The sequence below is a fragment of the Clostridium sp. Marseille-QA1073 genome, assembly GCF_054863625.1.
In genome coordinates this window covers 57672-115342 of sequence record NZ_JBSVQM010000007.1, presented here as the reverse complement: position 1 = coordinate 115342, position 57671 = coordinate 57672, and the positions used below count along the sequence as shown (strand labels likewise).

Sequence of the window (57671 nt, the reverse complement as noted above, 5' to 3'; positions counted from 1 at the left end):
GATTAATTGATGGTGGATTGAAAATTTATGAAGTAAAACAAATTACTCAATCCTTAGAAGAAGTATTCTTAAGCATGACTAAGGAGGGGAAATAGACTATGGGTTTTATTCAACTTATTAGAAATGAAATTATGAAGGTAAATACAAAACGAACAGCACCATATTTTTATATATTTATGAGTGTTATAGTTATAGCATCAGCAATTGTAATTAAATTTATAAGTCCTAGTAAAGGTGTAAATACAGATTACATAAGTTTTATACAAGTATCAATTATGTGGGGTAGCTCTGTTATAGGTATGTTTGCAATGATATTAGGAGCACAGATATTTACTGATGAATGGAAGGACGGAACTATAAAGCAACTTTTAATACGTCCATGGAATAGAACCGCTATATTATTTTCAAAATATATAACTGTGATATTATTCTTATTAGTTAGTTATGTTGTTATATTTATTTCATCATCAATAGTAGGTATAGCTTTCTTTGGTACAAAAGCAGCAAGTGGATATACTTTACCTATATTAATAAAAATAGTACTATATTCAATACCAAAAGATATATTTTATATAACTTTAGCCTTTAGTTTAGCTACGATTTTTAAAGGAATTGGAATAGCTCTAAGTACATCAATTATAGCAAGTTCAGTAGGTGTACCAATAATGATGTTAACTAAAAATTATTGGTGGTCTAAATACATTATATTTGGTCATTTAAATCTTGCAGCCTATGACTCAAATACTCTAATAAGTGGTGCTGGACTTCCTCCTATTGAAGGTGCAACTTTAGGTTTTTCATTAGCTATAATAATTGCATATGTAGCAGCATTATTAATTATAAGTAATTTAATCTTTACAAAAAAAGACGTTATTTAAATAGTAAAATAGCATCCTAAAATGGGATGTTATTCTATTATATGAAGTAATAAGTATATAAATTTTTATTTAAAATATAAAATTGTAACAAAAGTTACAGTTTTTTTTGAATTTGTGTTGTATAATAAAGTTAATCAATAAGGATAAAAAAAACATATAAGAAGATAATAATAAGGTATCTAAAATAAATGGTCAAAGATGCCTAATATATAATTAATGGAAGAGGTGTTATTTATGAAAATTACTAAAGATATGACAATAGGTGAGGTTGTAAGACAACATCCAAATTCTGTAGATGTATTAATGAGTTTTGGAATGGGTTGTGTAGGATGTCCATCAGCACAAGCAGAAACTTTAGAAGAAGCAGCTACAGTTCATGGATTAGATCTAGAAAAATTATTAGAAGCTTTAAATAAGTAAATATAAGTAAGCTAGTCTATAAGACTAGCTTTTTTACTTTTAAAGTTTGTTTATAGATTATAAATTCTTCACTCATAGAAAGAACTATTTTAAAGGAATAATATTATACCTATGTGAAGTCTTTTAGTCTTTTAGATATATATTTGGTTATCTTCTATAGTACTAGTTATTAATATCTATTTGAGCACAATAATTAGTATTTATTATGATTCTGACATTTTGAGGCTTTTGATTGCCACTGAGGCAGAACTCCATGCCCATTGAAGATTAAAACCACCACAATCTCCATCTACGTCTAATATCTCTCCAGCAAAATATAGATTAGGAACTATTTTTGATTGTAAGGTGTTCTCATCTACTTCTTTTGTATCTACACCACCAGCTGTAACTTGTGCATTATCAAAAGAGTTAGTACCACTTACTTTAAATGTCCATTCTTTTAATAAGGATAATAACGCTTCTTTTTCTTCCCATTCTAATGACCAACAAGGCTTATGTATATTATCAATATTAGATTCTTTAAGTATTATAGGAATAATTTTTTTGTTGATTATACCTATAAGGGCATCATGTATAGATCTATATGAATATGTTCCAAAATGATTTTCTAAAAATCTCTTTAATTCATCTTTTGAAAAATTACTCATCATATCAATTTTTAAAGATATATCTTTTCCTTTAGATAAATTATAAGAAGCAATTCTACTAAGTTGAAGGATAGGAGGGCCAGAAATACCATAATCCGTAAATAATATCTCTCCAAACTCACTTCTCCTTAATTTATTATCTACATATATATGTGCATTTCCATCAAATTTGACACCAGATAGTGCTTTTAACTTATTATGATTTAATTTAAGCTGCACAAGAGCTGGAATAGGATTTATTATATTATGTCCTAGTTTTTTAGCTAAGGTGAAACCAAAACCATCAGAACCAGTTTTAGGTGCGCTTTTTCCTCCTGTACAAAGTAAAAGCTTGCTGCAAACAAAGTTTTCTTCATTATTACAATTTATAATAAATTTGTTCTTATAATTTATTTCTTTTACTTTATGATTTAAATAAATAGGAACTTCCCTTTCCTCTAAAGCAAATCTAAAAACATCCAGTACAGAAGAAGCTTGCAAGGACATAGGATACATTTTATCACTATCTAAGGTAACTAAATACAAACCAATTGAATTAAAAAAATCTACGGTATTTTTTAATGTAAAGCTTTCAAAGACCTTATTAAAAAAAGTTTTATTTTCACTATGATACCTTAAAACATTTATGTTTTTATTGGTTATATTACACCTTCCATTTCCTGTTGTAAGAATTTTCTTACCTATTCTATCATTGCTTTCTAATATAGCTACATCTATGCCCAGGTCTTTTGCTATAATAGCAGCCATAATTCCTGAAGCACCGCCACCAACTATAATAAGGTCATGTTTCAAAATAAAATCTCCTTTCTAAAAAGAAAAAATAATGTTAAACTTATTATAAGTATTACTAATAAAACCATCAAGTAATCATCAATAAATAATTTATGGCATATTAGTCATAAATTATTTAATCCAGAATAGAATATATATTGTGAAGAAGTATATAAATTTATTTTAAAATTTTATAATAAATTTCAAATTATGACTTTTTTCTTAGAGAAAAGTGTCAGTAAAGTTGTTGATTTATCTAGGTTTATCATATTAAATGAGCTTTTATGATAAAAAGTGAAATTTTTTTTGAAAAATTGTTGACATTGTTAAGGATTTTAGGTATTATATTACTTGTCGGGTGTGCAGAAAGCACCGACCTAACAAAAGCAAAATGACATATGGCTCCTTGGTCAAGCGGTTAAGACACCACCCTTTCACGGTGGTAACAGGGGTTCGATTCCCCTAGGAGTCACCATTAGTGGTCGCATAGCTCAGCTGGGAGAGCATCTGCCTTACAAGCAGAGGGTCACAGGTTCGATCCCTGTTGCGACCACCACATATGGCCCAGTGGCTCAGTTGGTTAGAGTGCCGGCCTGTCACGCCGGAGGTCGAGGGTTCGAGTCCCTTCTGGGTCGCCATAATTGCTGGCATGGCTCAACGGTAGAGCAGCTGACTTGTAATCAGCAGGTTGTAGGTTCGATTCCTATTGCCAGCTCCATTTTATAAAAAATAAAAAAGTCGTCATTGGCTCCTTGGTCAAGCGGTTAAGACACCACCCTTTCACGGTGGTAACAGGGGTTCGATTCCCCTAGGAGTCACCATTATGGTCGCATAGCTCAGCTGGGAGAGCATCTGCCTTACAAGCAGAGGGTCACAGGTTCGATCCCTGTTGCGACCACCATAATATGGCCCAGTGGCTCAGTTGGTTAGAGTGCCGGCCTGTCACGCCGGAGGTCGAGGGTTCGAGTCCCTTCTGGGTCGCCATAATTGCTGGCATGGCTCAACGGTAGAGCAGCTGACTTGTAATCAGCAGGTTGTAGGTTCGATTCCTATTGCCAGCTCCATGAAAAACTTGAATGGAAACATTCAAGTTTTTTTCGTTATGAAGAAATACTATAAAAATAATCTAGAGATGAATTTCTTAAAACAAAATTTATTTTTAAAAAACTCCAAAAGCTTTAGCAGTAAAGTTTTGACCTTAATTCTTCATTTTTCATTCTTAATTTTTAATTCATAGAAAGAATTTTTGTTATTGAAATTAAAATCATGTATAAGTTAAATCTTTATTGTGGAACCCTATATTTAATATATCTATAGATAAGTGTATAATCATTGAAAAACAAAAATTCACAATTATCAAAATATATGTTAACATTAACTCAAGACGAAGTTGGTTATAGTCGTTTATCCTTTAATTAAAATTTTCCTTTTGTATTTAAAAGCTCAACTACATATAGTTGAGCTTTTAAATTGTAATCAAAAATAACTGGTAAAAGATTTAGTATTAATAATTTTATTTCATAAAAAAACAGTAAAACTATTAAAGCTACAGATATTAAAGTTCAAGTGTTTATAAAGACTAGATAATATTTTACTCATATATTATATATTTGGAGGGTTTGTAATGAATAATTTACCAAAAAACTTTGAAGAGTTTAATGAAACAAGAAGAAATGGCTTTATTAAAGTTAAAGAGTTAAAAGATAAAGGACAAAAGGTAGTAGGTACATTTTGTACTTTTGCACCAGTAGAGGCTATATATGCAGCAGGTGCATATCCAATAAGTCTTTGCGCTGTTAGTGAAGAAACTATTCCAGATGCGGAAAAACATTTACCTAAAAACTTATGTCCACTTATAAAAGCAAGCTATGGATTTGCATTAACGGACAAGTGCCCATATACATATTTTTCAGATTTAATAGTAGGAGAAACTACTTGTGATGGAAAAAAGAAAATGTATGAATATCTAGAAGAAATAAAACCACTGCATGTTATGCAATTACCTCAAAACACTAATAGAGAACATGCTCTTAAAGTATGGAAAGAAGAAATTAAATATTTTATGGAAAGACTTGAAGATCAATTTGATGTTAAAATAACAGAGGAAGCACTTAAAGAAGCAATTAAAATTCGTAACGAAGAAAGAAATGTGTTAAAAGATCTTTATTCATTAGCAAAATTAAATCCAGCACCAATAAGTGGATTACAACTTCATAAAATAATAGATGCAACTCACTACACTTTTGATAAAAAAGAACAAAATAGAATGTTAAGAGAAACAATAGAAGACATAAAAGCTAATTATGATGCAAAGAAAGATACTTATAAAAATGGACCGAGAATATTAATTACTGGTTGTCCTATAGGCGGAGTAGCAGATAAAGTTTTAACTGCCATTGAAGAAAGTGGTGGAGTAGTAGTTTGTTTTGAGAACTGTTCTGGAATTAAAGAAAAAATTAGGCTGGTTGATGAAACAAAAAATCCAATTGATGCATTAGCAGAAAAATATTTAAGTATTCCATGTTCAGTTATGGCACCAAATGATGGTAGACTAGATTTAATCAGCCAGCTAGTTAATGAGTTCTCAGTTGATGGTGTTATAGATATAACATTACAAGCTTGTCATACTTATAACGTTGAGACTCATAGAATTAAGAAGTTTGTGAATGAAGAAATGAAAATACCATATATGAATATAGAGACAGACTATTCTACTTCAGATATTGGACAACTTAAAACTCGTATGGCTGCATTTATTGAAATGCTTTAAAAGGAGACGATAAGTGTGTACTATATAGGAATAGACATAGGCTCTACTGCTGCTAAGGTAGCTATATTTGAAGATGATAATTTAAAAGATACTTTTGTTATGCCTACAGGATGGAGCAGTATTGAAACATCAAAGGCCATAGATGAGAAATTAAAATCTATGTGTATATATGAAGAAAATAGAAAAGTAGTGGCGACTGGATATGGAAGAGTTTCAGTACCTTATGCACATAAGTCAGTAACGGAAATAACCTGTCATGGTAAGGGAGCGTCATATCTTTTAGGGGAAGATTGTACTGTAATTGATATAGGTGGACAAGATACTAAAATCATAACTGTTAAAGATAATATGGTTACAAATTTCATAATGAATGATAAATGTTCTGCAGGCACAGGAAGATTTATTGAAATTATGTCTAATATATTATCAGTAGATATAGAAGAATTATGTAATTTAGCTTCCAAGGGAGGAAACACTACAATAAGTTCAATGTGTACTGTTTTTGCAGAGTCAGAAGTTATAAGTCTTATAGGAAGTGGGAAAAAAAGAGAGGATATAGCATTTGCAATTATTGACTCAGTAGTTACAAAGGTATCTTCATTGTGTAAAAAGCATGATGAAGGAGAAAAATATTTTTTAACTGGTGGTCTATGCGAATGTGACTATATTATAGAAAGTCTTTGTAATAAGTTAAATAGTGAAGTAAAATCAGATAAATTAGCTAGATATGCTGGCGCAATTGGTGCAGCAATATTAGCTAAAAAAATAAAAAATTAAAATAAAAAAGGTAACATAATTTTTATGTTACCTTTTTTATTTTAGATTTTTTTAATATTCTAATATCATTTCCATAAAATTTAAAAAGACTAAAATTACCGAATAATCTTGAAGTAAATCTTTCAGAATAAACATCTGATAATTCGCTTAATGCATAATTAGTGGAGATAAGCATTTTCTTTTGCTTTAAAAGCTTTGTATTAAGTAAATTAAAAAGCTCTTTTTTAGAGAAATCTGAGATTTGCTCTGTACCTAAGTCATCAATTATAAGCAAATCACAATTTATAAGACAGTCTTCCATATTACTGTTGTTATTAAATTTAACTTCTTTTAAAGCAGAAATTAAATCATCAGAGGTTTTGTAAACTACAAAATACCCATTCTCAATAAGTTCTTTAGCAATACAATGAGATAAAAAAGTTTTGCCAGTTCCTGAATTACCGTAAAAAAGTAAATTATCTTCAATATCATTAAAGTTTTTTATAAATTCTACAGCTCTTTCGTAGTTACGTTCCATATTTGATCTAGAACTGACCTTTTCATTATTATTTAATTTATTACTAAAATAATTTATGTTAAAGTTATTAAAGTTATTTTTATTAAGTAAATGCTTTAAATCTGAGTTATTGTAATAAAGTTGAACTAAATATTGTTTATAGCAACTACACTTATCTATATAGATATATCCTGTGTCCTTACATTTATTACATCTATACTTTAACGCTAAGTAATTAACGTCATATCCATTAGAAGCCAATAGTTCACCTTTTTTCATTCTAAGATCTATAATTTTTTCTTTTATAGAATCTATAAAGGTTTCCTTGTTATCCATAGATTTTATTGCAGCCAAGGATAATTTCAAAGAAAGTTTTTTTATTTCGTCCTCTATTGCTATAACCATAGGTAATTTTTGTTCAATTTCTTCTTTTCTTAACTTTAAAGCATCTTCTTCAGATTTACGAATATCTTCATAAATTTTCATTATTTCAGAATGATGTTGTTTAATCATTATTATCCCATCCTAGTAATTGTTTCTCTAATTCTTCAAAGTTATAAGATCTTTGTTCATAATTGTTGAAGGTGCCTTTATTTGATAAATTGTTGTTAACTATAGGCTTATGAGTTAATTTCTTTCTATCTTTCTTTTCTATATCCTCTAAAGTTGAAATTCCATCTCTAAACCAGCTATTTAATATTCCATCTATATATTTAAAGTCTGCTCTATTAAGCCTTTCAAAACATATGTCGCAGGACTTATATATAATATCTAAAGGAAATTTATAAACTGTTAACCATTTGGTAAGCATTTCTTCTTGAGGCTTCATAATCTCCGGTGTATTAATACCTAGATATTTTAAAATTTTTCTTATGTTAACCCATTTATCTTCGTGTTTTTTAATGAAACTTTGAGCATCTTCAACAGTTTGAATTTTATCATCATGCCATGCCATGGCAATTTTTTCAAAATATCTGTAATCAACCTTACCTTTAGATATACAGTATTGTATTAAAAGAAGTATTAATTCAGGTGAAAAGTTAAAATCTTTTTGCCATCCTAAATATATTTCAATTTCTTTAGGAGATAAGGTTCTTCCTATAAGTTTTTCTATATCTTGAAGCATATCCTTAATTGAATTGTTATTTAATTCTTTAAGAATATCAATCTTTTTATTGGTATCTTCAAGGTTATTAGTTAAATCTAAAAATTCTATAGTATAGTTGCTCATATTATCTATAGCAGCCATCTTTATAACGCCTACTTCACTCCAATAATTCCACGCATTTAATACGTCTGTTTCTAAAAGAGATAAAGTATTTGCAATTACTGCAGAGTTAGCACCTAACTCTCCGCTTACACAATATTTAAGTCCTAGTAGATATACTTTTACATATTCTCCCCTAGCTGCAGCCATATATTTATCTATAAAGACATTGCTTACAGGTGTATATCCAAAATCTTTATTCTTAAACATGAAAGTACTCATGTACCATCCCTCACTTTTAGTATAAAATACCAACATAATTATTTGCATTGTTTTAAAATATTATTCATTTTATTATCGGCTTAATCAACTGACAATTGAGAGAGGACCATTGTTAATTATGCAGATTTTAATATTACTTTAAAACAGCATATATTTTTTTCTCTCATACTTAGTATACCACATAGTTAAATTTAAATTATGAAAATTACCTAAATACTTATATTATGTTTAAAAATTATCTATAGGGGAATATTATTCTATTAGAAAGGAGGTATAGCTTGAAAAAGATTAAAAGTCATATTAAGGAGATTATAGTAGTTGCAGTAACTATAATTGCAGTAAGCTATATGTTACTTCTTAATAGTTTAGATTACAACGGGTATGTGGTATATAGTGAAGATAGAGCTGTAGCTTATGTAAAAGATAAATTTTGCGTAGATGATGCTTATAATAGTCTAAAAGAAGAGACAGCTTTTAAGGAAATTCAATTAGAAGAGTACTTTAGATTTGAAAAAGGTAAAATTGATATAGACAAATTTTTTACAGAGGAACAATTAAAAAATATGCTTTCAAACTACATAGTTGTCGATGCCTATGCAATGAAATCTGATGAAAAGCTAATTGGATTCGTGAAAAACAATAAGGCAGGAGATGAAGCGTTAAAAAAGGTAAAAGACAAATATATAGATACAGCAAAGCTTGAAGATATAGAAAGTATAGATACAAATAATAACATTTCTTATGAAAAAGTAAAATGTAATTTAAGTTCAGTAATGACTAGTGAACAAATAGCAAATAATATTATATACCATAATAATAATGAGGAAAAATTAATAACTTTTACTATAACTAAAATAGAAAAAGCAAAGCCAGTTATTAATTTAGATTATGAAGATTCTACAGTTGCATTTTTAGAAAAACAGCTTTATGTGCCTGCTAATGGGGTTATTACCTCATATTTTGGAGAACGATGGGGTACTATACATAAGGGATTAGATATTGCTGCAAATGAAAATACTCCAATAAAAGCTGCTTTTAATGGAAAGGTAACATTTTCAGGGGTTTTAAATGGTTATGGTAATGTAATTATTTTATCACATGATAATGATGTAGAAACTTTGTATGCTCATTGCAATAAACTTTATGCAAATGAGGGAGAGAGTATTTCTAAAGGACAGCATATAGCTGATATAGGAAATACAGGAAACAGTACAGGGCCTCATCTTCATTTTGAGATAAGGGTAAATGGAGAAGCTGTAGATCCATTAAAATATATAATGGAAAAATAATTTCAGATGTCTGAAATAAAATAACTAGTCAAAATGCCATGAATATTTTGTGTTATATTGATACAAAGATTCCAAATTGTAGTTGTACTTAAAGTAAGCTGTAACGAGATAGTATAATTCAAAATAGACCAGCATATTGGCTAGTTATTAAGAACATATATAAAATTTTGCTCTACTATATATTATATAAAGCTATTTTAGCTATATTTATAGAGTGAGGTTTTATAATATGAATTATAGCTTAATAATTTTAATAGGAGAAATTTTTAATATTATATTATATGGAAGCATAGTAGCTATATGTACATCATTAATTTTTATAGTGTTACCTTTTAAAATTTTAAGAGCATTAGCAGAATATATTTGTATAATGTTTTTAATATTATGGGTATTGGTCAGTATACTATGTATAGTCACATTAATATTTGAAGTTTTACCTATAAAATAATCTCCGTAACCTATGTTACGGTTATTTTTATGATAACGTGATAACATATAAACAAATTTGATAATACAGGAGGAATAAATATGAGTGCATTTTTAGCTCCAATACATAAATGGTTATTTAATAAAATTATTTTATTTGAGGATATAGAAAGAGCTTTTATTAAAGCTTATATAGAAAAGTATGGTGAAAAAGCAGAAGCTATAATAAATGAATCTAAAGTTTATGGTGAAATGATAGATACAGACAAACAATTAGAAGAGGTTATAGATCTAACTAATATTCATGGATGGCTTCAAAATAAAATAACTAATGCAGAAACTCGTCAAGCTTTTATAATAACTAAGCTTAAAGAAATTTATGGAGAAGAGGTTGAGGACATAGCAGCTAAATTTTATAGGGACAATGGGGTTAAATGTGGTCTTATGTCAAAGGAAAAAGAACATCCCAGTAATGTAATAGATATATTTGATGCTATGAATAACTATTTATTAGAAGGTATGCCTTGTGATAGAGTGCAATCTATTGTGACTAAAGAAGATAATATCGTTGAGTGGTATAATTCAAGATGTATTCATAAGAGCAATTATGATAAGATAGGTGGAAATGTAGAAGTATTTTATAGGCTAAGATTTCATTGGCTAGCTTCATTTGTAAAATATGTGAATAGTGCATATAAATTTGAATATGAGAATGATGTAAATAAAGTTATATATAAAATAGTAAAAGTTATGGATTAGTCCATAACTTTTACTATTTTATTAAGTCATCTAGAGTCTCTTATAAATATGGGGTTACACAATTAAAGTTTAATTTATACGATATTTTAATTTCCATAAGGAAAATTTTTCATAATGAATTAAAAATGAAGAATTATGGTTAAAACTCCATGGCTAAAGCCTTTGGAGTTTTTTAGAATAAATTCTATTTTAGAAATTCACTAATAGTGAATTTCATCCTAAATTTTTCATTCTTAATTATTAATCCTTAATTTCTAAAGAATTAAGTATTTTATAGAAAGTTTATTTTCCAGTGCATATTTTAAGTTTTCATATTGTATGCCTATAGCTATAGGCTTAGTTTTAATTGTAATATTTAGTAATAGGATTATATATACATAGAATATGTAGACAGAAATATTATAACTTTAGAATAAATAATAGGATTTTATGGGGGGGATTTATAAAAAAGTTAAAATTAGGATTGAAATGTATACTTTTTAGGTATACAATAAAGTTATACGGTTTAGGTATACTTTTAAGTAATACATTTAATTAGATAACTTTCACAAATAAAAGATAACTAGATAAGTTGATAAAGTCAATTAAAGAATCATAGTTATGAACTGTGTTAATTAAAGGGGAGGTGTGTTTATGTTTTTCAAGACTACGGAAGAACATGAAAATTTGAGGATAAGAATCAGAAAGTTTGCTGAAGAGAAAATTAAGCCTATTGCATTTATGTTGGATCAGGAAAATAAGTTTCCTTCAGAAGAAATTAAAGAACTAGCTGATATGGGTATGATGGGGATTCCATATTCAAAAGAATACGGTGGAGCAGGGCTAGATGTAATCAGCTACGCAATCGCTGTTGAGGAATTATCAAGAGTGGATGGTGGGACAGGCGTAATTCTTTCTGCTCATACATCTTTAGGTGCATATCCAATTGCTGCTTATGGAACAGAAGAACAAAAACAAAAATATTTAGTTCCATTAGCAACGGGAGAGAAGATTGGTGCATTTGGTTTAACTGAGGAGAATGCTGGAAGTGACGCCGGTGGTACTGAGACTACTGCTGTCTTAGAAGGCGATTATTATATTTTAAATGGTGAAAAAATCTTCATTACTAATGGTGGTGAAGCTGATATTTATATTGTTTTTGCAGTTACTACACCAGATATAGGTACTCGTGGTATTAGTGCATTTATTGTAGAGAAAGGCTGGAAAGGCTTTACTTTCGGACAACATTACAACAAGATGGGGATTCGTTCTTCTGCAACTGCAGAGCTTATTTTTAACAATGTAAAAGTTCCTAAGGAAAATTTGTTAGGCAAAGAAGGTGATGGCTTTAAGATTGCTATGTCAACCTTAGATGGTGGACGTATTGGTATTGCAGCGCAAGCTCTTGGTATAGCACAAGGTGCTTATGAGAATGCACTAGAGTATTCAAAAGAAAGAGTTCAATTTGGTAAACCTATTTGCCAACAACAGGTTATTTCTTTTAAGTTAGCTGATATGGCAACAAAACTTAGAGCAGCTAGATTACTTGTTTATAGTGCAGCAGAGCTAAAAGAAAATCATGAGCGTTATGGTATGGAAGCTGCTATGGCTAAACAATATACTTCTGATGTCTGTCTTGAGATTGTAAACGATGCACTTCAAATATTTGGTGGAAGCGGATATCTAAAAGGCATGGAAGTTGAACGTGCTTATAGAGATGCTAAGATTTGTACAATATATGAAGGAACTAATGAAATTCAACGCATAGTTATTGCTGCTAATATAATTGGTAAGATGCCAAAGACAGAGAATGCAGGTAAAATTTCTAAAAGTGGACCTGCTACAGGTTATCGTAAGAAAGTTATTTTTAAGGATGGAACTCCTAAAGAAAGAGTTGACGCTCTTGTAGAAGCTCTTAAAGCAGATGGTTATGACTTCACGGTTGGAATTCCTTTAGATACTCCTATAAGCAAAGCTGAAAGGGTAGTCAGCGTAGGGCAAGGTATAGGTGAAAGAAAAAATATGAAACTTATAGAAGATTTAGCAGTTCAAGCTGGTGCTGCTATAGGTTCATCTCGTCCAGTAGCTGAGACTCTTAAATATGTACCGATAAATCGCTATATTGGTATGTCAGGTCAAAAGTTCAAAGGAAATCTTTATATTGCTTGCGGTATTTCAGGTGCAGGTCAGCACTTAAAGGGTATAAAAGATGCTTCTACAATTGTTGCTATAAACATTGATGCTAATGCGAAAATCTTTAAGAACGCAGACTATGGTATTGTTGGTGATCTAATGGAAATATTACCATTACTTACTGAAGCCTTAGATAATGGAGAACCTAAAAAAGAAGCTCCACCAATGAAGAAGATAAAGAGAGCTGTTCCAAAGAAAGTTGCTCCAAGCTGGAAATATCATGTATGTAGCGGATGTGGTTATGAATATAATCCTAGCATGGGTGATCCTGAAGGCGAAGTAAATCCAGGTACACTTTTCGAAAATATACCTGAAGAATGGACCTGCCCTGCTTGTGGTGAAGAAAAAGATATGTTTATAGAAGCCTAATTCCTATAATAATTAAACATAATAAAGTGTTTCTAGTGTTAAGGAGGATTTAATCTATGTATTGTGTTAGAAATATAACTGAGGATCTTTATTGGGTTGGTGGCAACGATCGTCGCCTTGCTCTTTTCGAAAATATTCATCCTATTCAACGAGGTGTTTCATATAATTCTTATTTACTTTTAGATGAGAAAACAGTATTATTTGATACTGTTGACTGGTCAATTTGTCGTCAATTACTTGAAAACATTAAAGAGCTTCTAGGGGATAGGACTTTAGATTACATGGTAATAAACCATATGGAGCCAGATCATGCAGCTTGCATTGAAGAGATTATTCTTCGTTATCCAAATGTAAAAATTGTATGTACTGAAAAAGCTTCTTTATTCATGCGTCAGTTTGGTTTCCAAGTTGATGGCAAGCTAATGGAAGTCAAAGAAGGAGATACTATGTCATTTGGAAAACATAATGTTGTATTTGTATCTGCTCCAATGATACATTGGCCAGAAGCTATGGTCACATATGACACTACTAACGGCGTATTGTTCTCTGCCGATGCCTTTGGTTCTTTTGGAGCATTGGATGGTAAACTATTTAATGATGAGGTAAACTTTGACCGTGATTGGATTGATGATGCAAGAAGGTATTATACAAATATCGTAGGTAAATATGGCCCTCATGTTCAGGCTCTTTTAAAGAAGGCAAGTACTATAGACATTAAGATTATTTGTCCACTACATGGACCAGTATGGCGTAATGATTTTGAATACTTATTAGATAAGTATGACAAGTGGAGTCGTTATGAACCTGAGGAAAAAGGTGTAATGATTGTTTATGGAACAATGTATGGCAATACAGAGGCAGCTGCTAATGACTTAGCAACGAGATTAGTAAAAAAAGGAATAACTAATGTAGCTATGTATGATGTTTCAAAAACTCATGTTTCCTATTTGATTTCTGAGACATTTAAATATAGCCATATAGTTCTTGCTTCAGTAACTTATAACTTAAATATTTATCCGCCAATGTTAAATTATATAATGGACATGAAGGCATTAAACCTTCAAAAACGTACTTTCGCAATTATTGAAAATGGGTCATGGGCTCCTCAATCTGGAAAATTAATGCGTAATCTTTTAGATGAGATGAAAGAAATGACAATTTTAGATAGCGATATAACAGTAAATTCTAGCATGAAAGAAGACGATGGGGATTCAATGGATGCTATGGTTGATAGCATTATCGAATCAATGAAGTAATTTTTAAAAATATAAATTTAGGGTCAACTTATGAACAAAATTCATGAGTTGATCTTTTTATATCATCATAATTATAAGATTAATCATAGTAACTCTTAAAAAATTTAAAAATGGTTTCTAAAATTTATAGTATAGAGATATCTAAAAATAATTATTGTCTTGATAGGGCGTTGCAAAAGTGCTACTCTTGCTTAAGATAAAAATTATTTTTTAGTGATTATAAAGATTTCTTAAATTCTAAAGTAGCAAAGATTTTTAGTTTCTATTTTTACAAAGAAGTCTCTTTATATATAATGTATATTTTATACTTAATTTGTAAATATTTAAATACATACTATGTGTTTTTATAATTGTTATATTAAAAAAATATTGACATAGAATAATTATAAGTTTATACTTTGATTATCAAAATATTTGAATATCAAAATAAAGGAAGTAGGAAAATATGAAACAATCTTCTTTAAAAAAGCAGGTATTAAATGAATTATTAGTTCAAACTTTTAATGACATTTTAAAAATAGAACAAAAAGCATTAGCAGAAAGTGTTTTAAAGGATTTATCTATAACTGAAACACATACCATTGAAGCTATAGGTATGTATGAGGTTAAAACTATGAGTGAAGTTGCACAAAATTTAAAAATCACTGTAGGAACTTTAACTACAGCAATAAATAAGCTTGTAAAAAAGGGATATGTTGAAAGAAATAGATGTGAAGAAGATAGAAGATCTGTAAAGATAAAATTAACTAGAAAAGGTAAGCTTGCTTATAGAATACACGAAAAATTTCATCATGAGATGATAAAAGCTACCGTTGAAGGACTTTCACAGGAAGAAGAAGATGTTTTAATTAGATCCCTAGAAAAGCTTAATGAATTTTTTAAATCTAAGTATTAGACTTTATGAACGGGGGTTAATAATGAAAAACGTTCAAATTTTAGGTACAGGAAGCTATGTACCTAACAACATAGTAACTAATGATATGTTGTCTCAATATGTAGAAACTAGTGATGAATGGATAGTTAGTAGAACTGGAATTAAAACTAGATACATATCTAAAGATGAAACTACAACAGAACTAGCTATAAATGCAGCTAAATTGGCATTACAGGATAGCAATACAACAGCAGAAGAAATAGATTTAATTATAGTTGCTACAATAACACAAGATACATTAACGCCATCAACAGCTTGTAATGTTCAAGCGGCAATAGGTGCTAAAAATGCTATGGCATTTGACATATCTTCAGCTTGTAGTGGCTTTATATATGGTATAGACATTGCAAGTCAATTTATAAAAAATGATACTTACAAAAAAGCTTTAGTTATAGGTGCAGAAGTATTATCAAAGATAATTGATTGGAGTGATAGAAGTACTTGTGTGCTTTTTGGAGATGGTGCTGGTGCAGCAGTAATTGCCACAAGTGATGAAGTTGGTATAACTTCTATTCAATGTAAGTCTGATGGTAGCAAAGGAGAATCACTAACTTGCTCTGCTGTAGATTTAAAGAATATATATAATCCTGGTACTAGAGATTTTCACGATAAAGTTGTAATGAATGGCAAGGATATATTTAAATTTGCTGTAGCTGTATTAGAAAAATCCATAGAAAGAATTTTAATAGAAAATAATCTTAATATTGATGATATAGACTATATTGTACCTCATCAAGCTAATTTTAGAATAATTGAAGCAGTATGCAAAAGAAAAAATTATGATATTAATAAATTTTATATGAATTTAAGTGAGTATGGTAATACTTCAAGTGCAAGTATTATATTAGCACTTGATGAACTAAATAAAAAAAATTTACTTAATAAGGGAAACAAAATTATTATCATAGGATTTGGCGGAGGTCTTACTTATGGTAGTGGATTAATAAATTGGAATAAGGTATCTAAATAAAAAGTTCAAAATGGAGGAATAAAAATGGTATTTGAAAAAGTTAAAAAAATAATAGCAGACCAATTAGGATTAGAAGAGGCAGAGGTAACATTAAATTCAACTTTTAATGATGATTTAGGAGTAGATTCATTAGAACTATTTGAAGTAATTATTTCATTAGAGGAAGAATTTAATATAGAAATTCCTAATGAAGAAATAGAAGACATAAAAGATGTTAAAGGTATTGTTGATTATATTGAAAAAAAGATAAATAATTAATATGTATAGCTTCTCAGTCATAACTGAGAAGCTTCCACAATTGTACATTTTAAACTGTAAATTGTGCATTAAAAATTGTGGCAAAACCACAATTTTATTTTTATAGGAGGAATAGATATGAGTTCTACAATTTGTGAAATGCTAAATATAAAATATCCTATAATTCAAGGAGCTATGGCTTGGATTGCGGATAGCTCACTAGCAGCAGCAGTTTCAAATGCTGGAGGTCTTGGGGTTATAGCGGCAGGAAATGCTCCAGCAGAGCATGTAAGAGAAGAAATAAGAAAGGCAAAACAGCTAACAGATAAGCCTTTTGGGGTAAATGTTATGATGCTTAGTCCTCATGCAGAAGATATAGCTAAATTAGTTTGTGAAGAAAGAGTAAAAGTAGTTACAACTGGTGCTGGAAATCCTGGTAAATATATTGCAATGTGGAAAGCTCATGGCATAAAAATTGTACCAGTAGTACCTTCTGTTGGATTAGCAAAGAGAATGGAACGTTATGGAGCAGACGCTGTAGTAGCAGAAGGATGTGAAGCTGGTGGACACATAGGAGAACTTACAACTATGGCATTAATTCCACAGGTTGCAGATGGAGTAAATATACCTGTTATAGCCGCTGGTGGTATAGGTGATGGTAGAGGTGTAGCAGCTGCATTCATGTTAGGAGCTAAAGGAGTACAATTAGGTACTAGATTTCTAGTTGCACATGAATGTAACGTACATAAAAATTACAAAGAAAAAGTTATATCTGCAAAAGATATAGATTCAACAGTAACAGGTAGAAGTACAGGGCATCCTGTTAGAGTGTTAAAAAATAAATTGGCTAGAGAATTTCAAAGGCTTGAAAAAGAAAATGTATCTCCAGAACAATTAGAGCAATTAGGAAGAGGTGCATTGCCAAAAGCTGTTATAGAGGGAGATATCGATATGGGTTCTGTGATGGCAGGACAAATAGCAGGACTTGTAAGTAAAGAACAAAGTTGTGAAGAAATAATAAAGGAAATTTTTGAAGAAACATATAAGGTGATGCTTAACTTTAGTCATTATTAATAGGAGGAAACTATGGATAAAATAGCTTTTATATTTCCTGGGCAAGGTTCTCAGTATGTAGGAATGGGAAAAGAACTTTATGAAAATATAGAGATATGTAGGGATATATTTGATACAGCTAACGAAAGATTAGGGTTTGAAATAAGTAAACTTTGTTTTGAAGGACCTATAGAGGAGCTTAGTATTACAGAAAATACTCAACCAGCTATATTAACTGTGAGCATAGCTTGTCTTAAAGCACTAGAACATTATGGAGTAAAATCTGATATAGCAGCAGGATTAAGCCTTGGAGAATATTCAGCACTTATTTATAGCGATGTTATAAAATTTGAAGATGCAGTTAAATTAGTTAAAAAAAGAGGAAGGTTTATGCAAGAAGCAGTACCAGTAGGACTTGGTGGAATGTCAGCTGTATTAGGTCTAGAAGAAAATATTATAAAAGAAATTTGTAATGAAGTAAGTAATGAAGGTATTGTAGAACTTGCTAACTTAAATTGTCCAGGTCAAATTGTTATAGCAGGAGAGATAAAAGCTTTAGAAAAAGCATCACAGTTATGCAAAGAAAAGGGAGCTAAGAAAGTGGTACAATTACCACTTAGTGCACCTTTTCACACATCAATGCTAAAAACAGCAGCGGAAAAATTATCACTAGAGCTTGATAAAATAGAAATTAGCTCAATGAAAGTTCCTGTAATAACTAATGTGACTGGAGATTATATAAATGAAAATGAAAACATCAAAAATATTTTAAAGTTACAGGTTATGAGCTCAGTTAGGTGGGAAGATACCATACGAGCTATGATAAGAGATGGTGTTGATACTTTTATTGAAATTGGACCAGGTAAAACTTTAAATGGATTTGTTAAGAAAATAGATAGAAGTTTAAAGATATTAAATGTGGAAGATATATCTTCTTTAGAAAATACAGTAAAAAAATTAAAGAGCTAATAGGAGTGAGTATTATGTTACAGGGAAAGAATGTTGTAATAACAGGTGCAAGTAGAGGTATAGGTAGAGCAATAGCATTAAAATTAGCTTCTTTAGGTGCTAATATAGTCTTTAATTTCAAAAATAGTATTAATAAAGCTAATGAGCTTGTAAAAGAAATAGAAGCTTTAGGTGTAAAGGCTAAAGCAGTTCAAGGTGATATTGCTAAACTAGAAGATGCAGAAGAATTAATTAGGATTTGTAAAGAAGATTTTGGTTCCGTAGATGTGCTAGTAAACAATGCTGGAGTAACTAAAGATAATCTTGTTATGAGAATGAAAGAAGAAGATTTCGATATTGTTATAGATACAAACTTAAAAGGTACATTTAATACCATAAAGCATGCAACTCCTATTATGATGAAACAAAGAAGTGGAAAGATTATAAATATAAGTTCAGTGGTAGGTGTGGTAGGAAATGCAGGGCAAGCAAACTATAGTGCTTCTAAAGCAGGGGTTATAGGGCTTACTAAGTCAGTAGCTAAAGAGCTTGGTAGTAGAGGAGTAAATGTAAATGCCATAGCACCAGGATTTATAGAAACAGATATGACAGAGGTTTTAAAGGACAATATTAAAGAAAATTTACTTAATAACATTCCATTAAAAAAGTTAGGTAGTAGTGAGGATGTTGCAAATTTAGTAGCTTTCTTAGCTTCTGAACAATCTAAGTATATAACTGGTCAGGTAATAAATGTAGATGGCGGAATGGTGATGTAGAATTTATAGGAGGATGCATTTATGGATAGAAGAGTTGTTATAACAGGTATGGGAGCATTGACTCCACTAGGGAATAATTTAGAAACTTTTTGGAATAGCATTAAAGATGGAAAGTGTGGAATAGATTTTATAAAAACTTTTGATGTTTCAAATTTTAAAGCAAAAGTTGCAGGAGAACTTAAAAATTTTAATATAGAAGATTATATGGATAAAAAAGAAGCAAAAAGAATGGATAAGTATTGCCAATATGCCATGGTAGCTGCTGAAGAAGCGATTAAAAATTCAAATTTGGATATTGAGTCTTTAAATAAAGAAAGATTTGGAGTAATTATTGGATCAGGTATAGGTGGACTTGAAACTATAACCGTTGAATATAAAAAATTAATAGAAAAGGGACCTAATAGAGTTTCACCATTTATGATACCTATGATAATAGGAAATATAGCAGCTGGAAATGTAGCTATAAAATATGGTGCAAAAGGAATTTGCTCTACTGTGGTTACTGCTTGTGCAACAGGTACAAATGCAATAGGAGAAGCTTTTGAAATGATAAAATCTGGTAGAGCAGATGTAATTATTGCAGGAGGTTGTGAAGCACCTATAGTTGATATAGCAATGGCAGGATTTTCTTCATTAACAGCACTGACAAAAAGTGAAGATCCTTTAAGGGCATCAATTCCTTTTGATAAAGAACGTAATGGATTTGTTATGGGCGAAGGAGCAGGGATTGTTATTCTTGAATCTCTTGATCATGCAAAGTCAAGAGAAGCGAAGATATATGGAGAGATGTTAGGATATGGTGCAACTTGTGATGCCTTTCATATAACTCAACCATCACCAGATGGGGAAGGCGCGGCAAGAGCTATGAAAATGGCTATAGAAGAAGCGCGAATAGAGGCAAAAGATGTTTCTTATATAAATGCTCATGGAACAAGTACTCCATATAATGATAAATTTGAAACTTTAGCAATAAAATCGGTCTTTGCAGAAGAAGCATATAAAATACCAATAAGTTCAACCAAATCTATGATAGGGCATTTACTTGGAGCAGCTGGGGCCGTTGAGGCTATAGTATGTATTAAATCTTTAGAAGAAGGATTTATACCTCCTACTATAGGGCTTAAAATTCAAGATGAAGATTGTGATTTAGATTATGTTCCTAATGTGGGAAGAACTAAACAATTAAAATATGCACTATCTAACTCTTTAGGATTTGGCGGACATAATGCTAGTATTTTACTTAAAAAATGGGAGGACTAATTATGGATTTTAAAAGCTTACAGCAGCTTATAAAAGCTGTTAGTGAATCAAATCTTACATTCTTTGAGGTAGAGCAAGATGGCCTAAAAATAAAAATGAAAAAAGAAATTGAAGTTGTTAATATTCTAGAGAAGAATTCACCTTCTATTATGTGTGAAACATCAGTTGATACGCAACTGGATTTAAAAAATAATAGTAAAAAAACTATGGAAAAATTGCCGGAGAGAGTTGAAGCAGAGGCTTATTGTAGCGAAGACCTATGCACTATAAATTCACCTATAGTAGGAACCTTTTATTCATCATCTAGTCCTGATTCAAAAGTTTTTGTAGAGGTAGGAAGTAAAGTTAAAAAAGGAGATGTACTTTGCATAATAGAAGCTATGAAGCTTATGAATGAAATTGAAAGTGATGTAGATGGCATTATTACAGAGATATTAGTACAAAATGAAGATATGGTCGAATATGGACAATGTCTATTTAAGATAAAGAAAGATTAGAATTCAACAAAAAATTATTATATGGGAGGGAAAAATTTGGAAAAAAGAAGTTATGATATAAAACAAATACAAGAAATAATACCTCATAGATATCCCTTTTTATTTATAGATAAAATTGAAGAAGTTATTCCAGGCAAAAGTGCCATAGGAATAAAAAATATAACTATGAATGAGTACTTTTTTCAAGGACATTTTCCTAAGGAACCTGTACTTCCAGGAGTGATAATTATTGAAGCATTAGCACAAGTAGGTGCAGTTGCATTACTTGATACGGATGACTTTAGAGGTAAAACTGCTTATTTTGGCGGAATTAAAAATGCTAGATTTAGAAAGAAAGTAGTTCCAGGAGATACCTTAAAGTTAAAGGTAGAAATAATAAAAATGAGGGGACCTATGGGTATAGGTAAAGCAGTAGCAACAGTAAATGAAGAAGTAGCTTGTGAAGCAGAGTTAACCTTTGCAGTAGGTGATTAAATTTTAAAGTAGTTTATCTATAATCGAGCTTATATTTAATTTTATAGAAAGTTAAATTTTTAATATTATTTAGGCATATTTTTTCACATGCCTAAACTAGGGAAGGTACAGTTATGTTTAAAAAAATATTGATAGCAAATAGAGGTGAAATAGCTGTTAGAATTATTAGAGCTTGCAGAGAAATGGGCATAAAGACTGTAGCAGTTTATTCTGAGATAGATGTGGATGCACTTCATACTCAATTAGCAGATGAAGCAATTTGTATAGGACCTGCTAAATCTAAAGATAGTTATTTAAATGAAGAAAATATATTAAGTGCTACAGTATTAACAGGAGCAGAAGCTATTCATCCCGGATTTGGATTTTTATCGGAAAATAGTAAATTTGCAAAGATGTGTGAGGAATGTAATATAACGTTCATAGGACCAAGTTTTGAAAATATAGAGAATATGGGAAATAAAGCGAAGGCTAGAGAAATGATGATTAATGCTAATGTTCCTATAGTACCTGGTTCTGATGGAATAATAGAAAACTCTCAAAGTGCTTTAGAAATATCAAGAAAAATAGGATATCCTGTTATGATAAAGGCATCGGCAGGTGGTGGAGGAAGAGGAATAAGGATTGTAAGAGATGAAGAAGAACTCATATCTTCCTTTGAAACTGCTAAAACAGAAGCAAAGACTGCTTTTGGGGATGATTCTATGTATATTGAAAAATTTATTGAAAAGCCAAGGCATATAGAAATACAAATACTTGCAGATAATTATGGAAATACTATCTATCTTGGCGAAAGAGATTGCTCAATACAAAGAAGAAATCAAAAGGTTATGGAAGAAGCTCCGGGACCTACTATTTCTGAAGAATTGAGAATGTCAATGGGAGAAGTCGCAGTAAAAGCAGCTAAAAGTATTGGCTATAAAAATGCAGGCACCATTGAATTTCTATTAGATAAGCATGGAAACTATTATTTTATGGAGATGAATACTAGAATACAGGTTGAACATCCTATAACAGAAATGATTACGGGAATAGATTTAATAAAGGAACAAATAAAAATAGCTTATGGAGAGAGTTTAGTACTTACTCAAGAAGATATAAATTTAAATGGTCATGCTATTGAATGCAGAATAAATGCAGAAAATCCAAGTAAAAACTTTATGCCATGTCCTGGGCAAATAAATTATCTTCATTTGCCAGGAGGATTAGGGGTAAGGGTAGATAGTTCAGTATATCAAGGATATATTATACCACCTACTTACGATTCTATGATTGCAAAGCTTATTGTACATGGAAGAACAAGGGAAGAAGCAATAAGTAGGATGAAAAGAGCATTAGGAGAATTTATAATTGATGGAGTTACTACTAATATAGGGTTTCAATTAGAGATTTTAAGTAACCCTAAATTTTTAAGTGGAGAATTTGATACTAGCTTTATTACTAGTGAACTAGGTTATAACTCTTAAGAGGGGGTAACTCAATGTTTGAGTTTAATAAATTTTTTAAGAAGAATAAATATATTCAGTTAAAGATGGATAATATTGATGATAATTCATCTAAATATGAAGATAATCAAAGTAAACCTAATATACCTAATGGCTTATGGATAAAATGCAACCATTGTGGTAAAGCACTTTATAAAGGAGATTTAAAGAATAACTACATGATTTGTGATAGCTGTGGTTATCATTTTAGAATAAGTGCAAGAGAGAGAATTTCTCAAATTATAGATAATGGTACTTTTATAGAATATGATAAATATATGACATCTTCAAATCCTCTTAATTTTAAAGGATATGAAGATAAAATCAGTTCACTTAAAGAGTCTACTAATATGGAAGAAGCTGTAATTACAGGAGAAGGAAGAATTAATGGTATTGATATTGTAATTGGAGTTATGGATAGTAGATTTATGATGGGAAGTATGGGATCTGTAGTAGGAGAAAAGATTGCAAGAGCTATTGAAAATGCTACAAAAGGTAAAAAGCCTATAATAATATTTACAGCTTCAGGTGGTGCTAGAATGCAAGAAGGAATATATTCTCTTATGCAGATGGCAAAAACCTCAGCAGCTATAGCAAAACATAACGAAGATGGCAATCTATATATTACTGTACTTACAGATCCAACAACAGGAGGAGTGACTGCTAGTTTTGCAATGCTTGGTGATATAATACTATCTGAACCTAATGCATTGATTGGTTTTGCAGGAAGAAGGGTAATTGAGCAAACTATTAAAGAAGAATTACCTGATGATTTTCAGAGAGCTGAATTTTTATTAAAAAAAGGTTTTATTGATAAGGTGGTAAGAAGAAACGAATTAAAAGAAACATTATCAAAGCTTTTAAAATATCACAATTTATAATTAATTAGTGATAAAACAGGAGTGAATTTTATGACACCATTAGAGTTTGAAAAAAGATTATATGAACTTAAAAATAATATAATGGAATTAAAAAAACAAGCTGCTGAGAATGATATGAATTTGGATAATGATATACAAGAATTGGAAATTAAGCTTTATAAAATGCAAAAAGAAGCCTATAAAAACCTTACTTCTTGGGATAAGGTTAGTATAGCTAGATTAGTAGAAAGACCTACTGCTCTTGATTATATAGAGAGAGTATTTAAAGATTTTATAGAGCTTCATGGAGATAGATATTTTGGAGATGATCCTGCTATTGTAGGTGGAATTGCTGATTTTAAAGGAATTCCTGTTACAATAATAGGGATTCAAAAAGGAAAAAATACTAAAGAAAACATAATGAGAAACTTTGGAATGCCTAATGCTGAAGGATATAGGAAAGCATTAAGACTTATGAAACAAGCGGAAAAGTTTAAAAGACCTGTTATATGTTTTATAGATACACCTGGTGCTTTTTGTGGTGTAGGTGCAGAAGAAAGAGGTCAAGGAGAGGCTATTGCGAAAAATCTTATGGAGATGTCCAGCTTAAAAGTACCTATAATATCAATAGTTATAGGAGAAGGTGGAAGTGGCGGTGCATTGGCTATGGCAGTAGCAGACGAAGTGTGGATGCTAGAACATGCCATATATTCAGTACTATCTCCAGAAGGATTTGCAAGTATTCTTTATAAGGATGCTTCAAAAGCAAAGGAAGCTGCTGAAGATATGAAAATAACATCAGAACATTTATTAAACTTTGGAATTATAGATAGAATAATTAAAGAGCCAATAGGTGGTGCACATAAAGATATAGAAGAAATGTCTAACAGTATATGTAGACATTTAGAGGAAACAATATTTAGATTAAAAAAAGAGCCAATAGAAGCATTATTAACACAAAGATATTATAAGTTTAGAAAAATAGGAAAAATTATTGAATAAATATTAAGACATATAAAAATAATAAGTTAACGCAGTAGTTTACATTGTATAATTGTACTATGTTTAGAGAAGGCCTCTATAGCGTTATAGGAAAGGAAATTATGACTTCATTTAATATAAAATACATTAACATTTTTGTTTTATTATTTCTTAAGATGACTAAAAGCATAAAATATCTTAAATTTTAAGATATTTTTATGCTTTTTATTATTTTTAAAGGAATTTTTAGGTTAAATATCTAATTATAGGTATAACATATTACTATATTCAACTTAAACATACTAAAGAAAATAATTAGATAGTATGTTTTATACTGTATTATTTTTGAATAGTTATTTTATTTCAGGCACTTTATATAGCTTGTAATAATGAAATAACAAATGATAGCAATAATTATAACTAGAGAAATAATTATTATTAATTTTAGATTATAATTATTAATTTTAGATTATAATTATGAATTTACATTATAATAAACTAATAAATTTTGATAAAATTATAATAAGACATCTTCGAAAAATAATTTATTAGTATGACAATCTGTTTTGTAATATACTGCTTAAGAAGAAGGTGTCAAATTATCTAACATAAAATATTCGTTGAGTTTTTGAACAGTTATTTTTGTCTTAAACACTTAAAAATTTCTAAATAATAACTATTGAAAGCTATTAAGCTTTATGGAAGGGATGATAAGATGAATAAAAATATAGTTTTAATAATAGACTCTGCTAGCACTGTAACTCTTGACTTTATAAAACAAGAAAATGTTATAGGTATAGGAATTAATTGTAACTATAAAGGCAAAGATGTAATAGATGACTTTGGTGAAAAATTTAATCGTAAGGAATTTTATAAAGCATTAAAATCAGGAGAAATGCCTACAACATCTCAAATAAATAGTTTTAGATTTGAGGAAGTTTTTAAACCTTTAGTTAAGGAAGGCAAATCTATAATCTACATATCTTTAGGTGGAATGTTATCAGGTACTGTTGATAGTGCTAGAATGGCTGTAGAGAATATAAAAGAAGAATATGCTAATGCAGATATATCTGTTATAGATTCAATGTCTGCTAGCCTAGGAGAGGGATTGTTAGGATACTATGCTTATGAAATGATGAAGCAAGGAAAAACTAAAGATGAAATCGTAGATTTTCTAGAAGAAGCAAAAACAAGAACTCATGCGTTCTTTACAGTAAATGATTTATCACATTTAAAAAGAGGAGGAAGAATATCAAGTTCAGCAGCGGTGGTAGGAAGTCTTTTAAATGTTAAGCCTATACTGTATATAAATCATGAGGGACGAATAGTAAGCTATTCAAAGACAAGAGGAACGAAAAAGGCAATAGCAACATTAGTTGAAAAATTTAAAGATAATATAAATCCTGATGAAAAAATAACTGTGGCTATAAGTTATGGAGATAATTATGAAGATGGAAAGCTTTTAGAAGAAGCAATAAGAAAATTTGATAATGTAGAAAAAATAATAACTAATGAAGAAGGAACTATAATTACTAGTCATACAGGACCAGATATGGTTGGATTATTTTTTATGGGAAAATTAAGAGAAAAAGTTTAGCATGGAAAATATTGGTTAACAAATTATATATAGTTGCGTATATAATTAATAATAGGAATAATAAGTAGGTGGTAATTTGAGTTTTAGAAATATGGCACGTAAAATTAAGAAAAACATAATTAACCCTCTACTTAATGATGAAAAAAGCAACAAGAGAGCTGGAAAGTATAATAGAGAAGCTGCGAAAACTTATGCTGAGATGTATGCAGAAAGTCCTAATAATAAATATCCTTTATTTAAAGGTGATGACTGCACAAATTTTGTATCGCAAGTTTTAGCAGCAGGCGGTATGAAAAATATAGGTCAAGATTATGGTAGCTATCAAAGTTGGTTTTGTTATACAAATGATGAAAAACAATTAAAAAAAATATCTTTAAGTTGGAGAAGTGCAAGATATTTTAAGCGATACTGGGGTAATGAAAATGGATTTGGTCAAAATGCTGCTAAGGTATTTAAAAAAATGACAGTATTAGAAGCACTAAATAACTTTAATTCATTATATGATTTTCTTCAAATAGGAGATGTAGTTCAATATGGAGATCCCCAAAATTATAATCATCCCTATCACTCTCAAGTTATACATGCAAAAGAATATAATTTAGTTCTTGGTCAAAATGATTTATTTATGGCACAACATAGTGTAAACAGAAAAAATGTGTCCTTATATGATTATTTAAAGTTATTACAAAATAAAGAAATTAGATATATATATATCTATCATATTGATTAAATATTATAAAATAATTAATCAAATATATGACGAATATTTTGTGATATATAAATCAATAGATTTTACTAATAGTTAGTTACATTAGTGGTATGCTGACTTAGTATGATACAAAATAGGTACAGTATATTGATTAGTTATTTTTAAAAAGATATCTAAAGTAGGGCTAAGGAATTTCCTTAGCTTTATTTAGACTTCAAACTTAGTAAATATCCTGATATATTTCTTTTAATTTCTTATTAATTTAAAGTTTACATAGTGAGTGAAAAAATAAGTTTCAAGTTATCATATTATTAATAACTGATTTTTATTTAAAAAGTTGTATTACCTTTATTATAATATTTATAAACAATATACCTATAACTTATTTAGGTATAGTTGAGTAATAAAATATTAAAACTATAATATAATTTATGTATTATAAATTCAATATTTATATTGTATTTAAGTGCATTAAACATAGATAGGCTTTATAATAATAAGGTTAAATTACCTTGTTTTCTATAATTAGGAGGAAAAAAAGATGAACAAATTTAATAGAAATGATATTTGTTGGTGTGGAAGCGGGAAAAAGTATAAAAAATGCCATATGAATCAAGATGAGTTTTTGGAAAAATTAGAACTTAAAGTAGGATATACAATACCTAGAGACATCATGAAAACTGAAGAACAAATAGAAGGAATTAGAAAGGCATGTAAGCTTACTAGGGAAATATTAGATATGGTAGGTGAAAAAATAAAATCAGGTATTAGTACAGAAGAAATTAATACATGGATACATGAATATACAATTTCACATGGAGCATATCCTGCTACATTAGGATATCATGGATATCCTAAAAGTACGTGCATTTCTATAAATAATGTAGTATGTCATGGTATTCCAGATGAAAAAACTATATTAAAGGATGGAGATATTGTTAATGTAGATGTTACTTCTATTTTAGATGGATATTATGGAGATGCAAGTAGAATGTATATCATAGGGGAAGCATCAGAAGAAGCTAAAAATCTCGTAAAAGTTGCAAAAGAATGTTTAGAAATAGGAATAGAGCAAGTTAAACCTTATAAGACTATTGGCGATATAGGGCATGCTATTCAAAAGCACGCTGAAAGCCATGGCTATTCTGTAGTATATGACTTTGGTGGTCATGGAGTAGGATTGGAATTTCATGAAGAACCTTTTGTAGCTCATATAGGAAGGCCCGGTGAAGGTATGATACTACTCCCAAACATGACTTTAACTATTGAACCTATGATTAACATAGGAAAGCCTGAGGTTGTAATACTTGAAGATAATTGGACTGCAGTTACAAAAGATAACTCATTATCTGCTCAGTGGGAGCATACTATAAGAGTTACTGAAAATGGATATGAAATCTTAACATAAAAATTTGAGTAGATACTTGTATTTTCATTATGTTTTAAAATAATGTGATTTCTAAATGAAAGCGTTACTAATTAATATAATTAAAAATAGATATAAAATAAGGAAAGGTTTATTTTAATAAATAAATTTGTTAAAACTTATTTTTAAATTTCTCATTTTTTAATTTAGTAGCAGTTTTTAAAAAGAAGTATAGTAGATCATGATTATTTTACAACATAATACCTATATTAGAGTGTCTACTCTATTTTTAAACAATTTATTTAGATATAAATGGTAAATATTTAAAAAAATGTTTTATTTTGATATAATTATGATAAATAATTTAGTGAGGGGTATTGAAAAAGGGGTGTAATTAAGGGTGGAAATTTTAAACAATAGATATAGAGTAATTGAACATAAAAAGCAAAGTAGGTTATATTCTTCTTATAAGGCGGTAGATATATTAAATAACTCGAAAATAATGCAACTCAACATTCTTAATTCAAAATACATTCCAAAAAAATTTATTAATTTTTGTATAGATAATTGTTCAAGTTTAGGTAGCCTTAATAAGGTAGGATTGCTTTCCATATTTGAGTTTGGATTAGTAGACATGATTGATAATAAACAAGTTTATAATAAAATGTACTATTATACTATTGAATTAATGGATAAAGAAGATAAACTTATTGATTTACAATGTGACACTAAAGAAAAAATAATTGATGTTTTTACTTCTCTATGTCAACTTTTAAACTATCTAAATATACAAGGATATATTTATGAATATTTAAATGGAGATAGTGTTTATTACGATAGTAAAAATAATATTATAAAATTAAAAGATTTAATTACTATTGAATTAACAAAATATGAGTTTACAGAAGAGCTTACAAAGGAAAATTTATTCAAAGCTCCAGAAAATATAAACAAACAAGAATACACAATAAAATCTCAAATTTATTCTTTAGGTGTGTTTTTATTAATATTATACTTACAAAGTAATGACCACAACTTAAGCAATAAAAGTATTAATGATGTTATTGAAAGCATAAACAATTATCTTTATGAAGACTATGAAGTTACAAACAAATTTGATAAAAAATTTTATAGTATTATTAAAAAGATGATAAAGTTTGACCCTAAAGAAAGATATGATAGCATAGCAGATATTATAGTAGATATCAATAATAAATTTAATACAAACTATAAACCTTATAAAAAAGAACTACTTGAAAAATTAAATTTTAATAATAAATTAGTAGGTCGTAAAGAAGAAATAAAATCTATAATAAATATTTATAATTCTTTAATTAAGTATGAAATGCTAAATAAAATAGTTACTATACATGGAGAGACAGGTATAGGAAAAACTAGATTTTTAAAGCATTTAGAATATTTATTAAAGTTAAAGAACACAAAGGTTTATAGTACCTTAGATAAAAAAATAGATTGTAAAAGTAGTGAGAAAGTTTTTAGTGAATTTATACGACAGGTTGTTTCAAAGGCAAAACAAGAAACTATAAATAAATATGCCTATGATATTGTAAAATTTGTTCCTGAAATAGCAGATAATATAGATATAACACCTATGGAAACTTTAATAGGAGCTAAAGAAAAATTTAGAGTTATAAATAACATCAGTAATTTTATTGAAGAGGTATTTTGGGATAAGCCTATAATAATATTAATAGATAATTTACACTGTGCAGATGATTTTATCTTAGAATTTATTCTTTATAATTTTAGCAAATGTAATAAGAATAATAAGTTAATGTTGATATTTACTTATTGTGATGGTGAGTGTCTAAAAAATAAAAAGTTCATGGAATTTATATATAAAATAAAAGAAGATATAAGACTAGAAATTATACTTAAAGAACTTAATATTGATGAAGTAGGTACTATGATTAAAGATATATTATGTATGCAGCATATACCGGAGAATTTTACTGAGTTAATTTATAAAAATACCAGTGGGAATCCCTTATTTGTAGAGGAATTATTAAAGGATATTTTTTTTCGAAAATATATATATATAAATGATAGTAGCGGAAAATGGTATAAAAAATATGATTTTGAAAATCTTCAATTTCCTAAAAATATGCATGAAGCATTAGAGAGTCAAATAAATGAGTTTGATAAGATAACTTATGAGATTCTTTCAGTAATTTCTATATTTGATAAAGCAACTTCTTTAGAGATGATAAGTATATTTGTAGATATAGACATTAATAAACTTCAAAAATTTATAGATGATTTAATATCTAAAGGAGTATTATGTAAGAAAATTGAAGATAGAGGTTTTGTTTTTGATTTTTATAATAAATTTTTAAAAATATATATTAATGAGAGAATAGATAAATATGAAAAAAAGAATAAGCATAAATTAGCAGCACAGATGCTAGAAAAATATTATTTAGAAGGAGGAAGTGAATACTTAGAGGAGCTTATTTATCATTTAGAGGGAGCAGAAGACAAACTAAAATTAATAAATTATTATAATAAAAACGCAGAGACAATGTTAATGCTAAACAATAAAAAAGATGCTATAAGTAATTTTCTCAAAATATTACATTATTTGAAAATTACTGGAAATGATAGTAAGTGTATATTAAATGTAATGCTAAATATAGGGAATTTATATGTTCAAGAAGATGAACAAAGCACTGCTTTAGAATATTTTAAAGATGCAGTGATCTTAGGGGAAAAAGAACATTGTTATGAGGAAGTAGTGGATGCCCTAATTAATATATTAGAAATATATGTTGAAAGAAATTATATAAAAGAAGCTAAAGTATATGAAGAAAAAGCAAAAGAAATTTTAAGCAAAATAAATTATGAAGATGGTTTAATAGCATATAATTTTATACTAGCTTCTATGTATTTAGCAGAAAGAAAATATGAAGAGTCTTATAATATTTGTATAGAGACATTACAAAAATGTGATGAAAAAAATTCAGAATATAGATTTAAATTTTATAGTATAATATGCAGCATATTTATATATACAAATGAAATAAAAGAAGCATTACAAATGCTTACTGAATGCTTAGCATTATGTAATGATGAAAATTATAGAGAAAAAATAAGGATACTTAATAATATTGGAGTTATATATAGTGATTATTATGAGGACACAGATAAAGCTTTTGAATACTTTAATACAGTATATAATTTAAGTAAGGAAAAGAATTTAGTATATGACGAGATAATAGCATTAATAAATATAGCTTTTGTTCATTATAGCTTAAATCAATATAATGATGCTTACGATAATTATATTTTAGCATCAGAAAAAGCTAAAAAGTATGATTATCCTTCTATAGAGTTTTATTGTAATACTTATTTAGGAAATATACTATATAAATTTGGAAGATATAGTGAAACTTATAAGTATTATTTACTAAGTAAGAGATATATTGACGAGTACAATGTAACAGAAAGAGATGCAGGGCAATTTTATCTTTTAGGATATAGAATTCACTATATTTGCGGAGAGATATGCTCAGCAGAAAATTATATGAAAAAAGCTTTGGATTCTTATAATAATTCTGATGTAATATTTAGATTTGAAATTGAGCTTTTAAATTTAATTTTTAAACTTGAGCAAAATAAATATGAAGATATAGAAAAATTATTTAAAGAATTAGAAGAAAGATTCAATTATTTTACTAATAAAGATACTGCTGCCTCAATAATATGTATTTCAGCAACAAATTTTTATTTAAAAAGCAATATTAAATTGGCTAAAAGATTGCTAAGTCTAATTGAACCAATAGAAAGTGAAATTAAATCCTATAGAAATATTACAAAGTGACTTTTCTTAAAACAATATTATATGATAATGTTAATTTAGAAAGCTTATTTAATGTTTTAAATAATTGTAAGGAAGAAGAGCAAAATTATTTATTATGGATAGTTTATTTAACTGTAGCAAATTATTTTTATAATAAAAGAATTTTCTTATGCAGCAATATATTATTTTGAAACTTGTGGAGTAATTATAGATTTAGCATTACAAGTACCTAAAGATTTTAGAGTAGGTTTTATTACTTGCAATAATATGGTATTACCATTTGAAAGATTTAAGTATATAGTTGATTGCTATAAATATGGAAAAAATACTATAGATTCTGATAAGAATAAAATTGAAGTTAATACAGAGAACGATATAGAAGATTTATTTAATTTATTAAATTATAATGAAATTATAAGAGTAATTTTTTTATGGATTCTTTAAGAGAACTAAATTCTTTATCACTACCTACAAAAATAACTGATGTAACAGATGTTTTTGAACATTTAACAACAAATAGCATAAAGAATATGGAAATAATAGTTCAATATTTATGTTATTTAACTATATCTAATAGAGCAATAGTAGTAGTTGAAAATAACAGAAAATTTGAAATATTAGCAAGTAGTAATAGTAATAAACAATTACCTAAAGATTTAACTATATTTAATAGAGTGAGAGATATGAGAAAACCACTTATTATTAAAGATGATTTTATAGAAAGGTTTACTCTTACATCTTGTAAAATAACTAGTTCATCCATTAAATCAAGTATGTGTATTCCAATAATAATGGATGGTAAAGGTGATAAAGGAATTAAAATTTTAAAAAGAAATTCTGACATATATTATATAGATAATATTATAGGATATATTTATTTAGAATCCGAGAGAATATTAAATAATATTAATGAAAATAGCTTAAAAGAATGTTTAAAAATTACTAAGATATTAGGTATTATACTTGATAAGTATAATACTCAAATCAGTTCTACTACAGATAAATTAACCTCTACCCTTACTAGAAAGTATTTAGAAAAAGCAATTAACAATCAATTAGAATATTGCAATGAATACAATTCTAGTTTTTCTATTATTATGATTGATATAGATTTATTTAAAGATATAAATGATAGATTTGGCCATAGAACAGGAGATTTAGTATTAAAAGAAATTTGTGACATTATACTAGAGAATATCAGAGAAACAGATATATGTGGAAGATATGGAGGAGAAGAATTTATAGTAATTCTTCCAGAAACAGATATGTATGGAGCTTATACAGTTGCAGAAAAAATTCGTGATAAAATCCATAAGAGAAATATATTAAAAGGTAAACGAGATGTTACTATAAGCTTAGGCGTAGCTACTTTTCCAGAGCACGCTACTCAGTATGACGAATTAATAGAAAAGGTAGATCAAGCTCTATATATTGCTAAAAATACAGGTAGAAATAGATCAGTGGTATGGAGTGAAAAGTATAGAGGAAAATTGAATCCAACAAATAAGCTTACAGGAATTATTTCTGGTAATATAAATCAAGATTTTAGAAATGTTTCTACCATGATTGAGCTTATTGAAATTGTTGGAGCAAGTAAAGAAAGAGAAGAAATGCTCTATAACGCATTAGGAAGAATTATAGAATCAACAGAATCAGATAATGGAATCATATTCCTAGTAAATGATAGTGAAATAAGAGATATTTACGGAAGAAGAGCATTTGATAAAGAATGGATAAATTCTGAAAAATATAATGAAAACTTAGTAAGAGATGTTATAGTTAATAAGAATAATATCTGTACTATAGATTGGGATAATATAAATGAATATGACTCTTTAAGCTCTATGCCAAATTGGAAATCAGTGATTGTTTCACCTATTATAAAAAATGACAAAGTCAGAGCAATTTTATATTTATCTGTTTCAACAAGAAAAAAGGAATTTGCTTTAGATGATGTAAACTTTGTAACTATACTAGGAAAAGCTTTACTTTCAAGATTATAAAATAAAGCCATTTGTATTATACAAATGGCTTTATTTTTACTTTTTGATCCTGATATATACAACAGATAATAAAACATAAGTATATTATGTCTCAAAAAGGGTAAAATCATAAAATGATGCTCATATATTATGAATGTTATTCATGATATAAGTGACATTAGACATCTAAAAGAAAATAGCTTAACATACTGGCCTATTATTTTTCGAAGATGTCATAATAATAATAGTACTGGAGCGAGGATTTTATGAAAGAAATATTACATTTAGGAGTAGATGTAGGATCAACTACTATTAAGCTTGTATTATTAGATATGAAGGATAATATTATTTATAGTAAATATGAACGACACTACTCTAATATAAAAGAAACTACAGCTTTACTTATAAAAGAAGCTTTTAATAAATATAAGGATTATAGTATTACAGCAATGATGACAGGATCGAGTGGACTATCACTTTCAAAGAATTTAGAGCTATCTTTTATTCAAGAGGTTATTGCTTGCACAAAAGCAATTGAAGCCTTTATAGATACTACTGATGTAGCGATAGAATTAGGTGGAGAAGATGCAAAAATAACATACTTTGAAGGTAGTTTAGAGCAACGTATGAATGGAGTTTGTGCTGGTGGCACAGGAGCTTTTATAGATCAAATGGCTGCATTACTTGAAACTGATGCTCAAGGATTAAATGAATTAGCTAAAAATTATAGGATTATTTATCCAATTGCTGCAAGATGTGGAGTTTTTGCAAAAACTGATATACAATCCCTTATAAATGAAGGTGCTACAAAGGAAGATATAGCTGCATCTATATTTCAAGCTGTTGTCAATCAAACTATAAGTGGTCTTGCTTGTGGAAAGCCAATAAAGGGGAATGTAGCATTTTTAGGAGGACCTTTGTACTTTTTATCGGAGCTTAGAAAAAGATTTATTGATACTTTAAAATTAAATCAGGAAGAAATATTATTTCCACAAAATTCACAACTATTTGTAGCTATTGGTACAGCTATTGAATCTAAAAAAGAGAAAGTTATAACCTTTGAACAATTATTAAAATCTGTTGAAAGCTTAGAGAATAATAATGTATCTACTTCATATACACTAGAGCCATTATTTAAAGATGAACAAGAATTACAAAGCTTTAGAGAAAGGCATTATAACTGTAAGGCTAAAAGAAGAGATATAACTACATATGAAGGTGAAGCTTTCCTAGGGATAGATGCTGGTTCTACAACTACTAAAGCTATATTAATAGATAATGAAGGTGCCATATTATATTCTTTTTATGATGGTAATAAGGGAAAACCCTTAGAAAGTACCATAAATATATTAAGAGATATATATAGTAAAATTAATGAAAAAATAAAAATTGTTAAGGCAACTGTTACTGGATATGGAGAAGCTCTTATAAAGTCAGCTCTAAATATTGATATTGGAGAAGTTGAAACCATAGCCCATTATAAAGCATCGGAGCATTTTTTAAAGGGTGTGGACTTTATACTTGACATAGGAGGTCAAGATATGAAGTGCATCAAAATAAAAGATGGAGTAATAAATTCTATTCAATTAAATGAAGCTTGTTCATCAGGATGTGGCTCTTTTCTTGATACATTTTCACAATCTTTAAATATGGGTATTGAAGAGTTTTCTAGTGAAGGCTTATTATCACAAAGTCCAGTAGACTTAGGATCAAGATGTACTGTATTCATGAATTCTAAAGTTAAGCAGGTTCAAAAAGAAGGAGCAAGTATTGGAGATATATCTGCTGGATTATCTTACTCTGTAATTAAAAATGCTCTTTATAAAGTTATAAAAGTAAAAAATCCTGAGGAACTTGGAAAAAAAATTATAGTTCAAGGGGGAACCTTTTATAATGAAGCTGTTTTAAGAGCCTTTGAGAAAGTTTCTGGCAAAGAAGCTATAAGGCCTGATATCGCAGGGCTTATGGGAGCATTTGGTGCTGCTCTTATTGCAAAAGAAAATTATAATAAAAATGAAGTTTCTAGTATTTTAGCAGAATCTGATCTTAAAAAATTTAAAGTATCAAATGAATTTAATCATTGTGGATTATGTAGTAATAACTGTTTGCTTACTATAAACAAATTTTCCGATGGTAGAAAATTTATTTCTGGTAATAGATGTGAGAAGTGTGTAGGAGTTACTAAAAATAAAAAGAAAGCGACAAATTTATTTGATTATAAATATAAAAGAATTTTTGGATATACACCTCTTACCTTAGAAGAGGCAAAAAGAGGGGAAGTAGGAATACCAAGAGTTTTAAATATGTATGAAAACTATCCATTTTGGTACACTTTCTTTACAGAACTAGGTTTTAGAGTAGTATTATCTCCAAATTCTACAAAGAAAATTTATAATGAAGGGATTGATACAATACCTTCAGAGTCTCTTTGTTATCCTGCAAAAATTGCTCATGGTCATATAGTAAATCTTATAAAAAAGGGTTTAAAATTTATATTTTATCCATGTATTCCTTATGAGAAACTGGAAGATGAAACCGCAGATAATCACTATAACTGCGCTATAGTAATTTCTTATCCAGAAGTTATTAAAAATAATATTGAATTTTTGAGAAGTGGAGAGATTATATATAAAAATCCATTCTTAAATTTTAATGATAAAAAGTCAATGAAGAAAAATTTATATGATGAATTAAGAGCCTTTGATATAAGTCAAAAAGAAATAAACCTTGCAGTTGATAAAGCTTATGAAGAAGCTAAAAAGGTTAAAGAAGATTTAAAAAATAAAGCATTAGAAATTCTAGAAGACTTAGATAAAAATGGTGGAAAGGGCATTGTATTAAGCGGTAGACCATATCATTTAGATTTAGAGATAAATCATGGTATAGCCAATATGATATCAGAAGAAGGATTGGCAGTTTTTACAGAGGATTCAGTAGCAGATTTAGCTAAAACTTCAAGACCATTAAGAGTACTTGATCAATGGACTTACCATTCAAGAGCATATAGGGCCGCAAATTTTGTAGGTAATAGAGAAAATCTAGAGTTAATCCAATTAAACTCTTTTGGATGTGGATTAGATGCAATTGCTACAGATCAAGTACAAGAAATATTAGAAGGCTTTGGGAAAATATATACATTACTAAAAATAGACGAAGTTAATAATTTAGGTGCAGCTAGAATTAGGATACGCTCTCTTAAAGCTGCTATAGATAATAGAAATAAATTGCAAATTTCTAAGTTAAAAAATATAAAGACATATGATAAAACTATATTTACAAAAGAAATGAGAGAAAAACATACAATACTTTGTCCACAATTTTCTCCAATACATTTTGAACTATTGGAGGTTGCCTTTAAAAGTTCAGGATACAATTTGAAAGTATTACCAACAGTTAATAGGCATACCATAGAAGAGGGATTAAAATATGTAAATAATGATACTTGTTATCCTGCCATTGTAGTAATAGGCCAAATCATAAGTGCACTTAAGTCTGGACATTATGATTTAAATAGCACTTCTGTAGTAATCTCTCAAACAGGAGGTACTTGTAGAGCATCTAACTATATTGGTCTTATAAGAAAAGCATTAAAAGATTCAGGATATGAAAAAGTACCAGTTATATCTTTAAGTGTTCAAGGAATAGAGAATAACCCGGGATTTAAAATAACTGTACCAATGGTTAATAAAGGTTTGATGGCAGTAACCTATGGCGATTTACTTATGAAAATGATAAACAGAGTAAAGCCTTATGAGAAGATAAGAAATTCAACAGACTTACTTTATTTAAAATGGTTAGGTATATGTAAAAACAACATAATTAGTGGAAGTTTTAAAGAATTTAAAAATATTATAAACCAAATGATAAATGAATTTGATAGTTTGGAGATCAATAATACAATTAAGCCAGAGGTAGCAGTAGTTGGGGAAATTTTCTTAAAGTATCATAGTTTAGCAAATAATAATATTATAGAAATATTAGAAAAAGAAGGAGCAGAAGTAATAGTACCGGATTTAATGTATTTTCTATTATATTGTTCTTATAATCAGAAGTTTAAATATGAGAAGTTAGGTGGAAGTTTAAAAAGCTTCTTAGGTGGTAAGTTAGCTATTAAATACATAGAGTTTTACATAAGTGAAATGAAGAAAGCACTTAGTAATAGTAAGAGATTTACTCCACCAGAAACCATTGAAAAATTGGCAAGAAGAACAGATGACATTTTATCTCTTGGAAATCAAGCTGGAGAAGGATGGTTATTAACAGCAGAGATTATTAAATTATTAGAAGCTGGAATTAATAATATGGTTTGTATACAGCCTTTTGCTTGTTTACCAAATCATGTAATAGGAAAAGGTATGATTAGAGAAATTAAGAGAAGATATCCTTATTTAAATATTACACTAATAGATTATGATCCTGGTGCTAGTGAAGTAAATCAATTAAATAGAATGAAGCTTATGCTTTCTACTGCAACTAAAAATTTAGAAAAATTAGAAAAAAGTAAAACAGAGATAAAAAATTAGTATATTATTAAGTAAATTAATTTTAAATTTTAATGACTTCTTTATTATAAAGAAGTCATTAAAATTTAAGGATATAAAAATTAAATATTTAAATTACAATATAAATATTTAAATGAATATTAAACTTTAACTAAGTAAAATATATTTAAAGGGATGTGTGTTTCCTTTATGTATGTCTGATATAATGTAATAAAGTTAGGAGTGATTTTATGAGATATGAAGTAGGTAAAATTTATAACGGATTTAAACTTATAGAAGAAAAAAATATAAAAGAAATAAATTCAATATCAAGAATTTTTGAACATGAAAAGACTAAAGCAAGGTTACTACATCTAGAAAATGATGATAACAATAAAGTTTTTTCAATAGGATTTAGAACCCCACCAGAGGACAGTACAGGGATAGCACATATATTAGAGCATAGTGTACTTTGTGGTTCAAGAAAATTTCCAACAAAAGAACCTTTTGTTGAACTTATAAAAGGATCCTTAAATACATTTTTAAATGCTATGACTTTTTCAGATAAGACTATATATCCTCTTGCTAGTAAGAACGAAAAAGACTTCTTAAATTTAATGGATGTATATCTAGATGCAGTATTTTACCCTAACATATATAATGAGCCAGAAATATTAATGCAAGAAGGTTGGCATTATGAGCTTGAAAATAAAGAAGATGATTTAACCTATAAAGGCGTTGTATACAATGAAATGAAAGGTGCATTTTCTTCACCAGAAGGAGTGTTAATGAGAAAAATTCAGGAAGATCTATTTCCTGATACAACCTACGGAGTAGAATCAGGTGGAGATCCTGAACATATTCCAGATTTAACTTATGAAGAGTTTTTAGCCTTCCATACTAAATATTATCATCCATCTAATAGCTATATTTTCTTGTATGGAGATATGCATTTAGATAATTGCTTAAAGTTCATAAATGAAGAATATCTAAGTAATTTTGATTATAAAGATATAGATTCTAAAATAGAACTTCAATCATCACCTAAAGAGAAAATTGAAATTGTGGAAGAATATCCTATAGCTATAGATGATAATGAGAAAGATAAAACTTTTATGGCTTTAAATTTTGTAACAGGAAGAGCCTATGAACCTGAAGTGCATTTAGCCCTAGACACTCTAGAATACTTATTATTAGAAACTCAAGGTGCACCACTTAAAAAAGCATTATTAGATGCTAATATAGGTAAAGATGTATATGGAAGTTTAGATGCAAGTATATTGCAACCTATATTTAGTATAGTAGTTAAAAATTCTGATGAAAGTAAAAAAGAAGAATTTGAAAGAATTGTTTATAATACTTTAAAGGAACTTGTAGATAACGGAATAGATAAAAAGCTTATAGAGGCTTGTATTAACATAACAGAGTTTAGATTAAGAGAAGCAGACCTTCAAGGATTCCCTAAAGGATTATTTTATTATATATCTCTTATGGATAGTTGGCTATATGGAAAGAGTCCTACAATCCATTTAGAATATGATGATATGATTAATAAAATGAAAACTGCATTAACTACAAATTATTTTGAGGAGCTTATTAGCAAGTATTTATTAAATAATAATCACTCATCATTATTAATATTAAAACCTAAAAAAGGATTATCAGAAGAAATAGATAAGAAGACTTCTGAAAAGCTAAAAGCTTATAAAGAAACTCTAAGTGATGAGGAAATTGAAAATATAATAAAACAAACTAATTCTTTAATAGAGCGTCAAAATACACCTGATTCACCAGAAGTATTAGAAACAATTCCTATGCTCTCATTAACGGACATAGAAAGAACCGTTGATGATTTAGCAATAGTAGATAAAGAAGTCAATGGAGTTAGAGTTTTATGGCATGACACTTTTAGTAGTAAAATAGCATATATAAACGTTCATTTTGATGCTATGTCCCTAGAAGAGCAGTATATACCTTATGCAAGTTTACTTTCTTCGTTATTAGGAAAACTTGATACAGATAAAAAGTCCTATGTTGATTTATCTAATGAAATGTTAATTAATACAGGTGGAATTTATTTCAAAAGTGAAATATTTGCAGATGATTTAGATAGCAGCAAGTATTATCCATATGTTGTGGGTTATTCTAAAGGGATTGTGGATAAAATTCCTCATCAATTAGAGTTATTATCAGAGATATTTAACTATACTAACTTTAAAAATAAAAGACGTATAAGGGAAATTGTTCAGCAATTAAAATCTAGAATAGAAATGAGAATGATTGATAGAGGACACCAAGTAGCTGCTTCAAGACTAAACTCGTATTATACACCAGCTGCTAAATATATGGAATATATTTCTGGTTATGAATATTACAAGTTCATAAAGGATATAGAAGAGAACTTTGATAGTAAAATAGATGAAGTTATAGAAAAGTTAGAGCATGTTAAAAAAGTTATATTTAATAAAAATAATTTAATGGTGGCTATTACAGGTGAGAAAGAAGAATTTAATATCCTAGAAGAAAATATAGGTATATTAGTTAAAGATTTAAAAGATGAAAAATATGAAAAGCAGCATTATAAGTTTGAAGAAGAACAGAAAAACGAAGGATTGTTAACTTCTTCAAATGTTCAATATGTAGCTAAAGGATATAACTTGAAGAAATTAGGTTATGAATATAGTGGAAAATTATTAGTGTTAAAGACAATAATGAGTCTTGATTACTTATGGAATAAAATAAGAGTTCAAGGCGGAGCTTATGGTGGTTTTGCAAATTTAGTTAGAAGCGGAAACTTAGTATTTGTATCCTATAGAGATCCTAATTTAGCTGAAACTTTAAAAGCTTATGATAATGTTGTAAATTATATTAAAAACTTTTCTACCTCTGAAAGAGAAATGACTAAATATATTATAGGTACAATAAGTGAATTAGATGCACCTCTAACACCTTCAATGAAAGGGGAGAGAGCTGTAGCCTTTTACTTAAGACATATTACTAAAGAAGATAGGATAAAAGAAAGAGAAGAAGTTTTAAGCATAACAGAAAAAGATATAAGAGATTATGCAAAAATGATAGAAGATATAATGAATAAGAATTTCTACACTGTATTAGGAAATGACAATAAAATTAAGGCGAACAGTAGCTTATTTAATAACTTAGAAAATGTATTTAAATAAGGTATATTCAAAAAAATAACTAGTCAGTATGATGGTCTATTTTTCATCATATTGCGTTATCAGAGTTCCATTATCTGATATTATGGGAACCTGTTTCCTTGTCTAAGATAAAATATACGCCTATTTTTGTCTAGCTATTTTCTTCTATATGCTAGAATAAAATGCCTTATGAATTTTTATAAGGCATTTTATTTTAAATTTTAATTAATAAAAATGCTTTAATAAGCTTTCTTATCAAGTAAAAAGTTATAATTAATCTAAGAGTATGGAGGTATATTTATGAAAGTATTATTTACTTATAATTATGGTAAAGAAAAGATTAAGGCAATAGAAGACTTAGGTTATGAAATTATAATTAAAGATGAAAAAACTATAACTTATAGTGAAGAATTAGATGATGTAGAAATATTAGTTTGCTATAATCCCTTTGAAACTTTAGATATAATGAAAATGAAAGGATTAAAATTAATATTATTATCTAGTATAGGTATAGATCAAGTGCCTAAAGATATCATAAAAGAGAAAAATATAATACTTTGTAATAATAAAGGTGGATATAGCATTCCTATAGGAGAATGGATTGTACTAAAAATATTAGAAATGCTTAAAAAAAGTAAAGTCTCTTATGAAAACCAAAGACTTCACAAATGGAAGATGGACACTTCCCTACTAGAGCTTTATGGAAAAACAGTTACCTTTATAGGCACAGGAAGTCTTGCAAAGGAAGGCGCTAAAAGACTTCAAGGTTTTGAAGCTAATATATTAGGCATTAATACCTCAGGTCATGAAGAAGAGTACTTTCATAAATGCTATTCTATAGATGAATTAGATAAAGTACTTCATATTAGTGATGTTGTAGTTATAACTATACCTTATACAGAAAAAACACATCATTTAATAAATAAAGATACTATAAATAAAATGAAAGATGGTGTATTTTTAGTGAATGTAGCAAGGGGAAGTATAATAGATGAAAGTTCACTTATTGAAGCTTTAAAAACAGATAAAATTTCCTTTGCAGCACTAGATGTTTTTGAGGAAGAACCATTAAATGAAAATAGTATCCTTTGGGAATTAGAAAATGTAATAATAAATTCCCATAATTCATGGATTTCAGAAATGAGAAATGAACGAAGATTTACTACTGTATATAAAAATTTAAGTCATTATAAAAATAATGAAAATTTATTTAATGTTGTAGATTTAAATAAAGGATATTAATTTATATAGTATGAATTATTAAAAGAGCTTTTATGTATTTAATCATAAAAGCTTTTTATTTATTAAAGGGTATTCAGGAAAGATAAAGGATTCATCAAGTTATATCATATGAATGAAGGTATATCTAAGTGGACATATGATATAGAAAAATAATTTGATTTGAGAGAATATTACTTATAAAAGGTAATATTCTCTTCTTTTATAACATCTTAAATATTTAAAGCTATAACTTCTTTAATCTTTAGCCATTCCAGTATTATTATCTGTATCCCATGATTGAGATTGAAAAGCAAGAAATATTGCTGTCCATGTATTTTGAGATGGGTAATGTATTAAAAGACCACCGTCTTGATAAACACCATTTTCATATTGATGATTCCCTTTATTTCCTTGATTCATATGTATATTATGCATACCGCAATTAGGTACTAGTTTAAATGAGTCGTTATCTCTGTTTGATTTATATATTCCAGGTGACCATTTTGCTCCAAAAGCATACAGGTCAGCATTTTTATTCTTTGCTTCACTTATTATCTGAACAAATTTATCTGTAATATCATTATCAGTACCTTTTGCATCATAAGGTAAAGTAATCATATCTTTTTTAGCAAAGCCAAGATTTCCCCGGACATAATCTAAAGTGTATTCAAAACTATAAGAAAATCCATATGGTACATCAATTATCTTTGAGATAATAGGATGAATAAAATTTTTATTTAAATAAAATCTTAATTCACTAGGTTTCTCAGCAGATTTAACATTTATAGCTAATTTATAATGATCATTATTTGCGTGAACGTGAATTTGAAAATGAGGAGTTCTGTCATTCTCTCGTTCTTCCTTATAATCTATAATTTTGCACTTAAGCATTCCATAGCTATCCAAACCTAGAGATCTACATCGATTATTTTTATATTTATTACGATTATTTTTAGTTTTTCTAGGCATAATATCAATCCTTTCAGATTTAATTTCATAATAGTATCTTTAACTAAAAAAGTGATTATTAAGCTAAGGCATCTAAAGCTAAAACATAGAAAGTGTATTAAATATTATTTGTTTATAAATTTAATTTTATTATTTAATAATAAAAATAGCTAGAGTAAATAATTTACTTATAGTTTTACATCAATAGGATAATATATTTATAGATATGAAAACATTAAAAATAGGTGTGATATAATATAAAGTATAATTATTTTTAAAATTTAAAAAGTAAAAAGAGGGATTTAAAATGATAGCAGAGATACTATGTGTTGGAACAGAACTATTACTTGGAGATATTGTGAATACTAATGCTCAATATTTAGCAAGAAGACTTAGTGAACTTGGAATATTTGTTTATCATCAAAGTGTTATAGGAGATAACCCTGAAAGGTTAAAGGAGGCTTATAAATTAGCATTTAGTAGGTCAGATTTAGTTATTACCACTGGAGGACTAGGTCCTACAAAGGATGATCTAACTAAAGAAGTAGCTTTTGAATATTTTGGGAAAGAAAGTGTATTACATAAAGAATCTTTAAAAATAATAGAAGGATATTTCAACAAATTAGGCAAAACTATGTCAGAGAGTAATAAAAAGCAAGCATATTTTCCTAAGGATGCTATAATACTTCCAAATAATAATGGTACAGCACCAGGATGCATTATTGATGAGGAAGGGAAAATACTTATAACTCTTCCAGGGCCACCAAAAGAGATGAAACCTATGTTTGAAGCAGCAGCAGTACCATATCTTTTAAAGTATCAGGATGGTATACTAGTTTCTAAGGTTTTAAGAGTCATAGGAGTAGGTGAAAGTGAAGCAGCAGATATGTTAAGTGATATTATAGACAACCAAACAAATCCTACTGTAGCTCCTTACGCAAAAGATGGAGAAGTAACCTTTAGAATAACTGCTAAATCCCATAGTGAAGAAGAAGGGTATGAATTAATAAAACCTATAGAAGAAAAAGTAAGAAAGATATTAGGTGATAGGGTATATGGAGAAGGAGAAACTTCCTTAGAAGAAGTATTAGCAGAAATGTTAGTAAAAAATAATTTAACTATTGCTACTGCTGAATCCTGTACAGGAGGAATGATTGCTGCAAAACTTATAAATTATTCTGGTATATCCTCTTCATTTTTAGAAGGTGCAGTAACTTACAGTAATGAATCAAAGATAAGAAGACTAGGTGTTAACAAAAATATCTTAGAAAATTATGGTGCAGTAAGTAGCGAAACTGCTGAAGAAATGGTAAGTGGAATAACAAAAACTTCAGGAGCAGATATAGGTATATCTATTACAGGAATAGCAGGACCAAGTGGTGGAACAGAAGAAAAACCTGTAGGACTTGTATATATAGGGTTATCTATTAAAGGTGAAATAATAGTTAAAAAATTAAATCTTGCAGGAAATCGTCAAAAAATAAGGGAAAGAGCTACAAATATAGCTTTAGATTTATTACGTAGAGAGCTTTTAAAAAGAGGAATAAGATAAGAATAAATCCTCTTCATTACCTATTTTTTAATAAAATAATATATTTATATAAAAATAACCTTGATATTATCTAAATATCAAGGTTTGTTTATTATCATAAATATCCTCTTTGAAAAGACTATTTATTGTTAAAAAACCTAAAAAAGAACTGTAGATAGGTTATTAATTTATATATACCTATCTACAGTTCAAGTTATATATTTAATTTTTTTGAGGGAGGATATTATCTAAGTTTATATAACCATTACCTTGCATATATTTTTTTTCTTTCAAAAACTTTGAAGATATCTTTAATAATCCATAAACATCTTCAAACTTTAAATCATTATTATATTCATATAATAATGCACATACTCCAGCAATAAATCCACAACCGATAGAAGTGCCAGTATAATCTACATAGGAGTGTTTAAGCTTAGGAGGATATAATTTCATACCATCTCTTTCAGAAACATAATTTATATCAGTATTTAAAGAGGTTACATTTACACAAGCAGCTACAAAATCAGGCTTAGATAAAGTTCTTGAGGATCCACAGGAGGAAAAATTATAAATTTTATTTCCTATAGTTGTATCCATTCCACCTATAGTTATTACCTCTTTTAAAGTTGCTATTCCTCTTATGCTATCTTCTCTAGTTCCATTGTGACCAGAAGGTACTACTACAATCATTCCATTGTTAATGGCTTTTTTGAATAGCTTTGAATATAAAGCTAATACTCTTTTAGATATATCGTAGGTTTCAAAAGGCAAACAAATTATTTTTATGTTAAACTCCTCACTAAGATCAATTAAATTTTCTATAGCTAATAGTGTGGTAGAAATATAAGATTTACCTATATTATCAAAGGCTTTTACCATGACAACATGACTATTTTCTGCAATACCTTTATTTTTACCTTTAGATTCATATCCACTTCCGCAAATTAATCCTGTTATAAAAGTACCATGCCCGTTATCATCATAAGGATAAGTATGTCCTTTTAGGAGATCTACAAATTTTTTTATTTTATTATTTGAATGAGTAAGATCACTATGAGGATAAGTACCACTATCTACAATACCAATTCCTACCCCTCTACCACTTAAATTATAATTTCCTTTTAGTATGCTATTATTACTTTGAAGAGATATGCCATTAGAATATAACACACTTCTACCGCATAAAAATGCATAATCATCTAACATCATATACTTAACTTCTGGAAATTCTAAAAGTCTATTTATAGCGGAAGAGTTTAAAATAGCAACCATACAATTTATACTTACTATTGAAAATAGATATTCGCCTCTAAAAGATTTTATTTTTTTCTCTAGTCCATCTTTTAGACTTCTATATTGAATTATCACCCTATAACTATTATATAGATTGCTAGATAAAGCATCTTTTAACACTGGTGATAACTTTCTTTTAAAAGAGAACATAAAAAGGCCTCCTATCGATTGTTACGCTAATAATATTATATGAATATAGTAAATAAATGTTAAAATTTTATATTAATCATTTTCAAAAAATAAATTAGAATACTAGCTATAAATTTTGAAAGATTTAATCATGCTCTGGGAATTTATTATATGAAAAATTAATTATATATAAAAAAGCAGTAAATTATTTAAATTTACTGCTATAAATATTTTATTTACAATCGTTTAAAATAAAATTTATTATAATACTATTAATTATTTTTCAATATGCTTAAAACCATATATATCTTTACACATATTAAAGAAAGCTGTAGCAATAGGTGTAAGAGTTCTTCTAGAACTTACTATAAGATATATACTTCTTTTTAATGAAAGGCCTTTTATAGTACTTATTCTCATTTTATTACAATTAACTAAATCATCACATAGACATTTTGATAATATGGAAACTCCCATACCTAATTTTAATAATTTAATTTGTGCATCTAAATTATCAACTTCACATAAAACTTTTAATTTATTGATATCTATATCTCCATCCATAAGAGCTGATTCAAATGTTTTTCTAGTTGCAGATTCCCTTTCTCTTATTATAAATTTATAATTTAATAAATCGGAAGGCTTAACTACTTCTGGTAAGTTTAGACTTGGATGAGAGACTATAACTAATTCATCATCCATAATTTTATAGCTTTTTATTTTGCTATTATGTATCATAGTACCAACTAATCCAATTTCGCAATTTAAATCTAAAATGTCTTTTATAATTCCAACAGAACCTTGTTCTTTTATATTAAATTTAACATTTGAATAAGTATCATTAAAATTACTAATTAGTTCAGGTAATATAGAATTGCAAGGTGTGGTACTTGCAGAAATATGCAATCTGCCAGAAATGTTGTTGTTGAAATTTGACATGTCTGCAATGGCATTATTTCTAGTATTAATTATATCTGTTGCATATTCTAGAAAAGACTCCCCAGCAGGAGTTAAATTAACTTCTTTAGAGGTTCTATCAAAAAGTTGAATTTTTAATTCCTTTTCAAGACTAGATATATTAGAGCTTATCGTCGGTTGTGAAAGATAGATAGCGTTTGCAGCCTTAGAGAAACTTCTTAATTTTGCCACAGTTATAAAGGCTTCTAATTGTTTAAAATCCATAATTCTCCCCCTAATATTTTATTCCATTCATATATATTATCTATTTAACTATTTAATATTTCAATACAATTTAGTAAAAAGTTTAACAATATTGAAAATTATAGTTATTAATTACTTAATTATACAAAAACACGAATATTTTTACATTAAATGTAACTAATTTAAAGATACTCTTACTAACATTTATAATTAAGTCATATTTTTGAAGTTCTATAATCAGTTATATAACATATTAGTTTAAAAATTAACAACAAATTATAAACTAAATTTTAGAAGAATTAAGTATAATATATATGATTATTAATTTTATTATAAAATAAAGGTTAAAAATAAAAAAGATGTGACATCATCACACCTTTTGTTAACTTTTCCATTTAAATACTACAATACCTACTATCATAATAGCAATTCCTATAATCTCTTTGATTCCACATACTGCATTACATCCATCTGGACTAAACCAGCCAAAATGATCTATAAATGCTGCTGCAGTTAATTGAGCAATTAAAATAATTCCTATAGCGTAAGTAGTTCCTAAGGTTGATATGCTTTTCATTACTGTATATATAATAACAGCGCCTAAAACTCCTCCTAATAAATAAATTTTATTGGCATCTTTTACAGCTTTTATGTTACCATCACCAGCTAAAAGCATTACTATAAATGTAACTATTAGACCAATTCCTTGAACTATAACATTTGTTTCCCAAAGTCCAACAGTGTCTGAAAGTCTTGTATTAAAAACTCCTTGAAGACTCATACTTACACCTGAAATTATAGCTATTATTATACCTAACATATTTAAATCACCATCCTTAAAGATAGTGTTTCCCAATATTAGGATTAATATTTAAATATATTCAAAAAATAACTAGTAAGTACGCTCATATACCTTGCATCATAAAGCATCGTCAGAGCTTCATGATATAAAATATACGATACATTTTCCACTAGTTATTTCTCAATATGGTTTAGTAACCTTCATCTTGTCTTTTATGATTTATTTCATTTTTACTTAGATAAGCTTTTTCAACATCATTATTGGTGAATCCTAGTGCATTTCCTAAAAGAATAAAGTATTCAAATAAATCTATATAGTTTTTTTCTGATTTATTCTTAGCAAAAGTATTTATTTTTTCATTAAGATTTAAGAACATACTAGTAACATCAGCATTATCTTTAAAATTTAAGTTTTCATTAAAATTAACGTTTTGAAGATTAGTCTCAATTCCTATACTTAAAATAAAATGGAGACAATCTACATATTCTTCAAGAATTACTGAAGTCTCAGAAGGCTTTTTTAAGCTCCAAAATTTAAAGCATCTAGTTTCATTAGCTAGTTCTCCTACTTCAACTTGAAGAGCCAATATCTTTTTATAGAATAGCTCTTGATTTTGTAAATTATGCTCACTTTCAATTCTATTATCTAGTTTTTCTTGCATTTCAAATAGTTTTTTAAAATTCATTTGTGTTTACCACCTTTCATAAAAGGTTAAGTAAGAGGAAATTTAAAGATTATCATTTCATTTTCATCATTTACAGGTTTCCAAAGCTGTAATTCATTAATTTTAATTATAAAATCTTTATCATTATTTTTAGCAAAACTACAAGCAGAAGCATATTCAAAATCACTCCATTGCTTATTAGAAAAATAACTGTTTGCCAGGGAAATATGAAGATCATAATTTTCAATATTTTCTCTTACCTTAAATTTTTCCTTTTTTAATATATGATTAATATCCTTTGATAACTTTAATATTCTACCATAATCTCGTATCTTTAAATTTACAGATTTATAGGGTGGATCAAAACAAATCACACCGTCTGACTTAGCTTCAAAGGAAGAGTATTTTCTTAGTATGTTCTTTAATGATTTTATGAGCATGTCCACATCAGGGTCATGTATAACTTCTATAGTAATGTGAAGCTTAGGTAACTTATCATTTTTATCAAAAAGTCTATAATCATAACAAATTTCTTTTTGTATTTCCTCAATATACTTATAAGAAGAATCATCTAGTAATGCTACTAAATAATAAATCATAAGAAATACTCCTTTCTAAGATAAAGCATATTCAAAAAATAACTAGTCAATATGATAAAGTACTTTGTGTCATATCTTTGACTAGTTATTTTATTTCAAATTGCCAACTAAAAATCTTTTAAAGGATAGGATTTAACTATATCTTTATTATTATTCATTTGTTTCCAAATCTCAAATCTATTTATTTTTATAAACTTATAGAAATCTTCCTTACTTTTTTTATTATCTATACAAAGATTTCCATTCATTGATGCTTTCCTAATAGAGTGATTAGCATTAGAAATAGGTATATTAAAAGTGGAACCATTGTACTCTTTAATATTAATTCCATATAATGATAAAGTATCAAACAATTTTCTAGAAATACGATTTATATATCCTTTATCTTCAACCTTTAACCCTACCATGTTAGAGTCTTCATTAAATATGATATTATTATTTATACCTATTTTAAATTTTTTATATGGACTTAACATTTTAGTAAGAACACCATCTAGCTTATCAATATCATTATTATTTACAACTCCTAAAGGTATATGAAGTACAGGAGTATTTTTGTAAAGTCTATATCTTTTGCTTATACTTCTTTGAAGCTCCGTAATTCCAGAAGAAGATGATTCATCAAATAGTGCAACTAAATAATATTTCATAAGTTATCCTCCATAACCCAAAGGTTTTTATGTATAGTATGCAACTTTAAAGAATAATTAATTATTTTTTAAAGGCATCTTAATAATATATTACACAAAAACTATTTTAATTATAATAATAAAACATTATACCATATTTAAGATAAATTGTATTTAGTCATCTTCAAAAAAATAACAAGGCAGTATAATTAACCTATTTTTTTAAAGATGCCTTAAATAAAGTAAAAGTTACGAATATATATATACATAATAACTCTTGCATATATAGGCTATAGGCTTTATATTATAATGGGAAATTAAAAGCTATCCATTTTAAAATTTAATGTTAAAATGTAATATGTATATGATATAATATATTGTAATGTAAATTTTTAAATTAGAATTTGATTAGAAACTTTAATATATATTAAATAGTGAGGATGATACCGTAATGGAAAAATTAGTGATTAATGGTGGTAAATCCATGTATGGAGAAATAGAAATAAACGGAGCAAAAAATGCAGTAGTGGCTATTTTACCAGCGGCTATTACGGCAAGTAAAGAAGTTTGTTGTATTGAAAATATACCTGATATAGAAGATGTTAATTGTATAGAGAGAATATTTAAATCATTAGGATGTAATGTTAAGAGAGAGAAAAACTCAATAACTATAGATAGTAGAAATGTAGCTAGCTTAAATGCTAACACAGAAGATGTAAGAAAAATGAGAGCGTCATATTATTTTTTAGGAGCTTTACTGGGTAGATTTAAAGAAGCGAGAGTTGAGCTTCCAGGTGGATGTCCAATAGGGGTTAGGCCTATTGATCAGCATATAAAAGGCTTTGAAGCATTAGGCGCTAAAGTTACAATTGAACATGGTGCTGTTAGTGTAAAAGCTGACAAGTTAATTGGAACTAGTATTTATTTTGACGTTGTAAGTGTAGGTGCAACTATAAATGTCATGCTAGCGGCTACGTTTGCTGAGGGAACAACTATATTAGAAAATGCAGCTAAAGAACCGCACGTTGTTGACGTTGCAAACTTTTTAAATAGTATGGGTGCCAATATAAAAGGTGCTGGTACAGATTTAATAAAAATTACAGGCGTTGATGAGCTTACAGGATGCAATTATTCCGTAATTCCGGATCAAATAGAGGCAGGAACATTTATGATTGCAACAGCTGCATGTGGAGGGGAAGTAACACTTAAAAATGTAATTCCAAAGCATTTAGAATCCATATCAGCAAAGCTTATAGAAATGGGTGCAGAAGTTATTGAATGTGATGACATGGTCACTGTTAAATCTAATGGAAGACTTAAAGGGGTTAATATAAAAACATTACCTTACCCAGGATTTCCAACAGATGTTCAGCAACCTATGAGCACTTTATTGGCTATATCAAGCGGAAGAAGCATTATAAATGAAAGTATATATGAAAGTAGATTAAAGCACGTTGATGAACTAAAAAAAATGGGTGCTAATATAAATGTTGAAGGAAGAATTGCTATAATTGATGGAGTTGAGAAGCTTACAGGATCTCACGTGAAAGCTACTGATTTAAGAGCCGGAGCAGCATTGGTTATTGCAGGACTTGTAGCAGAAGGTGTGACTACAGTAGAAGGAATACACCATATAGATAGAGGATATCCTAATATAGAGAAAAAATTTAAAATGCTTGGTGCAGATATAACTAGAGAAATATTTGAGTAGTAATATAAGCAAATTACTAACTTTCAGTACTTTAGTGTTTTGACACTAGGCAAAGGAGAATTATATGATATTTTGTCCATTGTTTAGCGGAAGTAGTGGGAATAGTATTTTTGTTTCAAGTAATAATGCCAGAATACTAGTGGATGCAGGAGTACCAGGAAAAAATATAGAGACACAATTAAAGGAAATAGATCAAAGTCCTAAGGATATAGATGGAATATTTGTTACTCATGAGCATTCAGACCACATAAAAGGCGTAGGGGTTATGTCTAGGAGATATAATATACCTGTATATGCTAATGAATTAACATGGGAAGCCATGAAAGATAAAATAGGTAAAGTAAAAGAAGAGAATATTAAAATAATAGATAAACAATACATAGAAATTAAAGATATGACAGTACAAACTTTTAGTATATCACATGATGCTGTAGATCCTTCAGGGTATGCATTTCATACTAAAGAAGGTATAGCATGTATTGCTACAGATTTAGGTCATTTTTCTGAAGGCGTAAAATCTGTTATAAAAGAGGCTGATATATTATTATTGGAAAGCAATCATGATGTTGAGATGCTAAAGTTTGGTCCATATCCTTATGTACTAAAGAGAAGAATATTAAGTGATATTGGTCATCTTTCAAATGAAGCCTGTGGTAAGGCTATATTGGAAATAATGAATGAAAAGCATAGAACTATTTATTTAGGACATTTAAGTAATACGAATAACTATCCACAATTAGCATATGAAACGGTTTTAAGCCTTTTAAGGGAAAATTCAATAGAGGTAGGAAGAGATATAACTATTACTATGGCACATAGAGATAGACATAGTGAAGTTGTGTCATTATAATATTTTTGAGAGCAAGAGGCTTAATAAATGCTAATGTTATTGAGCAATAAGGGGGAAGTTATGAATAAAAAAGTATTAATAGTAGCATTATGTTTAATTTTAGCATTGACAGCATTAGCTTTTCGTAGTTTTGAAAACAAGGATAGAAATAGTATTTTAAGTAAAGAAAAACTTCAAAATTTAAAACTACCATCAGAAAAAGGTGACTATATTGATATAAAACTTTATTTTGATGGATCTAAAGATAATAAAGATGTAAAGATAGCTAAAGAAGAAAGACTTGTTAATAAGGAAGAGCTAGTAGGAGAAATAATAATGCAGGAGCTTATAAAAGGACCAGCTGTTGTTAGTGAATCTAAATCTATTCTTCCTAAGGAAACAAGACTACTTAGTTTTTCAATAAAGGAAGGAATAGCTTATGTTAATTTAAGCAGTGTAGCAGAAGTTGCAATGTCTCCGGAGCAAGAGAAGACAACCTTAACTTGTATAGCTACATCATTAACTCAACTACCTTCTATACAACAAATAATGATTACTGTTGAAAATAAGAATATAGAAAGTTTAGGCGGAAATTATAATATATCTAAGCCATTTTCGAAACAAGAAATAGATGGAATGCGTAAGCGATAAAATTATAATAAATATTGAAAGAAATTTAAATATTTATTATAATTAAGTATAATCAACAAAGGTATAATATTTTTATGCATAAAGGAGATAAAAACATGAGTTTATATAATGCTTGGACTAATTACGTGGTAGAGTTCGTAAGAAATAATGGTGAACCAGCATTCTGGAAAGAATATGCTAAAATAGAAACTCTTATATATAGTAAGGTTCTAACTAATCTTGAGGGAAAAGTAAGTGGAAAGGTTAGTGATTTAGCAAAAGAACATGAAGTAACAGATGTTCATTTCATGGGATTTTTAGATGGAATAAATGAGAGCTTAGAAAAAGAATTAGATTTAGAAAGCATAGAAGCGGATTCACAAATTGAAATTCAAATTAACTTTGAGAAGTTATATTTCAACATGCTAGAATCAAAAGCTGACTACTTATATAGCTTACCACAATGGGATAGAATATTCTCAGAAGAAAAGAGAAAAGAAATAACTAAAGAGTGGAGAAGCTCTAAAATAATAGTTAAAGAAGAAAAGATTGGTAGAAATGATCCATGTACTTGTGGAAGTGGTAAAAAGTACAAAAAATGTTGTGGTAAATAATTTAGCTCTAATTTCATTATAAACATTTTTATATGATATTTAAATTATAAAATTTCGTAAAAGATAATAATCCCTGTAAATAAAAAGAGTTTTTATAGGGATTATTTGTTTTGTAGAAAATTAATTAAGATATATTTAAAGCAATTAAGAAATTTTTAAGAAGTGAATAATCATAATTTTATCTTTAATTCTAATGGCTGTGACTGTATCACAGCTTTTTATTTTTTAGTAATTTTATTACTAGTATTTGAATAAATAATGTAAAATTCATAAAAACTATAGGTGTTAAATGATAGGAGTGGAGAAAGTGGAATATTTATTTGTTATACAGGATAATTTAATAATCCCATTAATATCATCAGCATCTGTACTTACAGGAACATTGATGGGAGCTTTATTAAATTGGATTATAAATAAGAAGATTACAGAAAGAACTATTGAGGAGCAGTATAAACTTAGAGAACAAAGTAGAAAATATCAAGAAGAAATTAACACTCAAGAAATTTGCAAATATGTAAATAATATAAGATTAGACATAGCTACTGCAATATTTCAAAGCATTAGAACCATTAAAGATATAAAAAGTGGAAAGGATGCTTATAATCATATAATACCTATAAACAAAAATTATCCTAATATTATCTCTTGCCTGATAGAAAAATATAATTTAAATGATATAAGTTATATATATCAGCTGTATGGAATAATAGAAAAGGTAAATCATGATGTGCTTAGAAGCAACTTTTATGACAAAAATATACTAAAACAAATAGAAAAAGATTATTATAATATACTTATAAAACTATATGGTGAAAATGTAGATAAAATTATAGAAGTTGATATAGAAAATGTTCAGTATAGAGATTTATATGATAATGATTTAATAAATAAAAAATATAAAGACATCCTACAAAAACTAGATAAATTATGTTATTTAGAAAATCTTAAAAATTTTAATGAGGAACTATAATCAGAGAGCATCTGCATTAAATGACTAATACATTTTAAAATTAAAACGAAGTAGACATTTTTATCTCCTTTTCATAGGTTAATAAGGGGGGAGATTAATAAATGGCACAAGATAATAAAATTGAAAGCAAAAATAAAATTGAATATCAACAACCAAGTGAATTGATGAGAGAATCAGCAAGTCTTTTATATAAAATTCCAGTATTTCTAAGTCATCCGAGTCGACTTAATAGTGCTCAACAACAATTTGTAAATATTTTAATTAGAGAAATTAGAACGGCTTTATTATTTCCAAGGACATTACCAATTAGCGAACAATATACTGAAACACCGTTAACTAATATACGTCGAATGATTTCATCTAGTTATGGATTGGTGGCACTTAATTTAAAGCAAAGAAAAGTTAATGTTATAGAAAATAATCTTGGTCAGCCTCAAGACCAGACTATATGGGAAGGTAGTCCATTTGCTCAGATTGAACCAGCTATGGCTTATCAATTTGGACTTCCACTTCTTCTCATTAGGGAAGTAGATGTAGAGCAAAATGGTATTTGGGCTTTCGGAATAGGGCCATTCCTACTTTTGGAATGGGATTCTACTCAGCCAGTTGGAGATTTCTTTAGAAGAAATGATTGGAGAGAAATTTTTCAGAATTGGATAGGTCATGTGAGAAGTGGATTTTATATTCAAACACAGCCACAATTTCAATATAGTTGTGAAAGAAATAGTAGAAATTAATTAAGCTATTAATATATAATAAAAATAAAAAATCAAAATTAGTCCCTAGCGTTTTACCAAAAACCTAGGGATTAATTTTGATTATAAAATTATTTTAAAAGGATAGTCAACACTTAAGATTAATATTAGCAGGCAATAAACACAAAATAAGTTATGCTATAATATTGTGTGAATTATTTTTACTATAAGGAGAAAACATATGAACATAACACTGATAACCGTAGGAAAAGTAAAAGAAAAATATTTAAAAGATGGAATAGATGAATACTCAAAAAGACTTCAAAGATACTGCAAGCTTTCAATAATAGAACTGCCAGATGAAAAAACACCAGACAATGCTTCAGAAAAAGAAGAACTACAAATAAAAAACAAAGAAGGAGAAGCTATCCTAAAATCAATAAAAGATAATATGTATGTAATAGCTCTAGACTTAAAAGGCAAAAACCTAACCTCAGAAGAATTCTCAAACTACATACAAGAGTTAGGAACCATGGGAAAAAGCGACATAGCTTTTATAATTGGAGGATCCCTAGGCCTATCACAAGAAGTTCTAAACAGAGCCAACTACAAACTATGCTTTTCAAAAATGACCTTCCCCCACCAATTATTTAGAATGATGTTACTAGAACAAGTTTATAGAGGATTTAGGATAATGAAGGGAGAACCGTACCATAAGTAACGGCATACTTTTAGAATATAATATGTTCAAAGTATGTAGACTTTTTAACTTGAAATTTATAAAAAAATAGGAGTGTAATAGGCTATAAAAAGCATATTCACTCCTTTTTAAATGTCCGTCTATATACTATTTCTTAAATTCAATAGTTTTAGTTATTCCCATATAGTTTTCAAATAGTTTAGATATTTTATCCATTTAGGATTGTTTCGAAAGTGTGGGAAAAATTTTGATAATTCATCAACTGTCCACTTCCATCCTTTTTCAACTTCTTTGTTTAGTAGTTTGATTACTGAATCAACATTATTTGCTTTCATCCAGCATACAGCACAATCCCAAAATAAACGTGGTTCTTCTTCTAGTGCTTTTTCATAGAATAGAGCCCATTCTTCCCACTGATCTAAAGTTAAATCACTTTCAT

Annotated in this window: 50 protein-coding genes and 8 tRNA genes (2 of these 58 cut by a window edge); 47 read left to right on the top strand and 11 right to left on the bottom strand. The window is 28.3% G+C overall.

All coding sequences use genetic code 11. From position 1 onward, the window contains the following. From ACY1IQ_RS08470 to ACY1IQ_RS08460, 3 genes are all read left to right on the top strand, one after another. On the top strand, nt 1-95 hold the 3' portion of the coding sequence (locus tag ACY1IQ_RS08470; RefSeq protein WP_461613538.1) for an ABC transporter ATP-binding protein. 820 nt of this gene lie to the left of the window's left edge; the window shows 95 of its 915 coding nt (coding positions 821-915); its start codon lies off the left edge, out of view; its stop codon occupies nt 93-95. Nucleotides 96-98: 3 nt separating this feature from the next. After that, entirely contained in the window at nt 99-878 is a 780-nt protein-coding gene (locus ACY1IQ_RS08465) for an ABC transporter permease (RefSeq protein WP_461613537.1), read from the top strand. A gap of 234 nt (nt 879-1112) precedes the next feature. Next, a complete protein-coding gene (locus tag ACY1IQ_RS08460) occupies nt 1113-1298 on the top strand; it encodes a DUF1858 domain-containing protein (RefSeq protein ID WP_461613536.1) in 186 nt (61 codons plus the stop codon). A 203-nt stretch (nt 1299-1501) separates the two neighbouring features. Here ACY1IQ_RS08460 and ACY1IQ_RS08455 read toward each other — a convergent pair whose 3' ends face one another. After that, on the bottom strand, nt 1502-2737 hold the full coding sequence (locus tag ACY1IQ_RS08455; RefSeq protein ID WP_461613535.1) for a BaiN/RdsA family NAD(P)/FAD-dependent oxidoreductase: 1236 nt from the start codon (nt 2735-2737) through the stop codon (nt 1502-1504). Nucleotides 2738-3116: 379 nt separating this feature from the next. Between ACY1IQ_RS08455 and ACY1IQ_RS08450 the strand changes: the two genes are divergently transcribed. The 10 genes from ACY1IQ_RS08450 to ACY1IQ_RS08405 all read left to right on the top strand — a co-directional run bounded on the left by ACY1IQ_RS08450 (nt 3117) and on the right by ACY1IQ_RS08405 (nt 6263). Continuing rightward, nucleotides 3117-3191 (top strand) — tRNA-Glu (locus ACY1IQ_RS08450). Nucleotides 3192-3196: 5 nt separating this feature from the next. Beyond that, nucleotides 3197-3272, top strand: a tRNA-Val gene (locus ACY1IQ_RS08445). Nucleotides 3273-3277: 5 nt separating this feature from the next. After that, nucleotides 3278-3354: transfer RNA gene (locus ACY1IQ_RS08440), tRNA-Asp, on the top strand. Between the two features lie 5 nt (nt 3355-3359). After that, nucleotides 3360-3434: transfer RNA gene (locus ACY1IQ_RS08435), tRNA-Thr, on the top strand. Between the two features lie 28 nt (nt 3435-3462). Beyond that, a tRNA-Glu gene (locus ACY1IQ_RS08430) sits at nt 3463-3537 on the top strand. A gap of 4 nt (nt 3538-3541) precedes the next feature. Then, nucleotides 3542-3617 (top strand) — tRNA-Val (locus ACY1IQ_RS08425). A 6-nt stretch (nt 3618-3623) separates the two neighbouring features. Beyond that, a tRNA-Asp gene (locus tag ACY1IQ_RS08420) sits at nt 3624-3700 on the top strand. A gap of 5 nt (nt 3701-3705) precedes the next feature. Further along, nucleotides 3706-3780 (top strand) — tRNA-Thr (locus ACY1IQ_RS08415). 560 nt (nt 3781-4340) lie between these two features. Further along, on the top strand, nt 4341-5486 hold the full coding sequence (locus ACY1IQ_RS08410; RefSeq protein WP_461613534.1) for a double-cubane-cluster-containing anaerobic reductase: 1146 nt from the start codon (nt 4341-4343) through the stop codon (nt 5484-5486). Between the two features lie 15 nt (nt 5487-5501). Next, nucleotides 5502-6263 carry an acyl-CoA dehydratase activase gene (locus tag ACY1IQ_RS08405; protein WP_461613533.1) on the top strand — a complete coding sequence of 254 codons (762 nt, stop codon included), beginning with the start codon at nt 5502-5504 and terminating at the stop codon, nt 6261-6263. Nucleotides 6264-6285: 22 nt separating this feature from the next. Here ACY1IQ_RS08405 and ACY1IQ_RS08400 read toward each other — a convergent pair whose 3' ends face one another. Beyond that, nucleotides 6286-7272 (bottom strand): ATP-binding protein, encoded by a 987-nt coding sequence (locus ACY1IQ_RS08400; RefSeq protein ID WP_461613532.1) that lies wholly within the window; start codon nt 7270-7272, stop codon nt 6286-6288. After that, on the bottom strand, nt 7265-8248 hold the full coding sequence (locus ACY1IQ_RS08395) for a DnaD domain protein (protein WP_461613531.1): 984 nt from the start codon (nt 8246-8248) through the stop codon (nt 7265-7267). Before ACY1IQ_RS08395 ends, ACY1IQ_RS08400 begins: the two co-directional genes overlap by 8 nt. Before the next feature lie 278 nt (nt 8249-8526). Between ACY1IQ_RS08395 and ACY1IQ_RS08390 the strand changes: the two genes are divergently transcribed. The 26 genes from ACY1IQ_RS08390 to ACY1IQ_RS08265 all read left to right on the top strand — a co-directional run bounded on the left by ACY1IQ_RS08390 (nt 8527) and on the right by ACY1IQ_RS08265 (nt 43345). Beyond that, on the top strand, nt 8527-9537 hold the full coding sequence (locus ACY1IQ_RS08390) for a M23 family metallopeptidase (RefSeq protein ID WP_461613530.1): 1011 nt from the start codon (nt 8527-8529) through the stop codon (nt 9535-9537). 229 nt (nt 9538-9766) lie between these two features. Then, a complete protein-coding gene (locus tag ACY1IQ_RS08385) occupies nt 9767-9985 on the top strand; it encodes a hypothetical protein (RefSeq protein ID WP_461613529.1) in 219 nt (72 codons plus the stop codon). A gap of 80 nt (nt 9986-10065) precedes the next feature. Then, nucleotides 10066-10722 carry a hypothetical protein gene (locus tag ACY1IQ_RS08380; protein ID WP_461613528.1) on the top strand — a complete coding sequence of 219 codons (657 nt, stop codon included), beginning with the start codon at nt 10066-10068 and terminating at the stop codon, nt 10720-10722. Between the two features lie 633 nt (nt 10723-11355). Beyond that, nucleotides 11356-13263, top strand: a complete 1908-nt coding sequence (locus ACY1IQ_RS08375; RefSeq protein WP_461613527.1) for an acyl-CoA dehydrogenase family protein — start codon at nt 11356-11358, stop codon at nt 13261-13263. A gap of 56 nt (nt 13264-13319) precedes the next feature. After that, nucleotides 13320-14519 (top strand): FprA family A-type flavoprotein, encoded by a 1200-nt coding sequence (locus tag ACY1IQ_RS08370; RefSeq protein WP_461613526.1) that lies wholly within the window; start codon nt 13320-13322, stop codon nt 14517-14519. 445 nt (nt 14520-14964) lie between these two features. Beyond that, complete coding sequence (locus ACY1IQ_RS08365; RefSeq protein ID WP_461613525.1) at nt 14965-15414, top strand: MarR family winged helix-turn-helix transcriptional regulator; 450 nt, start codon at nt 14965-14967, stop codon at nt 15412-15414. 22 nt (nt 15415-15436) lie between these two features. Next, nucleotides 15437-16423, top strand: a complete 987-nt coding sequence (locus ACY1IQ_RS08360) for a beta-ketoacyl-ACP synthase III (RefSeq protein WP_461613524.1) — start codon at nt 15437-15439, stop codon at nt 16421-16423. Between the two features lie 24 nt (nt 16424-16447). Continuing rightward, nucleotides 16448-16681, top strand: coding sequence for an acyl carrier protein (gene acpP, locus ACY1IQ_RS08355; protein WP_461613523.1), 234 nt, complete (start codon nt 16448-16450; stop codon nt 16679-16681). Nucleotides 16682-16798: 117 nt separating this feature from the next. Continuing rightward, nucleotides 16799-17734, top strand: a complete 936-nt coding sequence (gene fabK / locus ACY1IQ_RS08350; protein WP_461613522.1) for an enoyl-[acyl-carrier-protein] reductase FabK — start codon at nt 16799-16801, stop codon at nt 17732-17734. A gap of 12 nt (nt 17735-17746) precedes the next feature. After that, a complete protein-coding gene (gene fabD / locus ACY1IQ_RS08345) occupies nt 17747-18682 on the top strand; it encodes an ACP S-malonyltransferase (RefSeq protein WP_461613521.1) in 936 nt (311 codons plus the stop codon). Between the two features lie 14 nt (nt 18683-18696). Continuing rightward, nucleotides 18697-19437 (top strand): 3-oxoacyl-[acyl-carrier-protein] reductase, encoded by a 741-nt coding sequence (fabG, locus tag ACY1IQ_RS08340; RefSeq protein ID WP_461613520.1) that lies wholly within the window; start codon nt 18697-18699, stop codon nt 19435-19437. 21 nt (nt 19438-19458) lie between these two features. Continuing rightward, the gene (gene fabF, locus ACY1IQ_RS08335) at nt 19459-20697 is read left to right on the top strand and encodes a beta-ketoacyl-ACP synthase II (RefSeq protein WP_461613519.1); all 1239 of its coding nucleotides are present in this window, start codon (nt 19459-19461) and stop codon (nt 20695-20697) included. A gap of 2 nt (nt 20698-20699) precedes the next feature. Beyond that, nucleotides 20700-21194 (top strand): acetyl-CoA carboxylase biotin carboxyl carrier protein, encoded by a 495-nt coding sequence (accB, locus tag ACY1IQ_RS08330; RefSeq protein ID WP_461613518.1) that lies wholly within the window; start codon nt 20700-20702, stop codon nt 21192-21194. 36 nt (nt 21195-21230) lie between these two features. After that, nucleotides 21231-21668, top strand: a complete 438-nt coding sequence (gene fabZ, locus ACY1IQ_RS08325; RefSeq protein WP_461613517.1) for a 3-hydroxyacyl-ACP dehydratase FabZ — start codon at nt 21231-21233, stop codon at nt 21666-21668. Between the two features lie 113 nt (nt 21669-21781). Next, a complete protein-coding gene (locus tag ACY1IQ_RS08320) occupies nt 21782-23131 on the top strand; it encodes an acetyl-CoA carboxylase biotin carboxylase subunit (RefSeq protein WP_461613516.1) in 1350 nt (449 codons plus the stop codon). A gap of 14 nt (nt 23132-23145) precedes the next feature. Then, nucleotides 23146-24030, top strand: a complete 885-nt coding sequence (gene accD, locus ACY1IQ_RS08315; protein ID WP_461613515.1) for an acetyl-CoA carboxylase, carboxyltransferase subunit beta — start codon at nt 23146-23148, stop codon at nt 24028-24030. A gap of 30 nt (nt 24031-24060) precedes the next feature. Continuing rightward, nucleotides 24061-25011 carry an acetyl-CoA carboxylase carboxyltransferase subunit alpha gene (locus ACY1IQ_RS08310; RefSeq protein WP_461613514.1) on the top strand — a complete coding sequence of 317 codons (951 nt, stop codon included), beginning with the start codon at nt 24061-24063 and terminating at the stop codon, nt 25009-25011. Nucleotides 25012-25705: 694 nt separating this feature from the next. Beyond that, on the top strand, nt 25706-26587 hold the full coding sequence (locus ACY1IQ_RS08305) for a DegV family protein (protein ID WP_461613513.1): 882 nt from the start codon (nt 25706-25708) through the stop codon (nt 26585-26587). A 76-nt stretch (nt 26588-26663) separates the two neighbouring features. Beyond that, nucleotides 26664-27317 (top strand): amidase domain-containing protein, encoded by a 654-nt coding sequence (locus ACY1IQ_RS08300; protein WP_461613512.1) that lies wholly within the window; start codon nt 26664-26666, stop codon nt 27315-27317. Nucleotides 27318-27837: 520 nt separating this feature from the next. Further along, on the top strand, nt 27838-28704 hold the full coding sequence (locus ACY1IQ_RS08295; protein ID WP_461613511.1) for a methionyl aminopeptidase: 867 nt from the start codon (nt 27838-27840) through the stop codon (nt 28702-28704). Nucleotides 28705-29062: 358 nt separating this feature from the next. Then, nucleotides 29063-32503: a protein kinase domain-containing protein gene (locus ACY1IQ_RS08290; RefSeq protein ID WP_461613510.1), complete on the top strand. Its 3441-nt coding sequence runs from the start codon at nt 29063-29065 to the stop codon at nt 32501-32503. Nucleotides 32504-32749: 246 nt separating this feature from the next. Next, nucleotides 32750-32926 carry a hypothetical protein gene (locus ACY1IQ_RS08285; RefSeq protein WP_461613509.1) on the top strand — a complete coding sequence of 59 codons (177 nt, stop codon included), beginning with the start codon at nt 32750-32752 and terminating at the stop codon, nt 32924-32926. Beyond that, complete coding sequence (locus ACY1IQ_RS08280; RefSeq protein WP_461613508.1) at nt 32914-34485, top strand: sensor domain-containing diguanylate cyclase; 1572 nt, start codon at nt 32914-32916, stop codon at nt 34483-34485. Before ACY1IQ_RS08285 ends, ACY1IQ_RS08280 begins: the two co-directional genes overlap by 13 nt. 245 nt (nt 34486-34730) lie before the next feature. Then, nucleotides 34731-38987, top strand: a complete 4257-nt coding sequence (locus tag ACY1IQ_RS08275; RefSeq protein WP_461613507.1) for an acyl-CoA dehydratase activase-related protein — start codon at nt 34731-34733, stop codon at nt 38985-38987. A gap of 209 nt (nt 38988-39196) precedes the next feature. After that, nucleotides 39197-42124, top strand: coding sequence for an insulinase family protein (locus ACY1IQ_RS08270; RefSeq protein ID WP_461613506.1), 2928 nt, complete (start codon nt 39197-39199; stop codon nt 42122-42124). A gap of 273 nt (nt 42125-42397) precedes the next feature. Next, entirely contained in the window at nt 42398-43345 is a 948-nt protein-coding gene (locus ACY1IQ_RS08265) for a phosphoglycerate dehydrogenase (protein ID WP_461613605.1), read from the top strand. A 234-nt stretch (nt 43346-43579) separates the two neighbouring features. Here ACY1IQ_RS08265 and ACY1IQ_RS08260 read toward each other — a convergent pair whose 3' ends face one another. Next, the gene (locus ACY1IQ_RS08260; RefSeq protein ID WP_461613505.1) at nt 43580-44293 is read right to left on the bottom strand and encodes a DUF2278 family protein; all 714 of its coding nucleotides are present in this window, start codon (nt 44291-44293) and stop codon (nt 43580-43582) included. 286 nt (nt 44294-44579) lie between these two features. On the opposite strand from ACY1IQ_RS08260, the gene ACY1IQ_RS08255 reads away from it, so the two are divergent. Beyond that, nucleotides 44580-45824, top strand: coding sequence for a competence/damage-inducible protein A (locus ACY1IQ_RS08255; RefSeq protein ID WP_461613504.1), 1245 nt, complete (start codon nt 44580-44582; stop codon nt 45822-45824). A 201-nt stretch (nt 45825-46025) separates the two neighbouring features. On the opposite strand, the gene ACY1IQ_RS08250 is transcribed toward ACY1IQ_RS08255, so the two are convergent. The 6 genes from ACY1IQ_RS08250 to ACY1IQ_RS08225 form a co-directional block, all read right to left on the bottom strand. Further along, nucleotides 46026-47249 carry a S8 family serine peptidase gene (locus ACY1IQ_RS08250; RefSeq protein WP_461613503.1) on the bottom strand — a complete coding sequence of 408 codons (1224 nt, stop codon included), beginning with the start codon at nt 47247-47249 and terminating at the stop codon, nt 46026-46028. Nucleotides 47250-47504: 255 nt separating this feature from the next. Next, nucleotides 47505-48410, bottom strand: a complete 906-nt coding sequence (locus tag ACY1IQ_RS08245; protein ID WP_461613502.1) for a selenium metabolism-associated LysR family transcriptional regulator — start codon at nt 48408-48410, stop codon at nt 47505-47507. A gap of 361 nt (nt 48411-48771) precedes the next feature. Then, on the bottom strand, nt 48772-49209 hold the full coding sequence (locus ACY1IQ_RS08240) for a DMT family transporter (RefSeq protein ID WP_461613501.1): 438 nt from the start codon (nt 49207-49209) through the stop codon (nt 48772-48774). A gap of 172 nt (nt 49210-49381) precedes the next feature. Beyond that, nucleotides 49382-49876, bottom strand: coding sequence for a dUTP diphosphatase (locus tag ACY1IQ_RS08235; protein WP_461613500.1), 495 nt, complete (start codon nt 49874-49876; stop codon nt 49382-49384). Nucleotides 49877-49902: 26 nt separating this feature from the next. Beyond that, nucleotides 49903-50454, bottom strand: a complete 552-nt coding sequence (locus tag ACY1IQ_RS08230; RefSeq protein WP_461613499.1) for a 2'-5' RNA ligase family protein — start codon at nt 50452-50454, stop codon at nt 49903-49905. 107 nt (nt 50455-50561) lie between these two features. Continuing rightward, nucleotides 50562-51104 (bottom strand): hypothetical protein, encoded by a 543-nt coding sequence (locus tag ACY1IQ_RS08225; protein ID WP_461613498.1) that lies wholly within the window; start codon nt 51102-51104, stop codon nt 50562-50564. A gap of 430 nt (nt 51105-51534) precedes the next feature. On the opposite strand from ACY1IQ_RS08225, the gene ACY1IQ_RS08220 reads away from it, so the two are divergent. The 7 genes from ACY1IQ_RS08220 to rlmH all read left to right on the top strand — a co-directional run bounded on the left by ACY1IQ_RS08220 (nt 51535) and on the right by rlmH (nt 57253). Then, nucleotides 51535-52794: a UDP-N-acetylglucosamine 1-carboxyvinyltransferase gene (locus ACY1IQ_RS08220; RefSeq protein WP_461613497.1), complete on the top strand. Its 1260-nt coding sequence runs from the start codon at nt 51535-51537 to the stop codon at nt 52792-52794. Between the two features lie 64 nt (nt 52795-52858). Next, nucleotides 52859-53644: an MBL fold metallo-hydrolase gene (locus ACY1IQ_RS08215; protein ID WP_461613496.1), complete on the top strand. Its 786-nt coding sequence runs from the start codon at nt 52859-52861 to the stop codon at nt 53642-53644. A 60-nt stretch (nt 53645-53704) separates the two neighbouring features. Continuing rightward, nucleotides 53705-54274, top strand: coding sequence for a GerMN domain-containing protein (locus tag ACY1IQ_RS08210; RefSeq protein WP_461613495.1), 570 nt, complete (start codon nt 53705-53707; stop codon nt 54272-54274). 95 nt (nt 54275-54369) lie between these two features. Continuing rightward, entirely contained in the window at nt 54370-54867 is a 498-nt protein-coding gene (locus ACY1IQ_RS08205) for an SEC-C metal-binding domain-containing protein (protein WP_461613494.1), read from the top strand. Nucleotides 54868-55174: 307 nt separating this feature from the next. Continuing rightward, nucleotides 55175-55837 (top strand): hypothetical protein, encoded by a 663-nt coding sequence (locus ACY1IQ_RS08200; protein ID WP_461613493.1) that lies wholly within the window; start codon nt 55175-55177, stop codon nt 55835-55837. A 101-nt stretch (nt 55838-55938) separates the two neighbouring features. Next, nucleotides 55939-56574 carry a hypothetical protein gene (locus ACY1IQ_RS08195; protein WP_461613492.1) on the top strand — a complete coding sequence of 212 codons (636 nt, stop codon included), beginning with the start codon at nt 55939-55941 and terminating at the stop codon, nt 56572-56574. A 199-nt stretch (nt 56575-56773) separates the two neighbouring features. Then, on the top strand, nt 56774-57253 hold the full coding sequence (gene rlmH, locus ACY1IQ_RS08190) for a 23S rRNA (pseudouridine(1915)-N(3))-methyltransferase RlmH (protein ID WP_461613491.1): 480 nt from the start codon (nt 56774-56776) through the stop codon (nt 57251-57253). Nucleotides 57254-57405: 152 nt separating this feature from the next. On the opposite strand, the gene ACY1IQ_RS08185 is transcribed toward rlmH, so the two are convergent. Then, nucleotides 57406-57671 carry the final stretch of a GNAT family N-acetyltransferase gene (locus ACY1IQ_RS08185; protein WP_461613490.1) on the bottom strand. 784 nt of this gene lie beyond the right edge of the window, so the window shows 266 of its 1050 coding nt (coding positions 785-1050); its start codon lies beyond the right edge, outside the window — the gene reads right to left on this strand; its stop codon occupies nt 57406-57408.

Coding starts and splice junctions, on each gene's coding strand:
- ACY1IQ_RS08465 (WP_461613537.1), top strand. CDS start 99: ATGGGTTTTATTCAACTTATTAGAAATGAAATTATGAAGGTAAATACA.
- ACY1IQ_RS08460 (WP_461613536.1), top strand. CDS start 1,113: ATGAAAATTACTAAAGATATGACAATAGGTGAGGTTGTAAGACAACAT.
- ACY1IQ_RS08410 (WP_461613534.1), top strand. CDS start 4,341: ATGAATAATTTACCAAAAAACTTTGAAGAGTTTAATGAAACAAGAAGA.
- ACY1IQ_RS08400 (WP_461613532.1), bottom strand. CDS start 7,272: ATGATTAAACAACATCATTCTGAAATAATGAAAATTTATGAAGATATT.
- ACY1IQ_RS08395 (WP_461613531.1), bottom strand. CDS start 8,248: ATGAGTACTTTCATGTTTAAGAATAAAGATTTTGGATATACACCTGTA.
- ACY1IQ_RS08385 (WP_461613529.1), top strand. CDS start 9,767: ATGAATTATAGCTTAATAATTTTAATAGGAGAAATTTTTAATATTATA.
- ACY1IQ_RS08380 (WP_461613528.1), top strand. CDS start 10,066: ATGAGTGCATTTTTAGCTCCAATACATAAATGGTTATTTAATAAAATT.
- ACY1IQ_RS08375 (WP_461613527.1), top strand. CDS start 11,356: ATGTTTTTCAAGACTACGGAAGAACATGAAAATTTGAGGATAAGAATC.
- ACY1IQ_RS08370 (WP_461613526.1), top strand. CDS start 13,320: ATGTATTGTGTTAGAAATATAACTGAGGATCTTTATTGGGTTGGTGGC.
- ACY1IQ_RS08365 (WP_461613525.1), top strand. CDS start 14,965: ATGAAACAATCTTCTTTAAAAAAGCAGGTATTAAATGAATTATTAGTT.
- ACY1IQ_RS08360 (WP_461613524.1), top strand. CDS start 15,437: ATGAAAAACGTTCAAATTTTAGGTACAGGAAGCTATGTACCTAACAAC.
- acpP (WP_461613523.1), top strand. CDS start 16,448: ATGGTATTTGAAAAAGTTAAAAAAATAATAGCAGACCAATTAGGATTA.
- fabK (WP_461613522.1), top strand. CDS start 16,799: ATGAGTTCTACAATTTGTGAAATGCTAAATATAAAATATCCTATAATT.
- fabD (WP_461613521.1), top strand. CDS start 17,747: ATGGATAAAATAGCTTTTATATTTCCTGGGCAAGGTTCTCAGTATGTA.
- fabG (WP_461613520.1), top strand. CDS start 18,697: ATGTTACAGGGAAAGAATGTTGTAATAACAGGTGCAAGTAGAGGTATA.
- fabF (WP_461613519.1), top strand. CDS start 19,459: ATGGATAGAAGAGTTGTTATAACAGGTATGGGAGCATTGACTCCACTA.
- accB (WP_461613518.1), top strand. CDS start 20,700: ATGGATTTTAAAAGCTTACAGCAGCTTATAAAAGCTGTTAGTGAATCA.
- ACY1IQ_RS08320 (WP_461613516.1), top strand. CDS start 21,782: ATGTTTAAAAAAATATTGATAGCAAATAGAGGTGAAATAGCTGTTAGA.
- accD (WP_461613515.1), top strand. CDS start 23,146: ATGTTTGAGTTTAATAAATTTTTTAAGAAGAATAAATATATTCAGTTA.
- ACY1IQ_RS08310 (WP_461613514.1), top strand. CDS start 24,061: ATGACACCATTAGAGTTTGAAAAAAGATTATATGAACTTAAAAATAAT.
- ACY1IQ_RS08305 (WP_461613513.1), top strand. CDS start 25,706: ATGAATAAAAATATAGTTTTAATAATAGACTCTGCTAGCACTGTAACT.
- ACY1IQ_RS08295 (WP_461613511.1), top strand. CDS start 27,838: ATGAACAAATTTAATAGAAATGATATTTGTTGGTGTGGAAGCGGGAAA.
- ACY1IQ_RS08285 (WP_461613509.1), top strand. CDS start 32,750: ATGGTATTACCATTTGAAAGATTTAAGTATATAGTTGATTGCTATAAA.
- ACY1IQ_RS08280 (WP_461613508.1), top strand. CDS start 32,914: ATGGATTCTTTAAGAGAACTAAATTCTTTATCACTACCTACAAAAATA.
- ACY1IQ_RS08275 (WP_461613507.1), top strand. CDS start 34,731: ATGAAAGAAATATTACATTTAGGAGTAGATGTAGGATCAACTACTATT.
- ACY1IQ_RS08270 (WP_461613506.1), top strand. CDS start 39,197: ATGAGATATGAAGTAGGTAAAATTTATAACGGATTTAAACTTATAGAA.
- ACY1IQ_RS08260 (WP_461613505.1), bottom strand. CDS start 44,293: ATGCCTAGAAAAACTAAAAATAATCGTAATAAATATAAAAATAATCGA.
- ACY1IQ_RS08255 (WP_461613504.1), top strand. CDS start 44,580: ATGATAGCAGAGATACTATGTGTTGGAACAGAACTATTACTTGGAGAT.
- ACY1IQ_RS08250 (WP_461613503.1), bottom strand. CDS start 47,249: ATGTTCTCTTTTAAAAGAAAGTTATCACCAGTGTTAAAAGATGCTTTA.
- ACY1IQ_RS08245 (WP_461613502.1), bottom strand. CDS start 48,410: ATGGATTTTAAACAATTAGAAGCCTTTATAACTGTGGCAAAATTAAGA.
- ACY1IQ_RS08240 (WP_461613501.1), bottom strand. CDS start 49,209: ATGTTAGGTATAATAATAGCTATAATTTCAGGTGTAAGTATGAGTCTT.
- ACY1IQ_RS08235 (WP_461613500.1), bottom strand. CDS start 49,876: ATGAATTTTAAAAAACTATTTGAAATGCAAGAAAAACTAGATAATAGA.
- ACY1IQ_RS08230 (WP_461613499.1), bottom strand. CDS start 50,454: ATGATTTATTATTTAGTAGCATTACTAGATGATTCTTCTTATAAGTAT.
- ACY1IQ_RS08225 (WP_461613498.1), bottom strand. CDS start 51,104: ATGAAATATTATTTAGTTGCACTATTTGATGAATCATCTTCTTCTGGA.
- ACY1IQ_RS08220 (WP_461613497.1), top strand. CDS start 51,535: ATGGAAAAATTAGTGATTAATGGTGGTAAATCCATGTATGGAGAAATA.
- ACY1IQ_RS08215 (WP_461613496.1), top strand. CDS start 52,859: ATGATATTTTGTCCATTGTTTAGCGGAAGTAGTGGGAATAGTATTTTT.
- ACY1IQ_RS08210 (WP_461613495.1), top strand. CDS start 53,705: ATGAATAAAAAAGTATTAATAGTAGCATTATGTTTAATTTTAGCATTG.
- ACY1IQ_RS08205 (WP_461613494.1), top strand. CDS start 54,370: ATGAGTTTATATAATGCTTGGACTAATTACGTGGTAGAGTTCGTAAGA.
- ACY1IQ_RS08195 (WP_461613492.1), top strand. CDS start 55,939: ATGGCACAAGATAATAAAATTGAAAGCAAAAATAAAATTGAATATCAA.
- rlmH (WP_461613491.1), top strand. CDS start 56,774: ATGAACATAACACTGATAACCGTAGGAAAAGTAAAAGAAAAATATTTA.